Below are 49,348 nucleotides of genomic sequence, written 5' to 3' on the forward strand. Positions count from 1 at the left end.
GTACTTGTTCAACTCATCGACGAAGACGATCAGCTTGTCGACGCCTAGTTCATTCCGCTCGGCCAATCGCCAAAGCCGGTCGATCGTCGAGGCGACCAGCAACTCCTGCACGTTCGAGTTGCAATGCGCGATATCGACCACGCGCACTTCCTGATCGGTGAAGGAGCTATCGACCTGGGGCAAGTTGCCGTAGTCGACCTCGCCCTCGGTCAGCAAGCCGCCGAACTTCGAGGAGAGACTATTGAACCGGTTCTTGGCTTTCAGGATGGTGAACTTGTGATGTCCATGCCACTCGCTACCGCCTTCCAAGTCGATCTCGGCCAGCGCCTCGTCCAGTCGTTTGAGAAGCGACTTGAGCGAGGTCACTCGGTGGTCGTCGCGTAGCTCAGCGATGAGTCCCCACATCTTGTCGTCGAGGTCGGACCGTTCGAAAACCTTGTGCGGCATTGCCAGCAGCGGGCGGATGCTCCAAAGCACCGGTTGCACGACCGATGTTTCGGCCGTGTTGTCCCGCAAGGTGTTGAGCCGTGACTTTTCGCTGAAGCTGCCGAGCATGACCCTGTCGCCCGACGGTTGCTGTCCCGGTTTGAACGGCGCAAAGATGCGCAGATTGGTGAACGGTTCGATGGCAAGGCCGAGGGCGTCATACGCCTCCAGGTCAGCGTCGGAGAGCGGCTTGAACTTGGCGGCTTCGTAGGCGTCCCGCAGGTCGTCGTCCGGAACAGCGCTCTTGTCGAGCCAGATCAGGTCAGCGCCTTTGACATTGAACATCAGCGCCGCGACGCTCTTTTCCTCCGAACGCATGCGCTGGAAAACGGCGCTCGTCAGGAACTGGACGTGACTGGTCTTGGTCGCCAGACCTGATTGTCCGGTCCAGTTGGCGTGACCTGCTTCCGGACCGAGAAGATAGTGCTCATCGATCCAGATCGGCGACCGCTGGAAGAGAGGGAATCCCTTTTCGTCGGTAACGACGTTCCCTAGCGCGTCCCGCTGGGCATTTCCATTCGTATGCAGCAACGCCGCGATTGGCGCACCGGCAAACTCGTGCTTGCCCAACGCATAGTCGATGGCCTCATGCGTTGCGTAGTAGACAGGCCCGGCGATGACAGGGCGATGAGAATCGACATCGTCGCGCTCGTGCTTGGTGCGGAGAACGGTAACCTCGAACACCAGAATCTCGGGCCGCTTGCTCAGCGTTTGGCTCTCGATGGCTTCTTCGATCTGACGGTCGTAGAAGTCGTCGAGAAAGGAGCGCAGATCGGAATAGCGCCGAGGCTCGTCCACCACGCCGATGACCGCTGCGTCCTCCGAGAAGCCAACCACGATGTGTCCTACGTCGAGCGCGCGCTGATCCTCGATCGCCCAGAAATAGAAGCTGTGCGACCCCGCTGGTTCCTGCTCGCTGGCGACCACCCGTCCGATGGCGCCGTGTTGCTGGTCGATAAGATTGCCGAAAAGCCCGCGTAACCGTGGGTCGAGCCGGGATCCCGGTTCGGCCTCCAGCTCATCGACAAGTTCCGCGAGTTCTTCGAGGTCCACCATGATCGTGTCGTTTCCTATCGGTCGGAACCAGCGGCATCCCAGCCGCGGGTATTGGCGTCGAGATAGCGCTTGAGCGTCTGCTCGAGGTGATAGATCGGATAGAGCAACGTCGCCCAGCGGTCGTCGCCGGTCGCGCGAGGGCTCCGTTCAGCCAGCAACGCGGCGGAAATCGCATCGATTTCAGTCGACGACTCGATTTCCCCCGAGACCTCGATACGCACCAGCCCATGCCGTGGATCGAGCCCGGACGCGTCCCGCAAGCGCAGATACCACCCGGTGATCGGGTCGCCTCCCGCGCGTTTGTGCATACGGAACGCGGCCGTGCGATGCGCTTCCGGCATGCGATAGAGCTCGGCCGCGCTCGGTCCGGTCAGATAGTGACGCGAGAACGATTTCACCAGCCCAATGGCTTTGCGATTGTCACCGCGCAACCGTCCATCGAGCACGATCCAATCATCGCAGCCGCCAAAACGCGCGCACCATCGATCGTAGACCCGTTCCTCATGCTCGGCCCGCGCCCGCAGCGCCACGTCATAAATCAGCGATTCCATACGGGAATAGTCGTCCAGGGTCTCGCTGCCAAGCTCGCCAAGCGGATCGCGAATCTCGATTTCCTGTGCCTCCAACATCGCCCGGAACTGCCGCACGTCCGGATCTGGACAATCCCGCGGCACGATCCAGATCGCCTGGAAGTCCATGGTGCCCGCGCAGACCTTCCCCAATCCACGCGGTTCACGCTCCAGCACCGCTGCCGCGAAGATCGACTCGACAACGGGAAACGTAGAGCTCACGAATCGGGGCACTGTGCGCTGAGCGCCATCCAGGAAATACCTGATCGGGATGCTCTCGCCGCGATCGACTGCGCGCACGATTCGGCCTGGATCCTCGATCCATTCGATCGCCGGCCGTGCTGCGCCATCGTCCTCGACGGCTGGACTACCCTGCGCGTAGGTCAATTCGAGCGGTTCGCCGCTGCGGATTGCACGCAGATCGAGACCGGATCGATTGACATGTCGCTGGACGGCGAGCTGGCGCGCTGCATACGACGCGGTGACCACGATGACTCCGTAGAAAACAGAACGTGCGTGCTAAACGGGAGTATAGCAGTCGCGCCGGGCGACGCATCATCGGGGTGTTGTCATTCTACCTGTTGGGACTCCATGCGCAAGCCAATCGATAGCGACCAACCACTGAGCGAGCTTGCCGAGCTCGCGATATGCTTATGTGAACTCACATGATCGAATATCGTTCACCTTGGCCACACCAGTTCGCACCATCACCGGTCAGAGGGGGACAGTCAGATGGAGAGCTTCAGACGCCGCATACCCGGCAAAGGTGTTGAGAGACTCGATCTTCTCGTGCTCGCGGCAATGGCCACGCTGGCGCTGCTCCAGGCGCATCGCGTCTTCGTTCCCTATCTCGTGTTCGAAATCGACCAGAGCGAGCGCACGAGACTGGCAACGAACGCCCTGGTCGTGTTCGGGCTCACCTTTGGCGGCGCGTTGCTCTTTCGATTGGCCGGACCGCGCATCACGCTGGCAGTCGCGGTGGCGCTGCTTGTCATCGGGCGACTCTCCATCCAGTTCTCCGAGGATCCGGGAATCCGTTGGCGGCTCGCCGCAGCGGCTGTGATCGCGTGCTGCTGGCTCCTCATCGTTGTGCTGCCCCAGGGCGGCACTCAGGTTCCACTCGGAGTAGGCTTCGCTTTTGCGCTCGACCTGCTGGCGCGCGGAGTTCGCGACACGCTCGATCTCCCCTGGATGCCCGGCATTGGGTCGCACTTGACGACGATTGTGATGGTGACCGTCCTGGTGCTCGCGGCGTTCCGTTGCGCATCGTCCGGGAAGATCGCCGACCAAGAAGCTTCGCTCGTTCCCAGCGCACGCTTCATCGGTTTCGGTTCGGCGCTCGCGCTCTGGCTCGTAGCAGCAGGAAACCCCGGTTTCGCCGAACTTCGCTCCGAACTCGGCCTTGCCGGATCCTTCGCCCTGCTGGCGGCAGGCGCCGTACTGGCGCTGTGGCTCGAAGTCGCGGCTCCTGCCCGATGGGCAGCTGTGCGAGAAGGGCGAGCGTTCGGCCTCGCGGTTGGTTTGCTCGGAATGCTTGCGATCGCCACCTGGGCGTACAGCGAACGCCGATGGCTCGAATTGATCATGACGCCGGTGATGGCGTTCGCGGTGACCGGGTTGGCGATGCGCACGGTCACTGGACCAACCGAAACGACAACCCCCGGTCGATGGCGCTGCGGAGCGACACTCACGATCGGACTGCTCTTGCAAACCGCCTTTGTCTTTCTCTATTTCGCTCGCTCCGGGCCGATCGAGTTGCTGCTGGCCCCGATGATCGTCCTGACGCTAAGCACCCTGGCAGTCGAACGGTCCGCTCCCGTCTCGAGACCGGAACGACGAATGCTCGCGTTCGGAGCTGCAGCGACGACCATCGCGCTGGCGTTGACGATTCCGGTACTCGGCGCCGGTGGAGATTCGTCTTCGAGCGCAGCTGATTCGTCCTCAGTGCGGGTGATGACCTTCAACATCCAGGAGGGGTTCTCGAACGAGAACATCTGGAGCCTGGAAGAGACCGCGCGGACGATCGAAGCGCATGATCCCGATATCGTCGTGTTGCAGGAGATCACACGCGGCTGGTTGGTCATGAGCTCGACCGACCAGGTTCACTGGTTGGCCGACCGGTTGGGAATGGAGCTCGCCTACTCCGGCAACTCGCATGACGAACTCTGGGGAAACGCAATCCTGACCCGCTTGCCCATCGTTTCGACCGACTCCGTGATCTACACGACGACCGATAACCTGCGGCGCGGCGCGGTTGCCGTGGAGGTCGAGACCGAGAACGGAAATCTGGTGGTCATCGACACGCACCTCGACAATCCAAAGGGCGCTACCGAGGTGCGGGTGCAGCAAATCCAGGAGCTGCTCGCCTTCTGGGACGGGGTCACGCCTGCCGTCATCGCGGGTGATTTCAATGCCGATCCTGGTTCGCCCGAATGGCAGGCAATCATCGATGCGGGCCTGGTGGACAGCGGAGACGGAAGCTCGGAAACGACCTCCGAGGACGAGCGTCGCATCGACTACATCTTCGTGACACCCGATCTGAAGGTCGACGAGTACACAGTACCCGACGTATGGCTCTCGGATCATCGTCCGGTGGTGGTCGAGCTTTCCCCGCTGCCCTAACGCGCGCGCGGATGGCGCGGATCGCTCGCGGCCGGGGGCGGCTCGATGCCGGACATCCAGGCGCCGTTCATCCATCCGTTGGCGGCGAGATTGCGCAGGAAGGGGCCGACCTCGGCAGCGATGGCATCGACGATCGCTTCACCCTCTTCGGCCGACCCCTGTGACGGAGCCCCGCTGTAACCATGCGGGACCACGTTGCTGAACGGCCCGCGGACATTGACTGGCTCGGTCGCAATTTGCACCGGGAGATCGACCGCCCGTTCCTGGCGCGCAAGATGCGGCGCGGCGTAAAGCGTCATCGACATCTCGGACCGGCCGCCGTGGTCTTCGTCGCTTTCGAACTCGGTGCCTGCCAGCAAGCGTTGCGCCATCCCCTGCCAGCCCCCAAAGAGCGCGACCGCCATCCCATGCCGGTCGTTCAGCTCACGTGCGGCGTTCTCGGCGCATGGCGGATTCCCGTCGTGCGCGGTGACCACCAGGAGACGCTGGATATCGTTCTTCCAAAGCGACTCCCCGATATCGATGATGACATTGGTCAGCGTCTCCGGCCGCAGTGAGAGACTCCACGGCCAGTTGAGCATGTGCAGCGACATGCCATAGCTCACTGGCGGGAGCACAACCGCGGTTCCGATCTCCCAGGCAAGCCGATGCGCCAGCGTGTCGGCGGCAATGGTGTCGGTCGAGAATGGCAAGTGCGCACCGTGGTACTCGGTAGCGCCAACCGGCAGCACGGCGGTGTCGTAGCCACCTTCCCGCAGTTCCACGGGAGTCAACTCAGCGAGCGCCGGGGCGCGTTTTGGCGATGCGGTCATTGCGGTCCGTTCTCCTGAATCCAGGTCAGATACTGCTTCATTCCATCCGCAAAGGGTGTCGAGGGGACCCAACCGAAGTCGCGCTGCATTCTGGCGTTGCTTGGCACGGGGCCCGGTTCGTCGCCCGCAACAAGGTAGTTGGCCTCGTGCTCTGGCACGACCCGATATTCGAAGTTCGGGAGGTGCGCCCGGAACTGCTCCAGCACATCGCCGATCGAGTAGAGCTTGCCGCAGGTAACGGAATAGACCGGTTCCGGCAGGTTCGGTGTGGCCCAGGCGCGCTCTATCCCTTCGGCGATGTCCTCGACATACGTCCAGTCGAGATACGGCCCTTCGAGCGAGTTGATGAGCACCGGTTTGCCTTCGGCGTAGAGCCGCAGCATTTCCCGCGGTTCGGTGCCCCCCTTGTACCCCGGTGTGTCCCGCTCCATCGGCCCATAGACATTGGCCGGACGCATGGAGACGATATCGAGCCCGTAGAGTTCGGCATATCGCTGGCAGATCCGTTCGCTGGTGTGTTTGGTGATGCCATAGAGCCCGGTGGCCGTGGATGGCGTGGTCTCGTCGGTTTCGGCTAGCTCCGGGTGGCTGCCAGTGGCCGCGCAGGAGGAGACATAGACGAATCGCTCGAACCCGTCGAGTTGCCGCGCGACATCGAGCGCGTTCATCGTGCCGAGCAGATTGACCTCGACGATCCGTTTCGGCTCGGCCATTTCGCGATGGCGTCGCGGAGTGATTGCGGCGGTATGGATGATTCTGGTCACGCCGTGCTCGCGGGCCGCGGACAACATGGCGTCGGCATCGGTGACATCGCCATGCACGAAGACGACGTGTTCGATTGCAGTGCCAAGCAGATCGCGCAGCAGTTCGTCGACCGCCATGAGGTCGTACGAAATGACCGTTTCGCCGCGTTGGGCCAGCCGGCGCACGATGTGACTGGGAACCCAGCCGTTGCCTCCCGTAACCAATGTCGCCAAATTCGTCGTTCCCGTCCTTCAGCGTTCAGCCTATGGGCGCATACTACACAACAGCAGGTTTCTGGGAACCTGCGCTGGTGGAAGAACGGGTTTCCGGCACCCGGGAACGGGGGAGATTCTTCACGTCGTTCAGGATGACAGTCTCTGAGAACGGTGAGCCGCCCTGTCATTCCGAGCGCAGCGAAGCATCTCGTTCGCCGGACTCGTCCAGAAATCGGCGGCAGGTCCAAACGCGAATCGCACGACACGAAGCAGGTAGAGGGCACCTTGGTACAGAAACGACTCTGGGGCGGACGGTTCGCGACCGCGCCTGACGAGATTGCCGCGCAGTTCACCGCCTCGATCCTTTTCGACAACCGCATGGTGCGCGAGGACATTCGCGGCTCGGTCGCGCATGTGCGCATGCTCGGGCGGCAGGGCATCATCGAGCCGGACGAGGCCGCGGAGATCGAGCGCGGGCTCTGGTTGGTCTGGAACGAAGTCGAATCCGGCACGTTCGATTTTTCGGTGCAGGATGAGGATATCCATACAGCGGTCGAAAACCGCCTGCGCGCGTTGATCGGTCCGCTGCAGGGCAAACTGCACACCGGCCGCAGCCGCAACGATCAGGTCGTCACCGACACCCGGCTTTGGACCAAGGGCGCGTTGCTCGAACTCTCTGCAGGTGTCGTGAACGTGATCGACGCGTTGGCGGAAGTCGCCGCGCAGCACGTCGAGACCGTGATGCCGGGCTACACCCACACCCAGCGGGCGCAACCGGTGGTGCTTGGGCATCACCTCCATGCCTATATCACCATGTTCCAGCGCGACCTGCAGCGGCTCAGGCAAGCCTACCAACGGGCCGACGTCTCGGCGCTCGGTTCCGCCGCCATGGCCGGCGCAACCTACCCGCTCGACCGCGAATTCGTCGCCGCCGATCTGGGGATGGGCGGCATCAGCGTCAACAGCATGGACGCCATCGCCGACCGCGACTTTGTGCTGGACGCGCTCTACGCGATGTCGCTCGTCCAGCTTCATCTCTCTCGTCTGAGCGAGGAGCTGATCTACTGGTCGAGCGGCGAGTTCCGTTTCGTGACCATCTCGGATGCGTTCTCGACGGGCAGCTCGATCATGCCGCAGAAGAAAAACGCCGACGTCGCCGAGCTGACCCGCGGACGCTCGGGTCGGGTATTCGGCAATCTCGCCGGCACATTGACCATGCTGAAGGGTCTGCCACTCACCTACAACAGCGATATGCAAGAGGACAAGGAAGCGCTTTTCGAAGCGTTCGATACGGTCAGCAAGGCGCTGGCGGTCTATCCCGGCATGATCCGAACCTTGACCGTCAACAAGGAACGAATGGCGGAAGCGGCGATCGCCGACTTTATTCTCGCTACCGATGCCGCCGACCTGCTCGCGAAGAACGGAGTTCCGTTCCGTGAGGCGCACGAGGTGATCGGTGGTCTGGTAGGCAAGTGCACCGCCGAGAACCGCACCTTCGCCGATCTCACCGACGCCGAATGGGCCGAAGTGCACCCGGTATTCGGCCAGCAAAAGCCACCGCTTACCGCCGAAGAAAGCGTGGCGCTGCGCGATCTGCCCGGAGGCACCGCGCCACGGCAAGTGGCGATGGCGCTCGAGCTGGCGGCAGCCGCGACCGAGGACGCGCGCGCATGGGTCGCGGGAGAGCGCGACGCGCGGGAAGCGGTGCTGTCGAAGCCATGACGATCTTTTCCACCCGGCCGAGCAGGTTGCTGACGTTCCAGATTCGGCAGGCGGAAACCGAGGACGATTTGCAGGCGGTCTATGCGCTGCGCTCGCGGGTCTTCCGTGAGGAGCAACGCCTGGCCGACCTTCCCATGACCGATCCCGATGAACACAAGAGCATTACCCTGATGGCAATTCAGGACGGCCATTTGATCGGCACCGGACGTCTCTCCCCTCCGGCGCCGCAACGGCTGGCGTATCTCTCCTGGATCGCGACCGAACGTGAGTACCGCAAGCATGGCGTCGGCTCGGCCATTGTCACCGAGCTGGTCGATGCGGCCGACCGGGCCGGCTACCCCATGACGCTGCTCAGCGCCCAAACCCACGCGATTCGCTTCTACCGTCAGTTCGGCTACAAACCCTTCGGCACGGTCTTCACCGTGCGCGGCATCCCTCACCAATCGATGTCGCGTTCTCGACCAGCATCCTGAGACAGGTCGCCCTGGTCCAGAACTGCTCGATCTCCCCAGTCGTTGACAACGAAGACGGCGGCACGAATGAACCGTGCCGCCGTATCGAATTCTTTTGGCTTCGTTGCCGCTCAGTCCGCCGCTGAGGCAGTCGCTGTCGCGTCCTGCACCGCCCGCCAGATCTTCTCAGGCGGGAACGGGGTGTCGATATGCGTGATGCCGAACGGCTCGAGCGCGTCGATCACGGCATTGGCCGTGGCTGGGGTCGAGCCAATTGTGGCAGCCTCGCCGATTCCCTTGGCGCCCATCGGATTGAGATATGTGGGCGTCGTGGTGTGATGCGTCTCGAAGATCGGGAAGAACTCGGCCTTTGGCAACGCGTAGTCGTTGAGCGTGCCCGTCAGCAACTCGCCATTGTTGTCGTAGTGCAGCTCTTCCCACAGCACCTGGCCGATGCCCTGCGCCAATCCACCATGCACCTGCCCAGTCACCAGCACCGGACTGATGATGTTGCCGCAGTCGTCGACCGAGAGATAGCGGACGAGCTTGATCTCGCCGGTCTCCGGGAAGACTTCGACCACCGCGATATGCGAGCCGAAGGGGAACGTTTCTTCCGGCACTTTGAAGAAGTCGGTGGTGTCGAGACCCGGGGTCACTCCGTCTGGCAAATCATCTGAGTACGCCTTGTCGGCGATCTTAGCGAGGGTGACCGAGCGGTCGGGCACACCTTTGACCTGATACTTGCCCTGCTTGAGCTCGATGTCTTCTGCAGACGCTTCGAGGATGTGCGCCGCAATCGCGCAGGCCTTGATGCGCAGATTGTCGAGCGACATCATCAGCGCTGCCCCGCCGGTGGCGAGTCCGCGGCTGCCCATGGTGCCGTTGCCCTGGGGAGTGTTCGCGGTGTCGCCGTGATGGACCACGACGGTGTCGAAGTCGGCCCCGAGGTACTCAGCCGCCAGCTGCGCGAACGTCGTCTCCTGTCCCTGGCCGTGCGGTGAGATGCCAGTGTAGATCGTTACCTGGCCGCCCTTCTCGACGCGAACGGTCGAGCTCTCGAACGGCCCGAAACCGCAGATTTCGACATAGGACGCAACACCGATCCCCAGATAACGGCCTTCCTTGCGCAGCTTCGCCTGCTCCGCGCGCAGCGCGTCGTAGCCGATCAGCTCCTTGGCACGGTCGAGCGCTTTCTGATGCTCGGCGGAGTCGTACGTCTCGCCGGTCAACGTCACGAACGGGAACTCGTCCGGTGGAATGAAATTGACCTTACGCACCTCGGTCGGATCGAGACCGCCTTCGTCGGCCACCAGATCCATCAGCCGTTCGAGATAGTAGGTGGCTTCTGGGCGTCCAGCGCCGCGATACGCGCCATTTGCCATGGTGTTGGTGTACGCGCCGATGACCTCGTAGTCCACATTCTCGATCTTGTACGGACCGGTCGACATGACCCAGGTGCACCAGGCGAGATCGAGTGCCTTGGGATAGGCGCCGGAATCGAGCAGCACGCGCCCCTTGAGAGCAACGATCTTGCCATTCTCGTCCGCGCCAACCTCGAACTCGCTCCACTGGTTGCGGCCGTGATTGGTGGCGAGGAAGTTCTCCGACCGCGTCTCGACCCACTTGACAGGCCGATGGTGCTTGAGGGCGAGCGCCGAGATGACAAAGTCCTCACCGTAGGCGCCGATCTTGACTCCGAACCCGCCGCCGACCTCGGGCGCGATGCACCGCACCTGGTTTTGGCTCAGACCGAGGGCATCGGCAATCGAGTTGCGGTTCCAATGCGGCGCTTGCGTCGAGCTCCAGAAGGTGAGCCCGCGCGTGATTGGATCGGGCGTCGCCAACACCGCGCGACCCTCCATCGGAACCCCATGGCAGCGAGGTTCGCGGATCTTCGCTTTCACCTTGATCGATGCGTTGGCCATCGCCGCATCGACATCGCCATGCACGCTCGCTTCGCGCACGCTGATGTTGTTCTTTACCTTGGAATAGAGCTGCGGAGCGCCATCCTTGACCGCCTCGTAGGGGTCGATGACCGCTTCGAGCTCCTCATAATCGACCATGACGAGATCGGCGGCGTCGCGCGCGATCTCGACACTCTCGGCCACGACCACCGCAATCGGATCGCCGATGTAGCGCACCTTGCCGGTCGCGAGCGGCTGCACCTTGGGCACATAGATCTCGCCGTCACCGACTTCGTCCTGGTCGTAGAGCTCCAGCTGCGTATCGCCCACCGGATGGATCGGATAGAAGTCCTTCAGGATCGTGCGCAGTTCTTCGCCGTCCATAACGTCGATCACGCCCGGCATCGCCAGCGCTTCCGACTTGTCGATTCCCTTGATCTTGGCGTGGGCATAGGTGCTGCGCACGAACACCGCGTGCGCCATCCCGCTCAGCTTGATGTCATCGACGTACGTTGATGTTCCAGTGATCAGGCGCGGGTCTTCCTTCCGTTTGACCGATGCGCCGACGTAGCTACTGAGCACCATGGTTGCGAACTCCTGCGTTCTTCTTCCATCCATCCGATTGGATTCGGTTTCGCGTTCTCGAATTGTAGCCCGATCGCCTGCGCTGCACCTCGCGGGAACAACGTCGTCCGTCAGGGGTTGGGCTGATCCCCCAATGCGCGCAGAGCGTCCAGAACATGCGGCAACGCCCCGAGGTACTTCGCCTGCTTTTCTATGGTCAAGCCTGCGGACAGCGACGGGTCGAGGTGGTCCAGCAGATCGCAGATCTTGACTGAGATTGCCAGGCGGTCTCGCGAGTGGACCACGGTCGCAACATAGTCCTCATATGACTCCTCGCCTCGGGTAAGGAGATGGATCGCCGCGAGTTCGGCATCGGTCACCCCGGCGGCGCGTAGTTCGCTCAAGGTGACATCGGAGTCCTCGAGCATGTCATGCAACAACCCAACCGTTGCATAGTCCGGCCCCTGCCGGGCAGCCAGCTCCCCCACCCTCAACGAATGTTCCAGCTTCTCAGGTGAAAGCTTTTCCCTGGCGAGCGCTAGCTGTTCTGGCTCGAATCTGACACTCATGGCACGCTCCACATTCGCTTGCGCATTCTCCGGTACCATCTGCGAGATACGATCAGGATCGATCAAGGCAGCATGACACAATGGGAACTCTCGACGGAATCCGCGTCCTCGATCTCAGCCGGGCACTGGCCGGGCCCTTTGCAGCCATGCAACTGGGCGACATGGGCGCCGACGTGATTAAAGTGGAGGACCCCGGCGCCGGCGATACCACCCGTGGCTTTCCACCCCACTGGAACGGCGAATCGACGTACTACATGTCGACCAACCGCAACAAACGCGGGATGATTCTCGACCTCAACACCGAACGGGGCCGCGAAATCGCCCTCGAGCTGGCATTGCGCTCGGACGTGCTGATCGAGAATTTTCGCGCCGGCCAAATGGAAAAGTGGGGTCTTGGCTGGGAGCGCTTGCACGAACTCAATCCCCGCCTGATCTATTGTGCCGTATCGGCCGCCGGCCGGGAGGGTCCGGACAAGGATCGCATCGGCGTCGATTTGCTCATGCAAGCATATGCCGGGTTGATGAGCATCACCGGTGAGGCCGATGGGGAACCGGTGCGCACTGGCACCTCGGTGGTCGATCTCAGTACTGGCGAGATGGCGCTAAGCGGCATCCTTGCAGCGCTCTACCATCGCGAACGGACTGGAGAAGGGCAACGGATCGACGTTTCGCTGTTGGGAACCACGATCGCCTGGATGACCTATCACGCGGTCGCTTATTTTGCGACCGGAAAGATTCCCGGCCGATCTGGATCGCATCATCCATCCGTTTCACCCTATGGCGGTTATCCCACTGGCGATGGCTACTTGGTAGTGGCGATCGCGTTCGACAATCATTGGTCGCGGTTCTGCGAGTTGGTCGGACGCCCGGACCTGATCGACGATCCCCGTTTCGCTCGCAATCCGGACCGCGTTGTCAACCGCGCCGAGCTCGACCCGATCATGGCCGAAATTCTGGCGCCCAGAGGAGCGGTCGAATGGGCTGGCATGATGGACGCGGCCGGAATCCCCTGCAGTCCTATCCATGACATGGCGCAGGCCATGGCGCTGCCACAGGTGGTTTATCAGGAGTATGTGGCTGACGTGCCCCATCCAGATATCCCCGACCTGCGCATGCCCGGCATTGCGCTCAAGTTCTCAGCAACGCCGAGCACCATCACACGCCACCCTCCAAAGCATGGAGAGCACACAGCCGAAATTCTGGCCGAGCTCGGATTCGATCCAGGCGGCGACTAGAGCCTCTCAGCGGCAACCTGTCGCGAACGATGGGGCTTGCTACAAGATGATGCCGCCGCCACCGCCACAGTCGCCGACGGTGCACATCGGATGGCACCAATCATTGCATTCGGGATATTCCCGGTTGCAGACACCTGCATAGAAATCGTGCGTGGCCCCGTTGCACGGCAGGCAATCGAATGCATCGATATTGAAGCATTGTCCCCACGGCCCGTTCGGAATGGGACCGACGGCGTATTGCTTCCAGCTTGGATTGCTCGGATCCGGGGCAAAGCAAGTCGTCAGATCCGGGCAATCATCGATGAACAGCGAGACATCGCTGAACTCACTCGGCAACTCACGGTCTTCCTGCTCTTCGTACCATGACGTGAGGCCGTCCTCGGTGTAGGCGTCCAGCACGCGTGCGTCGTAACGCAGCGTTGCGCCCCCGTCAGCGTCGTACTCCCGCGTGTAGACGGGGTTGAAGAGTTCGACAACGAGCACGTCTCGCTCGCCCTCGGGCGTGCGGACGACCGCAGCGGCATTGGGAGGATTCACCGGCGTAAACCCAAGCCCTTCGAGAAACCGATCGGTCGGCATCGTTCCGACGATCCGTTCTGGGCGGTCGGAGAAATAAAGCGACTGGGTGCCGACCCCGCGCAGGGTGAGTTCGTAGACATCATCCGCATCAGGCTTTGGGCGCCAGCTTCCGGAGTCTGCCAATTGAACGAAGAGAAATGCTGGTCCTTCCTCGGGTTCCGGAGTCGCCTCTTGCGCCGCCTGCGCGCGCAACAGGCTGAACCCTGCCATCCCAGCGCCGGCAACCATGACGGCTCGACGTGAAAACTCCCCACGCCCATCAATGACTGCTGTGAACTCCTGGTCTCCTGCCATTCTGGTCGACTCCCATCGTGACACGCAACGGACGAAGAACGCGCCATCGCTTCACGGGCGAAGGGCGCTCCCCAGTAGTTCGTTGACCAGCCTCACAACTGCCGCATTCTATCCGTTGTTACGCCTGACTACAGGCCGCCTGCCTTGATGATGCGCTCGTGGTGCGGTTCATCTGCGAGGTCGCCGAGCCACTCGATCGGTTGCAGGATGATGCCAAAGGCGCTCTTGGGTGAAATGAGCGCTTCCTTGCGGATGCCGTCGAGCGTGCGTTCAGCCGAGACGCGCGCGCCGAGTTCCTTCGCGTTCGCGAGAAACTCGTCCAGATCGTCGACTTCCACCCCGACGTGCTGAATGCCCTCGCCGCGTTTCTCGATATGCTGGGTGACGAAGCTCTCTGGCGTGGTTCCTTCCAGCATCGTGATCAGGCTCTCGCCCATCAGGAAGTACGCGACGATGTACTCCATCTCGACGTTTTCCTTCTGGCCGAGATAACGCGCCCCATAGACCTGCTCGAACCAGGGACGCGACTCCTCGATGCTCTTTACCGCGATCGCCACATGATCGATTTTCTTGACCGCTGCCAACTGCTCCTCCTCGACGACGAATCACAACTCAGTAGCCTGATTCTAGGGGAGAACTGGCGCTTCGGCTGGGCGAGCTCGAGGAGCGGCCCTCCGCCACCACAGGCGCCCCGATCGCTCCTCGGTCAGCATTGACCGCCACATTGCACTCGACCGAAGGACCAAGGCCTCTCGTCTTGTCACAAGACTGGCGGGTCCAGGTGCTCCAATCCAAACAGGATCCGACCGCGCCTGGCGGAACTCGGCAGACGATCACCATCGACGTCAGGGCACGATATGCCGGCCGGGTTGTAAACTGCTCACGCATCATTCACATTGATTCTTCGGATGGTGCGGTACCATCCGCGGCTGTTGCATCTCGACCGAAAACCAACTGGACAGACGAGTCCGACTATGGACCATCAGGAGGATACGAACGTGTCGAACACGCGAACGCGGCTTTCAGGGCGGGAATTCGACCGCAAGATGTACGCGTATCTCAATGGCCTGCAGCAACAAAGCCTCTCACGGCGAGGGGTGCTGAAGGCTGGGGCCGCCGTTGCTGGCGCGGGAGCAGCAATCGCAGCCATGCCGTCGATTCTTCCTGGGATCGGTGTGCTGGCGCAGGACGGGGAGACCCTCACCTTCGGTCTCGAATCCGATCCGCGCGCTGTCGAACCAGCCCTCGGCTATGACTTCACCGCCAATGTGGTGATCTGCAATATCACCGAAGGTCCGGTCATGGTCGATCCCTCTGGGGCATTGCAGCCACTCCTCGCCGAAACGTACGAACAACCAGACCAACTCACCTACATTTACAACCTCCGGTCCGGCGTGAAGTTTCACGACGGTTCTGAGATGACCGCTGCCGATGTGATTGCATCGATCGAACGTGTTCGCAACCCAGCCATCGCCTCGCCGATGGCGTGGATGTTCGACCCGGCTGAGTCGATCGAAGCCACAGGGGACATGCAAGTCACCATCAAGCTGACCGAGCCCTCTGGAACCTTCCAGTACGTCATGTCGACGACCGCCGGTCACGTCATGCCGAAGAGCCTGATCGACTCGACGCTCGATACCCCGACTCAGAGCCCGATCGGCACCGGTCCGTACAAGTTCGACTCCTGGGAAGCCGGCAGCGAGATTACGTTGCAGAAGCACGACGAGTACTGGCAGGAGGGCAAGCCCTACTTCCAGACCGCCGTTTTCAAGGTCATTACCGACCCCACCACACGAACCGCTGGCTTGAGCACCGGCGAACTGCAAATGGTGCGCGATATTCAGCCGGACCAATTGGCAGTCGTTCAAGGTATCGAAAACGTCGAACTTCTGGAGGTTGTTGGCTACACCTGCGAGATGGTGGTCATGCGCAACGACCAGGAGCCATTCAACGACGCCAACGTGCGCAAGGCCGTTAGCATGGCGATCGACGTGCCGTCGATCCTCGAGAACCTCTACCTGGGGGCAGCGGTGCAGGCGAACTCGACCACGGTTCCACCGACCATGCCAGGTTCCGCGGCCGATCAACTCGCACCGGTCGCCTTCGATGTCGATGGCGCGAAAGCGGCGCTGGCCGAATCGGCCTTCCCGGACGGGTTCGACACGAAGCTGCTGGTCGACTCCGAAAGCACCCTGCGCGTTGCCGAGGCACAGGCGATCCAGCAGATGCTGGCCGAGATCGGGGTGAATGTCGAGATCGAGCAAGTCCCCCAGGCGGACCGTATCACAGCCTTCCAGACGGGCGAATACGAAGGAATGGCATTCCACGAATGGGGCGCCGACTTCCCGGATGCAAACGGAATGCTGCTGCCCCTCTTCCTCTCCACCAGCATCCCGCCGCAGAACAACCAGTCCTACTACAGCAATCCAGATGTGGACGCGCTGTTGCTTGGGGCAGAGGCGGAAGCCGATCCCGAAACTCGCACCCAGATGCTGATCGACGCGCAGAAGCAAATTGCGGCAGACATGCCACTTGTTTGGCTCGACCACAACAAGTGGTTCATGGCCAAGGACAAGAGCCTGACGGGATACACTATTCATCCGCTCTTCTATTGGGATGCGTTCATGCGCGATCTCAAGAAGGCCGAGTAACAGCCTGATCCACCGCGAGCGCCCGGAGCCGACAATGGTCCGGGCGCTCGTTTCGTTCCACGACGAGAACCTCCATGGCGCGTCTCATCGTCAGTCGGCTGGCGACCCTCATTCCGTTGATGCTGATCGCAACGTCGATCGTCTTTTTCCTGGTCCGCTTCGTACCGGGCGACCCGGTCCGCATCATGGTCGGCGGCCAGCGCATTAGCGAAGCGAACGTGCAGAGCATCCGCGAGCAATATCGGCTCGACAAGCCGCTGTTGGCACAGTACGGCTACTGGCTCAACGATCTGGCCCATGGGAGTCTGGGAGATTCGTTCCGGCAACGCGCTCCTGTCCGTGATCTGGTGCTCGAACGGCTTCCGATCACACTCGAACTCGCATGCTATGCCTTTCTCATCTCGATGCTGATTTCGATACCGCTTGGCATCATTTCGGCCCTGAGGCGCAACTCATGGATCGATGTCGGCGCATCGGTTTTCAGTTTGATTGGGGCATCGTCTCCCGTCTTTTTCACGTCGATTCTGTTGATTCTCGTGTTTGCCTACAAGCTCCAGTGGATGCCTGCGCTCGGACAGGGTGACGGTGGATGGGATACCGTCAAGCACCTGACGATGCCCGCCATCGCTCTCGGGCTTTCCCTTGCGGCCATCACGACGCGCATCACGCGCAACGGGATGATCGAAGCGCTCTCCCAGGACTACATGGTCACCGCGCGCGCGAAGGGACTTTCCCCACGCTCTATTGTTTTCAAGCACGCGCTGCGCAATGCGCTCATTCCGATCGTCACCGTGGCCGCGCTGCAGTTCGGCTTCTTGCTGGTTGGCACGGTACTGGTGGAATACACCTTTGGCATCGGTGGGCTTGGGTCATTGCTGGTCGATTCGGTGCAACGGCGTGACTATCCGGTGGTGCAGGGCACCACTGTCTTCATCGCTATCGCCTTTATCGTGCTCAACCTGGCAGTAGACATTCTGTATGCCATCATCGACCCACGGATCAAGTACTGATGTCCGCCATCGCAACCGAGCTCAGCCCTGACCTGGAACCGCTGGCGGATACGCCCTCGACCTGGAACACCTTCTTCTGGAAGTTTCGCCGCAATCGAAAAGCAGTGGTTGGTGCGGCCATCGTCGGTTTCCTGCTTGTTCTCATGGTGTTCGCTCCCTGGCTGGCGCCAAAAGATCCATTGCACGGTGAACTCAGCGCTACTCTGGAAGCCCCCGGCAGCGAGTTTTGGTTAGGAGCCGACCGCAACGGCCGTGACGTGCTCAGCCGGCTGATCTGGGGGAGCCGCACCGCGCTGGGCGGGGCGTTCGCTGTCGTGCTGATCAGCGAGTTGATTGGTGTGCCGCTTGGCATCATTGCCGGCTACCGCGGCGGTTGGTTCGACACAGCGGTCATGCGCGTGCTGGACATCATGCTCGCATTCCCGCCGTTGTTGCTTTCGCTGGCCATCGTTGCTGCGTTCGGCCCCTCGCTTCAGAACGTCGTCATCTCGCTTGGGATCCTTTACGTTCCCTTCATCGCGCGTGTGGTTCGCGGTGTGACGTTGGTGCAGCGCGAGATGACCTATTCAGAGGCAGCGCGAGCGATGGGTTACCCGAAACGGCGCATCATCTTCCGGCACATTCTGCCGAACTGCATCGGGCCGATCATTGTCGTGTCAACGCTCGATCTGGCCTATGCGTTGCTCGATCTGGCGGCGCTCTCCTACTTGGGGCTCGGTGTGCAACCGCCCACTCCTGATTGGGGCGCGATGCTTTCCGAAGGACAGGGCGTGCTGTTGACGTCACCTCACCTTTCGCTCGCGGCGGGATTCATGATTCTGGTCGCAGTACTCGGATTCAACCTGCTCGGCGACGGGCTGAGCGACGTTCTCGATCCTCGCCAGGGTGGCCGCTGATGAGCATTGCTCCCATCCTCGAACTCGACGATCTGCAAGTCGAGTTCTTCACTCGCAATGGCCCGCTCCGGGCGGTCGATGGCGTCAGTCTTTCGATTCAGCCTGGTGAAACGCTCGGGCTCGTCGGCGAATCCGGCTCCGGCAAGAGCGTGACCGCGCGCGCCATCATGCGCCTGGTGCCAACCCCTCCGGGCCGCTATGCCGGGGGGCGGATTCTCTTCGAGGGACGCGATCTGCTGACCCTGCCGGAAAAAGAGATGCAGGCGATGCGCGGCGGCCAAATTGCCATGATCTTTCAGGATCCGATGACCTTCCTGAACCCTGTCTATACGGCCGGCGAGCAAGTGGCCGAAGCGATCCGCGTGCACCAGGGCGCCAGCAAGGCGGAAGCGAAAGCGCAGACGATCGAGCTCTTCCGGACAGTCGGCATCCCAAACGCCGAGGCGCGCTTCACGGCCTATCCACATGAGCTCTCCGGTGGATTGCGGCAGCGCGTCATGACCTCGATGGCGCTCTCGTCACGGCCCAAGTTGCTCATCGCCGACGAACCGACGACCGCGCTCGACGTCACGATACAGGCGCAGATTCTCGACCTGTTGCGCAATCTGCAGCAGGAACTCGGAATGAGCATCCTGCTCATTACCCATGATCTGGGTGTCGTAGCGGAGATGTGCGACAAGGTGGCGGTCATGTATGCCGGCCGCATCGTCGAGGAAGCAAGCGCCGAGCCGCTGTTCGACGATCCCGGACATCCCTACACGAGTGGACTTCTGGAGGCAATTCCCAATGCCGGGAGCGATGGCGCTCCCTTCCGGCCGATCCCAGGATCCCCTCCCGACCTGGCACGCTTGCCGCAGGGGTGCCGTTTCGCGCCTCGTTGCCGGTATCGGCAGGAAATCTGTGTTTCGACATCGCCGCCCTTGGTCGAGATCGCGCCCGGACATGAAGCGCTCTGTCACTTCGCCGGCACCTATCGCGCCAACCTGACCGAAACCGCCGCCGGGGCCGCTTCATGAGCGACTCGGCTCCCCTGCTCCAGGTCAAAGGGTTGGTAAAGCACTTCCCGCTACGCGGCGGGTTCATCGATCGCATTCAGGGGCGGCCAGCCCAGGTGATCCGCGCGGTCGACGGTGTCGACCTTTCGATCCGCGACGGAGAGACGCTGGCGCTGGTGGGTGAGAGCGGATGCGGAAAATCGACAACCGGCCGCTGCATCCTCTACCTGCAAGACCCAACCGCGGGCACCGTCTCCTATCGTGGGCGTCCCATCGATCCAGGCAATGCCGCAGAAATGCGCGAGCGGCGCAAGCAACTCCAGATCGTCTTCCAGGATCCGAATTCGTCACTCAACCCGCGCATGACGGTCGGTCAAACGTTGGAAGAAGCGCTTGCCTTTCACAAGATCGTTCCAAAATCAGAGCGATCCAACCGGGTGAGCGAGCTCCTGCACACCGTCGGCCTCGATGCGCACTACCGGGCACGGTATGCCAACGAGCTCTCGGGAGGTCAACGGCAACGCATCGGCATCGCCCGCGCACTGGCGGTCGATCCGGACCTGATCGTGGCCGACGAAGCAGTCAGCGCGCTCGATGTCTCGGTGCAAGCGCAAATTCTGCAACTCCTGGCGCGACTCCGGGAAGAACGCGGGTTGGCCTATCTCTTCATCAGTCATCAGCTGGGCGTGGTGCGCAGTATTTCCGATGCCGTCGCGGTCATGTATCTCGGCAAAATCGTGGAGCAGGCGCCCACCGAGACGATCTTCCACGCTCCCCTCCACCCCTACACCCAGGCACTGATGGCCGCCGCCCCGATACCCAATCCCCGCGCGCGCCGGGAACGGATCATTCTGACCGGCGACCCGCCCAGCCCGGTCAATCCACCCAGTGGATGCCGTTTCCGCACCCGTTGCCGCTACGCCACCGACCGCTGCGCCGCCGAAGTTCCCGAACTGCGCGAGATCCAGCCGTCTCACCTGGTAGCGTGCCATTTCGCCGGCGAACTCGACGGTGCCTGAGACCTGCCACCTCTACGACAGCCCAGGGCCAAGAATCCACTGTCCGCTGGACTTCGGACCCCGGACACTGGTCCCCGAACCCACCTTTGGTATCATCCGAGACCGGAAGGGAACCCGCATGGCTGAACGGTTCGAACTGCTCATCGTTGGTAACGGCTCGGCTTCGTGCCCGTGAAGATCGCGCAGGTCACCCCGTACGACATGTCGCATCCCGGCGGCGTGGCGCAACACATCGAGAATCTCAAGCGCGAGTTCGAGAAGCTCGGGCATGAGGTGGTGATCCTGGCTCCCAAAGCACGACAAGGCGGCGTCGAGGTTCGCGACGGCTTCTACGGCGTAGGCCGGACCATCCCCATTCCCGCCAACGGCTCGAAAGCCCGCCTGATGTTCGACGTCACCCTCTACAACGCTATCAAGGAAATCCTCCAATACGAAAAGTTCGATGTCATCCACTGCCATGAGCCGATGACGCCGCTCCTTCCCTACATGGTGTTGCTCAATTCCCGTTCCGTGAATGTGGGCACGTTCCATGCCGCGCGGGACACCAATCCCTGGTATGGCATGCTCAAGCCGTACTTTTCGATCCTCATGAATCGGCTCGATGGCAAGATCTGCGTCTCGGAACCAGCCAAACAAAACGTGATGCAGTATTTCCCGGGGCACTACGATGTAGTGCCAAATGGCATCGACATCGAGCGGTTTGGCGAGCATATGGAGCCGTATCCCTGGGCGACGACCGGCACCCCCCGCATTCTCTTCGTTGGCCGATACAACGAGGCCCGCAAGGGCTTCAAATACCTCCTCCGCGCGATGCCGCTCGTTCAGCAGCAATATCCGAACGCCCGGCTCCTGGTTGTGGGTCCAGGCGATCCCGACCGATACCACGAAACGATCGATCGGTATCAGATTCGCAACGTCGAATTCATCGGCGAGGTCTCGCAGGAAAGCCTGCCGCACTACTACGCGAGCTGCGATGTCTTCTGCGCCCCGTCGATCTATCGCGAGAGTTTTGGCATCGTGCTGCTGGAAGCGATGGCATCGATGAAGCCTGTCGTTGCCAGCGATATTCCCGGCTACGCCAGCGTGGCGACGAACAACAAGGACGCCTTGCTGGTCATGCCGCGCGACCCATCGGCCATCGCGTTGGCCATCGTCAGGCTGCTGGCGGATGCCGATTTGCGCGCGCGTCTGGTGCAGGCCGGACAGAAAACGGCCGATCACTATAGTTGGCCGCATGTCGCGCAGCGGGTGCTCGATGTCTACGCACGGTCGGGCGCGGCCGTCTCGGTCTAGTCGATTGGGAGGGCTGACGTGATCTCAGAGCGGTTGGGAACATGGGCGCGGCAGAAGATGCTGGTGGTCGGGGCGTTCCTCGGCAAGTTCGGTGTCACTCCGAACATGCTCACCATCGCGGGATTCATCCTGAACTGCATCGTGGCGGCCATCATTGCTTCGGGGCGCGGCCAGCTTGGGGGTGTCTTGCTCCTGTTCGCCAGCGCGTTCGACATGCTGGACGGGGCAGTCGCCCGCTCGACCGGCAAGACATCCAAATTCGGTGGCTTTTTCGATTCCACAGTCGACCGCTATTCCGAGATCATCGTCTACGTCGGTCTGCTCTGGTATATCCTGGGAACCGATGACTGGAAGTGGGGCGCCATGCTGGTGCTCCTCTCGGCCACCGGCGCAGTGATGGTCAGCTATGCGCGCGCGCGCGCCGAGGCGGCCGGCTGGAAGGCGTCGGTTGGCATCCTGGCACGGCCAGAGCGCGTGGTGGTGCTGTCGCTTGGACTGATCATCGACAGGCCAATGTGGGCGCTCATCATCCTGGCCATCGCCACCAATCTGACCGCTGTGATGCGCATGGCGCACGTCTGGCGTGAGTATCAGAAAGAGCTCAAAGGCTCGTGAGCTTTCCCGAAGACGACGCTCCCGAAGGGCGAGGCAGTTCGCCAGAGGATGTCGCTGTGGCAGCGCGCGGCTGCCAGGCGATCCTCATCATGGGGTTCGTGATCGTCGTGCTGATCATCCTCTTCATCATCGCCGAGCAGTTCTGAGTCCCGGATCTGCTGCCAAAGACCAGCGGCCGGGCGGACGAGCGTTTCGTCCCGGCATGCAACCGCACGGAATTCCTCATTCGTTCGCCGCTTGCGTCACAATCGTGATGAGTTGCACTTGGGCGTACTACCGCGAGAGCGACGCTCAGGCGCGAGAGGAGTTTCCATGCCAGTTCCTTCCGATTCTGTCGAATTTCTCGCCCACCTGCGGCAGACCCGCGCCTTCACCGATGAACCGGTGAGTGATGCCGACCTGCATTCGATTCTGGACGTGATGCGCTGGACCGGCAGCGCGGGCAATGCTCAACCGTGGCAGTTCATCGTCGTGCGCGACGCTGCAGCAAGAAAGGCGCTCTCGCAGAGCGTCGATTCGATGAACTGGCTCGCCGATGCGCCACTTGTGCTGGTCGTCGTGCTGGAGGAGGGAAAGACGAGTACCCGAATGCACGACCTCGGCCGGATGGACGAACGGATCCTCCTGGCCGCGCAAGCGCTGGGTCTCGGCGCCGGCATTGTTTCCTTTTGGAATACAGAAGCGAAAGAACACGGGCGGACCGTGCTGCAGATCCCGGACGGTTGGGTGCTCTTCAGCGCAGTCGGCGTCGGCCACCCGTCCAACTCCACCGCGCCATCCAGGAACGGCGGCCGCAAGGAACTCACCGACCTGGTGCACTGGGATCGCTTCGGCCCTGGAAGCGAGTAGCCGCCGAAAAGGTTGAGTTGCCAGGCGACCATTGGAAAAAAGAGTTACCCCCGCATGTCGAAGACCGTCTTGATGGCGCCGTGTTTGCCGCGGGCGAGACTCACTTGCATCGCTTCCTGCCATTGGTCGAGCGTGAAGCGATGGGTGATCAGGCGCGAAAGATCGATCCCTGGGTGACCGAGAATGAGTTCCATGGCGACCTTGAAGGTATGCGGCTTGCCTTCCATGGTGTTTTCCCGGCCGTAGACGTAGCAGCCGGTGATTTCCAGTTCGCGATTCCAGATGAACGTCAGATCGAGATGGCTAGTCTCGGCGGCACAGCCAACCATGACCACGTGCCCGTGCGGTCCAGCGACGCGCAAGGCATCATCCACGCTGGCCGTCGAGCCGACACAGTCGTAGACCCAGTCGAACCCGCCGGCATACGTCGGTTTGCCCTTGATCGGCTTGTACTTCTTTGCGCCAGCGATCTTGACCGCTGCGTCCCCCGCGCTTTCCCCGCGCAGCACATTGTCCGCCCCGAGCGCCTTGGCCATTTCGGCCTGCAATGGATGCCTGGCCAACATGGTGACCTCGCTCTTGATGCCCATCATGCGCATGGCAGCCAGCACGAAGAGACCGATCGATCCACTGCCAATGATCAACACCTTCGCCCACGACGGTGGCGGGTCTTTCAGGACTGCGTGCACCGCGACGCTGAACGGCTCGATCAGGACCGCAACCTCATCGGAGATCTCATCCGGCACGGGAACGATCTGACTCCAATGAGCCACCATGTCGGTGCTCCAGCCACCGGGAAGATCGCGGCAGAACCCGGTGAGCATCCCTGGAGCTATCGATCCTTCCGCTGTGCGAGTGCAAAGCCCCGGTTCTCCGGTGCGGCACATACGGCAGGGATCGAGACCCCGCATGTAGCACGAGATGACCGGGTTGAGGACCACCCGTTGCCCAATCCCGATCCCCTCCATGCCGGCCGCTTCGTCCCCAAGCTCGACAATCTCGGCCAGCACCTCGTGCCCAGGGGTGAAGGGAAACGATGTAAAGGGCGTCAACGCAGGGCCGCTGCGATTGGTGAGCGCGGAGATGTCGCTGCCGCAGATTCCGGTCAGGAGCGGCTTCAGTCGCGCGTACGCCGGACTCGGCAGCGGCACCGGAGGACGTTCGATCTCGCTCAACCCGGGGATTTTTCCCGACTCCAGCAACTTGCCTGGCAGTCGGTCGGCCGCCCGGACGGCGACGAAGTTGGGAATCGAGAACTTGTACTGAATCGCCTTGCTCACGGCAGTGAACCTCTCTTCACCAAATGCGCCCCGCGGCGGACCGCCACGGAGCGCATCGAATTCTCGTCGAGTCCGGTCGATGTGCCAGCTAGGCCATTGGCACCTGGCGCTGAATCTTGCCATCGATACGGGCGAAGATTTCGTCCAGCGACTCGCCAGTGATCGTCAGACCATGGTTGCGCAAGCCGATGACCGCATGACCCGGATCGGGAGATTGGCGCACCAGGTCGGCGACACCCGTGGCGAGCTCGATCGTGCCGCATGGGTAGTTGATGCGGGTCGACGGAATATCTTCCATCCATGCATGAATGTGCAGGATCGCGCCGACGCTGGGATGCTCGCGATAAATCATGAAGTGCTCGATCGCATCCACCGAAACGCGCCGCGGGGTGACATGCGGCGGAACGCTGAGACGCATCGCTCGGCGCTCGGGAATATAATCGGTCACCATCAAGATCTCGGTGCCCACCTCTTCGAGCTTGGTCTTGTCGACCCCGGATGCGCTCATCCAGAAGCGCAGATCGTCCTTGCGCGCGCTGACGTTCCCGTAGCTCAAACCGCCGATATTGAACATCTGCTTGAGATGCCGCAGATCGGCTTCGGGGAGATAGGAATCGATGGGGAAGGGCGACGGCAAGAGATCGAGCTCGTCCAGCAGCTTGCCGGCGCGGGTAATCGAGGCGGTGACCTCGTCTCCGCCCCAAAGTTCCTCTTCCAGGTCGGGTACGAACTCGTTCTCGATGATGAGGGTGGAGGTCGCCAGCGGCGTCAGCCGGTCGGCCACCTCATGGAAGAACTCTTCGTCGTCTCCCCAGTACTTGAACGAATATGACCCCTGCTCCAATGTGGAGACGAAGGCTTCGACACCGCCGTGGGTGCCATCCGGAATCAGCAGGATGAAGATATTGCCCAACGAGCGCAGTTGAAGCGGGTAAAGCGTGGCCAGGGGCACTTCCGGCACACCTTCGCTCTCGCCAATACCGACCACGAAAACCGCGCGGTTCTTGCGGCGGAAGCTCTTGGGGGCGTCGATATCGATGGGATGCAGCGCGATGCCGCCACGGTCGGCCGGCTCATCGCCTTGAATGACCGGCAGCCCCCGGGATTCGATCTCGGCTCGCAGCCCGCTGGTGAACCAGTCACGCAACGCATTTGGCGCCTCCGGCACAGGTCGCTTGATGGTCGTATCGGTCATGTCGAGTGAGTTCCTTCCTTACAGTGTGGTGGTTGCCCAGGGCTTGTTCGCGCGGTCTGGCGCCTGGTCGCGCTCACCGACCGCATGCAGAACGGGTTGGCAACCCGAAGCGGAGCAACCACGTATCTGGCTAAGAATAAAAGAGAATGAAGCTGCGGAAAAGCAATTCCGCCCGAATGTTATGATCCAGCCACAGGTTCGAGCCATCCAACAGCCAGGAGTTACCCCCAATGTCCACTACCGGCATCGATGTCGCCGTTGTCCAGATGAACTCCGGGGAAGACAAGGCCTCCAATGTCGAAACTGCCCTGCGGCTCATCGATGAGGCTGCCGCAAGCGGCGCCCGCCTGGTCGTTCTGCCTGAGATCTGGACCTACCTGGGCTCCGACGAGGGTAACCGCCTCAATGCGGAAACCATCCCCGGACCGGTGACCGATGCGCTGGCTGCCAAAGCCAGGCAGCATGGCATCTATCTGCACGGCGGCAGCATGCTCGAGCAACGTGAGAACGAGCCGAAACTCTTCAACACCACCGTGGTATTCGATCCCACCGGCGCGATCGTTGCCCAATACAGCAAGATCCACATGTTCGATGTAGTGCTGGACGGGGTGGCCTCCTACAAGGAATCGAACACGGTGCAGCGCGGTGAAGAGATCGTCACGTTCGACCTCGACGGCGTCACCGTCGGACTGGCCATTTGCTACGACCTGCGCTTCCCCGAGCTCTTCCGCATCTTGCGGTTGCGCGGCGCCGACGTCATCGTGCTGCCGGCAGCGTTCACCATGACAACCGGCAAGGACCACTGGGAAGTCCTGATCCGGGCCCGCGCCATCGAGAATCAGGTCTATATGGTCAGCTGCGGGCAGTTCGGCCCGGATTCGTCCGGCAAATGGTGCTACGGCCGTTCCCTGATCGCCGATCCATGGGGCACGGTGCTCGGCACCGCGCCAGATCGCGAGTACGTGCTGACCGCCAGGCTCGATCTCGATTACCTGAAGAAGGTTCGCCGCCAGGTGCCCTCGGTCGAGAACCGCCAGGCCGATCTCTATCGCTGGCCGGACGACGCGCTGGTTCTCGGCTAGCGCTCCCCAAGGACGATCGGTCTGAGCGAAACCAGGTCACTCCCCCGGCGCACGATTCTCGGATGGAGCGCGGTTCTCTGCGCTCTTCTGTTGGTTGCAGCGTGTTCGGCGCCTGGTCGCGACAGCGCCACCGACGATCCAGATGAGATTTCCAATGAACCGCAGTTCGTCGTCGTGACCGTGACGATCGCGCTTTCCCCGACGCCTCGGCTGACCGAGAGCGAGTATGTGGTGCAGGAAGGTGACACCCTCTCTGGCATTGCCGAAATGTTCGGCGTGACCTGGGATGTCATCATCGAGGCGAACGATCTGCAGAGTCAGGATGCCATTTTCGTGGGCCAATCCCTGCGGATACCGCTGCCGGCGACTCCCGAGTCGTAGCCGCCGGCCGGATTCGTACTGCTACGGCGCAGCCGTGGTCGCCAATGCGGTCGCGACCCGTTGCAGCCGGGCGCTTGCCTCCTGCGCGATGGCATCGAGCTCAGGACGCCCGGCCGCCACCGCAAGCATCGCTGCGGGATCGACGATCGAAACGGTGGTCACTCCGTCTTTCTCGTGCAACACCACATTGCAGGGCAGCAGCAACCCGATGTCCGAATCGGCGGAAATTGCCGCATGGGCAAGCGCCGGATTGCACGCGCCCAGGATCATATAGGGATCGAACGGCTGGTCCAGCTTTTCCTTCAGCGTCGCCTGCACATCGATCGCCGTCAACACGCCAAACCCTTCGGCCTTCAGCGCATCCGTAACGGCCTGGCGCGCGTCCGCAATCGTCATCTTCAATTCCGCACGCGGCTCGAGACCGATACGTGCATTGGTCGAAATCGTCATCAGTGTCTCCTTACTGCCCAGTGGCCACCAGGGGATGACCCTGCTCGGCCCAGGCAATCAATCCGCCATTCATGCTCTTGACATCGCTGAAGCCAATGGCTGCGAGTTGTTGCGCGGCAAGCAAACTCCTGCGTCCTGACCGGCAAACGATGATGAGCGGTCTCGCCGGATCGAGCTCGCCAAGGCGCTGGCCGATCGAATCGAGCGGCATCAGCGTCATGTTCTCCACATGCGCCGCGTCCCATTCGTTTTGTTCGCGGCAGTCGATGACTTGCACGTTGGGATCGTTCATCGCTGCAACTGTGGTGGCGACATCGACCTCGAGTGGACCGAGCATCGAACCGGGAAGACTCATGGGCAAATCCTTTCTCGCATGAAAATCGATGATGGATGATAGTCGGCGACGGTCGTCCTACGAAATCAATCGATTGCCCGCCCGGCTCCAGGCGTTGATGCCGCCTTTCATGCTCTTGACATCAGAGAAGCCAGCACTGGAAAGCGTACGCGCCGCCAGTGAGCTGCGATGTCCCGACCGGCAAACGACGATGACGGGACGCTCCGGATCGAGCTCAGTCAGTCGGTCCCCAATCGAGCCGAGCGGCATGAGACGCGAACCCTTGATATGTCCGGATTTCCATTCCCGCTCGGACCGGCAATCGACGATCTGAGCGCCGCCATTTGCCTGGGCCTCGACGGTACCGGCAACGTCGATCTCGGCAACCGGGGCGCTCCCGCCCCCGAATAATCGGCTCAACAGACTCACGCGCCAACTCCCACTGCATTCGCTACGGGAAGTCCCGCGCCATCCCAGGCATCCATGCCACCATCGAGTTGCACGATGCGCGAGATGCCCTTCGATTGCAACATGCTCGCCGCCACGCGCGACCGATATCCCGAAGCGCACGTCAGCATCACCAGCGATTCGCTATCGATATCGACCGGCGCTCCCGCGGAGATGTCACCGGCGAACGCGTTGCGCGCGTTCTCGATGTGCCCCGTTTTCCACTCGTCGCGGCTCCGAACATCGAGCACCGTGGCGTCTTCGGCCGACTGCATCAGCGACTGGAACTCTGCCGGGGTCAGCACTTCGAGGCGATCGACGCTTCCGCCGCTGGCGATCCAGGAATCGATACCACCCGCCAGGAAGTCCACCCGCGCGTCGATACCAATGCGGCGCAGCTCCGTGACGAATGCCGAGACGTCCGCATCGTCATCGAGCACCAGGACGATCGGCCGATCGTAGGGCGCTCTCCAACCGACCCACGCGATGAAGTCGGAGCCGGAACCGGCATAGAACGAGCCGCGAATGTGAGCCCGGTCGAAACTCTGCTCCTGGCGAGCGTCGATGACCACCGCTCCATCGGCAATTGCGGACGAGACTCGATCGGCCGAAAGCGCGGTCCCTTCCGGAAGATCGGCAAGCAGCGCCGGGCCAACGCGATTGACGACTTTCATGCGCGGATAGTAGGGAGGCGGAGCCGGCATCTCGTCCATGATGCCCTCGACGAAGGCCTTGGCGTCCGTGAACTGCCATGCATATGTTCCCGCCCGCTCTTCGCCGAGTGTGGTCGTGGCAGCGTCACCGATCTTGCGCCCGCAGGCGGAACCGGCCGTGTGCCCGGGGTAGACCAGCAACTCATCCGGCAAGTCGGCGATTCGCTGCGTCAACGTCTCGAAGAGCTGGAGCGCCAGTTGCCCGGTGTGCGCCTCGCCCAGCAGGTCAGGCCGGCCGACCTCTCCGGCGAAGATCAGATCCCCGCTGAACATTGCCTGGGGCGCATCGCTCGAATCGGGATCGAACAGAAGAAACGCGACATGCTCCGGAGTATGCCCCGGGGTCCAGCGCGCTTCGAGAACGAGGCGGCCCACCGGCACGCGAGACCCGTCGCGCAGCGGTTCGTAGTCAAACTCCTGATTTCCGAGCGCGCTGGCAAAGATCGGCGCCCCCGTCACCCGGTGCAGTTCGACCGCGCCGGAAACGAAGTCGGCATGCACATGCGTCTCGAGAATCGCGCTGATCCTGAAGTTCCGCTCGGCGGCCCAATCGAGATAGACCTGCACGTCACGCCGTGGATCGATGACGGCCACATCGCCGGTCGATTCGTCAGCGATCAGATAGGCAACCTGCGCCAGGCCGGGGGTAAATACACGATCGACAATCATCTTGCTCACTCCCTCTAGCTGCGCACCAGGGCGCGCACTGCCTGCTGAATCTCCTTTTCCGGAGAGCCGAACTCTTCCGGATGCCGCGTGCAGCGCAACAGGTACGCCTCCAGCAGCTCCCCGTTCAGACTGTTCACCGCCGCGCGGATCGATGCGAGTTGGGTCAGGATGTCGCCGCAATCGCGCCCATCGTCGACCATCTTCTGCACGCCCCGCGCCTGGCCCTCGATTCGCTTGAGCCGCTGCACGATATCGTCGCGCTCCGCGGCGGATAGATTGGAAATGCTTGCCATGCGTTCAGTCCCTTTTCGGCTCGCTGGCGCCCACGCCGGGCAATCGAACTCGACATGGCAACATGATACCCTACTGGGGTACCCTAGTCAATCAAGGGCACGCTCGTCCAACGTTGAGAATGCCACTCGATTCGCAACGGGACTCTGGCTATGGTTCTGTTTCGGTGGAATCGTCGCGTCGGTGGATGAGGCCCATGATGCGCTGACTCATCTCGTCGTAGTCGCGGGTGTTCGACAGGGTGCCGGCTACACGCCGCTCGTCCATGACGACGATCCGGTCAGCGAGTTGCACCATCTCCGGCATGTCGCTCGAGATGAGCAGGATCGAGAGTCCCTGATTCGAGAGCTCCCAGATCAGGTCATGCAATTCGTGTTTGGTCTTGACATCGATGCCGACCGTCGGCTCGTCGATGATGAGAATCGAAGTCTCGGCTGCCAGCCACTTGGCAAGACTGACCTTCTGTTGATTCCCGCCGGACAGATTCCCGACCTGCTGTTCCAGCGACGGTGTCTTGACCTGCAGCCGCTCGACAAAGGGCGTGACGGCCGACCGCTCCGCACCCGGCTGGATCCAGCCCAGCATGTTCGCCAGCCGGTCCCAGACCGTCATGGCGACGTTTGCCAGCACGGAATGACTCAGGATGAGCCCTTCGGTTTGCCGGTTCTCCGAGACGTAGCCGATTCGGTATCGCTCCAGAGCCTGGCGCGCGTTCCCGATCTCTGCCGGCTGGCCGTCGACCAGTATCTCGCCGGAGACGAGCGGCACATCGCCAATGATGGTGCGGGCAAGCTCGGTCCGGCCCGCGCCCACGAGTCCATAGAGACCGAGGATCTCTCCCTTCCTCAGAGTGAGGTTGATATCCGTTGGTCCGGCGGCTGACGTGACCCCGCGCAATTCGAGCGCGGGCTCTGCGGAACTGTGGTCACGCTGCGGAAACTCGGAAACCTGCTCGGACCGCCCAATCATCAAGGTAACGAGCCTGTCGCGGTCGAGCGTCCGCAGATCCTGGTCGAGCGCGGCTTCCTTGCCATCGCGCAAGACCGTAACGCGGTCACAAATGGCGAAGATCTCTTCCAGCTTGTGGCTGACGAAGAGAATCGCGACTCCATCGTCCCGCAAACGCTGCAAGATCTCGAAGAGGACCGCGGTTTCGTGTGGGGTCAATGATGCGGTCGGCTCATCGAGCAGGAGTATGTGGCTCTGAAGCGAGAGCGCCTTGGCAATCTCGACAAGCTGGCGCTGCGCCACGCTCAGATTCTCGACCGGAAGATCGGGATCGATCGACACGTGCAGGAGCTCGAGCCAGCGCTCAGATTCCTCTCGCATGCGGTCGCGGTCGATCCACTGCCCGTTGCGGACGGGAGGCTGCTCGAGCGTGATGTTCTCCGCCACCGAGAACTTCGGGATCAGATTGCGTTCCTGATGAACGATTCCGATACCGGCGTGAAGCGCATCGCGCGGAGAGCCGAACGATTGCGGCGTTCCATCGACGGACAGCGTTCCTTCGTCCGGGCGGTAGATACCGGTGATGATCTTGAGCAACGTGCTCTTGCCGGCGCCATTCTCTCCGACCAGCGCATGGATCTCCCCGCCCCGCATGACCAGATCGACGTCGTCGAGCGCCTGCACACCGGGGAACGCCTTGCGGATACCGCGCAATTCGAGCGCGTAGGTTCGAGGTGGGGCAGCGACAGTCGCGCTCATGTGGCCTTCGCCAGTCTCGCTTCGCGTACCGCCCGGAAGCGGTTCAGCCCGACGGCGCCCAGGATGATCGCGCCCAGCAAGAACTGAATCCAGTAAGGATCGGCCTTCGTCAAGACGAGCCCGTTGTCGATAAGCGCGATCAGAATCGCGGCCAGCGCAGTGTTGACAATGGGCGCGGTCCCACCGGAGAGCGCGATGCCCGCCACGATGGGAATGGCAAATGACGGCAGCAGCCAGTCGGAGCCGATCGAAGGTTGCGCCGACCCAAGACGCGCCATCAGGATGATCGCGGCGATGCTGGAAAGTACTGCCGAGATCACGAAGACGATCACCAGAATCCGGTTCACCGGAATGCCGGACAACTCCGCCGCACGCTGGTTGCCGCCTACCGCGAGGATCTGGCGGCCGAGCAAGGTCCGCTCGAACAGCACCCACAGCGCTACGGCCACGATCACGGTCACGATGGCGATATACGGGAACGGCCCCGCTCTCCCCTGCCCGAAGGAAACGTAGCGTTCCGGCAGGTTGTAGTACGGCTTGGCGTCGTTCAGGCCGATCGTGATTCCCGTGAAAGCGCTCGCCGTCGCCAGGGTGATGATGAATCCGTTGATACCGGTTCTGGTCGTCAGCAACCCGTTTGCCAAGCCAGCGGCGATGCCGATCAACAGACCCAGCGCAATTGCGACGAGCGTCGGGAACCCCCAGACGTCCATCATGCCGCCAGTGCAGATCGCCACCATGCCGCCGGTGGCGCCAACCGAGAGATTGAGCTGCCCGACGACCAACACCATCAACTGCGCATACGCGACGATCAAGGTTACGGCGATACCACGCAACAAGACGTAGAAATTGAACTGGGTCAAGAAGTTTGGCTCGAGAATGGTCAATCCCACAGACATGAGAAGGACAATTCCGGCCAGCCAGACCCATTCCTTGTTCGCGAGCGACTGCATCCGGCCAGATCGACTTGGCGCCATTGCCGCGACACTCATCCCGATGTTGCTCCTGCCGTCGACTGCCGCACACCTCGTTGGCCGCGCGCTACGGCCAGGCTGCGTGCCCGGTCGATGAGGACCGCCAGCAGCAACACAAGGCCGATGAAGAGCTGGATCCAGAAACTGGGCACGTTCATGAGTGTCAATCCGACCGACACGCTTTCGATCAGCAGAGCGCCGAGCAACGTGCCGAAGACCGCGACCGCACCTCCGCTCAACAGCGTGCCTCCGACGATCGGCGCGGCGAACGAGGGCAGCAGCCAGTTCTCGCCAATGCTCGGCAGCGCCGAACCCAAACGCGAAACCAACATAATGCCGGCAGCTCCGGCCAGCAGGCCTGACAGCGCGTGGGTCGCCTGAATGACGAGATTGACCGGCACTCCGGAGAGCTCAGCCGCTCGCGGATTGGCGCCGGTGGCGAGCATCCAGCGGCCAAACGTCGTTCGCTTGTACAGCAGGAGCAGCAACCCGGCAACAACCAAGGCGATGAAGAAAAGCGGCGAAAGTTCCAGCCACCCCATTTTGACCCAGCGCGCCTTCCCGAAGTCCGTATAGGCGTCGGGCAAGTCACGGAACGCTTCCGCTTTGGTCAAGATGTAGACGAGTCCGGTGATCACGCTCCCCATGCCCAGCGTGACGATGAAGGAATTGATGCCGGTCTTGGTGATGATGATTCCGTTGACGAACCCAACGAAGGCCGCAAAGAGCAATCCGACGATTACCGCCGCCCAAACCGGCAGCCCGACGCTCTGCATCAACCAGCCGGTGAACACCGCGATCATGCCGCCGATGGCGCCGACAGCGAGGTTCATCTGACCGATTCCCAGCACAACCATCTGCGAGAGACCGATCACCGCAGTTACGGCAACGGTGCGGCTCAATCCAAAGATCGTGATCCGGTTGAGGAAACCGTCCGCGAACACGATGAAGATCGCCCAGAAAACGAGAATGACCGCCAGGAGCCCCATACGATCGAGAATGCGAAGAGCAAGATTCATCGCATCCCACCTTCCAGGTCTGCGAGCGACCGTTCCTTGACTGCCTCCACATGCGCCTCCATCGCCGCTGCTGCCGCATCCGCATCGCGTGCTTCCAGCGCATCGAGTATGGCTTGATGTTCCGCGATCGCCAGTTGATTGCGTTCAGGGACGATTGCTGCCCGCATGCTCAGCAGGCTCAGCTGCCCGAGCGCCTCAGAAAGAATACGCGCGCTGCGCCGGTTTCCTCCGAGCGCATGCAGGACGAAATGGAGTGCCAGATCGGCCCGGAAAAAGGCCTCGGCTGTCGCGGGGTCGCGCGCCTGTGATTGATGCAACGCTGCTTGCTGCAAGCCGCGATGGGTGGCGATCTCCTCTTCCGAGATCAACGGCGTGGCGCGCCGGATGGCGAAGGTCTCGATTGCGGCGCGCAGATCGTAGAGCTCGTTCACATCTTCCGGTGTGATGACCGGCACGGAAAACCCCTTGCGGCTGCTGACCTGCACCAGCCCAGTCTGCCCGAGTCGCAGGAGCGCCTCGCGCACGGGAGTGCGGCTGGTCCCCAATTCTTGCGCCAGCGCATCTTCGACAAGCCGCTCACCCGGGCGGAACTCGCGGTTGACCACACGGCGCCAGAGCTGGTCGTAGACCGAATCGGCGACGCTCGGGAATCCCTCGGGAGGCGGCACGAACCGCGCGAAGAGCTCATCGCCAAGGCGCAGATTGACGTCGGCCGCACTCGATGTCGACCGGTCGTCGGTCTTTGGGAGATCCATTTGCGTGTTCATCGTATGGAATATATCGTATGCAATACGCGAACGGGCGTCAAACGCAGCGGAGCGTCTGCATGCGCAGACCGGTCGTCGTTCGAGACTGAACGCCGTGTGGCGAGATGCTTCGATGAGGAGGAGCAGCAGATGAAACTGAAACGGTTGAATCGGTACGCGAGTCTCGTGATTGCCATCCTGCTGATCGCGGGAATGGCCTCCACGGCGCTCGCGCAAGATGCGACGCCGGTCACTGCTCGCGATGGTGCGGCGCCGGCAGTGGAACATGACGACTCACCCACATCCGTAGCCGTCGTTCCGGGTGGCCCCCATCCCTACTTTGCCCCCATGGAGGGCGCTATCGCCGATGCGCAGGCTGCCTTTGGTCTTGGCGACGTGACCTTCAAGGCTCCGACCGAGTGGAACCTGGATGCGCAGAACGAGTTGATCTCTACGCTCCAGGCACAGGGCTACAACGCATTCGCCATCTTCCCCGGCGATGCCAATGGCACCAACAGCACCATCGAAGAACTGATGGATGAGAACATACCGTCCGTGCTGGTTGGCGGATGCACATCGCAGCCGTCGCAGGCGCAGTTCTGCATCGCGACCGATGTCGCCAACTCGGCCTATCTCGGTACGAAAGCCCTGATCGAGTCGATGGGCGGCGAAGGCACGATCGTTCACCTTACCGGCTTCCTGGTCGACCCGAACACCCAACTGCGCATGGCGGCGGTCGAGCAAGCCGTGGCGGAAACTGATGGCAAGGTCACCCTGCTCCAGCATCTGGCCGACATCGACAGCCAGGAAGAAGCCGACAACAAGATCAACGCGCTGCTGGCGGCTTCCGCTGACGAGATCGATGGGATCGTCGCGACGGCCTATGTTCCCTCGACGGTGGCCGCGACCGCGCTGAAGAACATCGGTGACAAGCGCATCAAGATGGTCGGCATCGACGACGACCCGATCGTGCTCGATGCCATTCGCGAGGGCTATCTGGTTGGCACCATGGCCCAGAACCCATATGGGCAGGCGTACATCGCCGGATACGCGCTCGATCTGCTGCGCCACAGCTGCCAGATGAAGGCCGATGCGCCGTTCCTGATCGACTCGGGTACGTTCCTGATCGATGGTGAAACGGTGGACACCTACTCTGAGAACCTCAAGGAGATCACGAACGGCATTCAGTCCACCTTCGCGGAGGACTATATGGATTGCGACGCCTAGCGCAACCGCGCACGCGTCGAAAACGGCGGCGACCGCGTGGTCGCCGCCGTTTCCAACTTCACAGGTATCGAATCATCCAATGACGAAACCGTTTGGCTACAACGGACGCTTGTTGCGGGTGGATCTCGCCACACGATCGATCTCGTTCGAGGAACGGGACGATATCTGGTGGCGCACCTATGCCGGTGGCGGCCTGCTGGCAACTGAGCTCCTGCTGCGGGAAACGCCACCCGGGATCGACGCGTTCGATCCGGGAAATCTGCTCGTGGTCGCGTCCAGCGTCACTGCCGGCCACCCCTATGCGGGGTTGGCGCGATTTTCGGTTGCCGGGAAGAGCCCGCTTACCCAGGGCATTGGCGAGGCGCGCAGCGAAGGGCCATTCGCCACCGCGCTCAAACGCAGTGGCGCCGACGCGATCGTGTTCCATGGCCGGGCTTCCGAACCGGTGATGCTGGTAATCGACAACGGTTCGGTCTCCCTCGAACCAGCTGGCGACCTGTGGGGTCAATCCACCGGCGCAGTGACGGAAGCGCTCGAAGATCGATATGGACTCGATGCCCATATCGCAACCATTGGTCCCGCGGGCGAACGTCTGGTGCGTTTTGCCAGCATCGTTTCCGATCGCAACCATCAAGCAGCCCGGATGGGTATGGGAGCGGTGGCGGGTTCGAAACTCTTGAAGGCGATCGTCATCAGGGGTGGCTCGCTGCCACCCGTGGCCGAACCGACGCGCTGTGAAGCGCTGACCCGCGCGTATCTCGATCGGATGAGCATCAACGATCTCACCCGCTGGCAACTGGATCCACCTGGCTTTGCTGCCTGGGTGCATCTCATGACCAGCGACACGGCGATCTGCGCTGAAAACTACCGCACCAGCGCATTCGCCGCAGCCAGCGCCTACGATCCCGAACGGTTCATGCAGCGCTACGCGGGCAAGGCGCCGTGTCCCGGTTGCCCGAACGATTGCATCAAACGGTTCGGCGCCGGTGACGACAGGCGGTTCGACCCTCGTTCCGGTGGCATCCACCAGGAGATCACCGGCGCATTGGGACCGAACATCGGTCTCACCGTACTCGATACTCTCCTGGCCGCGAACGTGATGTGCAACGAGTTGGGGATGGACCCGGACTCGCTCGGTTTCACGATTTCCATGGCGATGGAATGCAAAGACCGCGGCCTGTTATCGCCTGGACTGAAACGAGACGTTCCGTCGTTTGGTGACGGACCTGGCGTGCTCCGGCTCATCGAGGCGATCGGGGCCCGCGCTGGCGCCGGTGATCTGCTGGCCGAAGGAAGCATGCGCGCCGCCGAGCAGATCGGGAACGGGGCAGACTCGCTCGCGATGCATGTCAAGGGGCTGGAGTTGGTTCCGTTCGAGCCACGCACCCAGACCGGGCTGGCGCTCGGCTATGCCACCGCGCCAATCGGGCCACGGTACGACATCGCCGAGCACGACTGGGATTTTGATACCGCGGGCTGGAGCCATGCGCTGGAAAACGCTCGCACGCTCGGCATTCTGCAGCGGATTCCAATGCAGGAGATCTCGGCGCGCAAAGTGCGGAACTACTCCGTCCTCGCGACGCTCTGGTCGGCAGCCGACGCGCTCGGATTCTGCATCTTCGCAATCGCCCCGGTGCGCGTGCTCACCTTCGAGCAAATGGCCACCATGCTTGCCGCCGTCACAGGATGGAATACCTCGACCTACGAGATCATGGCGATTGGCGCGCGGCGCATCCAGCTGATGCATCTCTACAACCTGCGGGAAGGCATTGGTCCGGAGGCGGACACGCTGCCCGGCCGTTTCTTCGACGAACCAGTCGATAGCGGAATCTGGACCGGTCACCGCATCGACCGGCCAGCATTCGAGCGAGCTATTCGCGCCTGGTATCGCGTGATGGGCTGGGACGACCGAGCGCGGCCGCACTACGAAACACTCGTCGCCCATCACCTCGAATGGACGATCGACGATGCATTTCTATCGCCAGAGCATTTAGCAGAGACTGGAGTTGCCACATGAAGATCGTGCGCGCCGAGGCGTTTCTTGTCGATCTCGAACCCGAAGTCGTTCGTTTCGACGCAATCCAGCAATTCACCAAGCAAGAAACGATCTTCGTGCAGATCGAAACCGACGACGGGTTCGTCGGAACCGGGTACTCCTACACGATCGGCACCGGTGGCCACGCGGTGATCGCCATGCTGCGGGTCGACCTCCTGCCACGGCTCATCGGGCAGGATGCCCGCCAGGTCGAAGCACTCTGGAACAAGCTGTTTTGGGCTACGCACGGTACGGCGGTGGGCGCGATCACCAGTTTGGCGTTGGCGGCTGTCGATACCGCGCTCTGGGACATTCGCTGCAAAGCCGCTGGGCAACCGCTCTGGCTACTGGCGGGCGGATATCGCGAACGCGTGCCGCTGTATGACACCGAGGGAGGCTGGCTCAACCTCCCGATCGACGAGATCGTCGCCGAGGCGAAGAACTCGGTCGCCAAAGGCTGGCCAGGCGTCAAGATCAAGGTCGGCAAACCGAATCCGATGGAGGACGTCGCACGCCTCACCGCGGTGCGTGAGGCCATCGGACCAGAGACCGACCTCATGGTCGACGCGAATCAGTCGTTCACATTCGCCGAAGCCAAGAAGCGCGCCAGGCTCTTCGAGCCACTGAATCTCTTCTGGTTCGAGGAGCCGATGCCTGCTGAGGACATGAGCGGCCACGTCGAGCTCTCACGTTCGACCAGCATCCCGGTCGCGGTGGGCGAGAGCATCTACTCCGTCAGCCATTTCCGGGAGTATCTGGCTTCCGGCGCATGCGGCATCGTCCAAGTCGATGTCGCGCGGATCGGCGGCATCACGCCCTGGTTGAAGACAGCCCATCTGGCCGAGTCGTTCAACGTGAAGGTAGCGCCGCACTTTCTGATGGAGCTGCATGTCAGTCTCGCTGCGGCGGTTCCCAATGCGCTCTATGTCGAGCACATTCCCCAGTTGACTCGTCTGGTCACCCATGGAATGGAGATTGCGGACGGATACGCCGTTGCTCCTGGGGAGCCCGGCATCGGCATCGCCTGGGACTTCGACGCGATCGAGAACCTGCGCGTGGCCTGAACCGCCGGGCGCTTCTCCCGTTTACCGGAAAATGTTCTTCAGGAAGAAGAACACGTTCGCCGGACGTTCGGCCAAGCGACGCATCAAATAGAAGTACCACTGCGGACCGTGCGGCGTGGCAATGAGCACGGTGTACCCGCGCGCCACAAGGTCTTTCTGCAGATTGGTGGCGATGCCGTAGAGCATCTGGAACTCGAACTTGTCCCGGCCAATGCCGTTGCGATTGGCATAGTCGATCACAGCATCGATGATCTTCGTATCGTGGGTGGCGATGCCGGTATAGACGTTGTTGGCCAGCATCTCCTTGGTGAGGATCAGATAGCGCGCGTCGACGTCGGACTTGTTGGGATAGGCGACCGTGGGCGGTTCGAGATAGGCGCCCTTCACAATGCGCAGATTCGGGTGATAGGGGATGAGCCCTTCGTAGTCCTTGCCAGTGCGATAGAGGTACGACTGCAATACCGTCCCGACATTGTCATGCCCGGCGTCGCGCAACCGCTTGTAGATGCGCAGTGTCACATCGACCAGCGGCGAATCCTCCATATCGATTCGAACGAAGTTGTTTGTGGCTTTCGCGTGACTTACCAACCGATCGATATTCGCATATGCCAGCTCCTCATCGATAGTGAGGCCCAACTGGGTGAGCTTGACTGCCAGGTTGCAGCCGATACCGTCCCGCTCGATCTGGTCGAGGATGCTGATGTAGTCGTCCGTCACCTGGTTCGCCAGCGCCCGGTCGGTGATCGCTTCGCCCAGGATAGTGGTGTTGCAGCGGAAGCCTTGCCGATTGAGTTCCTTGAGCTTTGGGGCACATTCCTCGAACGACTCCCCGGCAACGAACCGAGCCGCTCCCAGCCGCATGCCATACGAATTGACCAGCTTGGCCACCACAGGATTGTGAGTGGCAACCAGGATGAGCTTGCGGAAATACGGGTTGAGATCGATCGCCATCGTCGTCACGCTTCCTTGTCCGTCAAACCATACACATCCCGGGCCGTTTCCGGGCTGATCAATCCCGCGCGCAGATCGGCGCGCACCGCATCCGTATCGCGCTCAGCCGGATCACCCCAGCCTCCCCCGCATCCTGTGATGAGCCGGGCGACATCGCCCTTCCTTAATGGGTACCGCGCGGTCTTGCCAACGGTGACCGGTTCGCGGCCGTCGGCAAACCGGATCTGCACCGCGTTCATCGATCCGTCATGGCCGCCGTCGACACCCCACGGCAAGAACTTGTGGCGCCCAAATGTGGCAGTAATGAATCCTCCGTGGTCGCTCAGCATTCGGTAGTCGCGAATCAAGCCGCGTCCTCCCTGATACTTGCCTTCACCGCCCGGAGCCGTATTGAACTCATACCGATCGACCTGGATACCATAGATCGCTTCGGTGACCTCGAGTGGAAGCACGTACGTCTCGCCATCACCAACACAGACCAGCCCGCTCTCGCCGTCCTGATCGATGGACGCGCCCCACCCTCCGGCATTCGGCTCGACCAGAATCGCGGGCTTGCCGGTATCGGGATGAATCGTGAAGGTAACGTCGCCGCAAACACTCAGAAAGTGCCCGGCAGAAAGGCGGTTGGGCACAACCGGCGCGAGCGCTTTCCAGACCAGGTCAGCTGCGAAGATCATCGTTTCCCAGTACGTCGACACAGGCGCGGGCCGCTCGGCAGTCAGCACCGTGCCAGGCGGGCAAATGACTTCCAGCGCGCGGAAGGTGCCCTCGTTCGCGGGAATGTGCGGGTCGGTCAGCGCTTTGAAAATGAGCCGCACCGCCGATACCAGGCCGGTCCACGTGCAGTTGATCGGACCCATCGTCTGCGGCGCCGAGCCGGTGAAGTCGGCGATGAACTTGTCGGCGGTGACGGTCACTTTGACCTGGCAGTGATGTGGATCCGAGGTAATGCCGTCGTCGTCGATCCAGTCGTCCGCTTCATAGACACCGGCCGGCAACTTGGCCAGTTCCTGAGCAACCATCGCTTCGCCATAGTCAAGCAGAATGCCGATCGCTTCTCGCACCGCCGAAAGGCCGTACTTGTCGCAGAGATCCTGAAAGCGGATTCCGGCCAGCCGACAGGACGCCACCTGGGCCCACATGTCGCCCAAACTCATATCAGGCGTACGGACGTTTGCCCCGATCACATCGAAAAGCGATTCATTCGGGACACCTTCGGCGAAGAGTCGCACACAGGGGAACTGCAGCCCCTCCTGGAAGACATCGGTCGAATCCGTCGTCCACGAACCCGGGTCCTTGCCGCCCACCTCGGTCCAGTGCGCCTTGTTTGCAGAGAACGCGACGAGTTGCCCGTCATAGAAGATCGGCATGACCAATGAGACGTCGGAGAGATGTGTGCCGCCGCCGGTGTATGGGTCGTTCGTGATGAAGATATCGCCCGGCTTCAGATACTCCGCGCCGAACTTGTCGAGCACGGAATGAACCGCAAAGGTGAGCGTTCCCAGGAATCCAGCCACACCGTTGCCCTGTGCGAGAAGCTGCCCTTGCTCATCGGTGATGCCGCAGCAATAGTCGAGCACTTCGTAGATGATTGGGCTCTTGCTGGTGCGCTGGAGCGACACGAACATCTCATCGCCAATGACATTGAGACTGTCCTTGATGATCTCGATCGTAAAGGGGTCGAGGGTAGTCGCGGTCATGCCTCGTCTCCAATCGTCAGGATGATGTTTCCGATCGAGTCGACCGTGCCACGCACTCCAGGAGGGACCACGGTCGAAGCCGCTGGCTCCTCGATGATCGCGGGTCCATGGAAGTGGCAACCGTGAAAAAGATCCGCGCGCTCGAAGACCGCGGCGTCCAACGTGCCCCAACTATCGAAATCGACAGGGCGCGTCGACTTCAGCCAGGGTGTGCCCGATCCCGGCTCCAATGGAGCCAACGCCGGCTTGGCGGTTGGCACGACCGCGGCAACATGGTAGTTGACGATCTCCACTCCTGATGGCAGGCGGAAGGTGTACGCCTTCTCATGCGCAGCATGGAAACGATCGTTGAGCGTCGCGAAATCGATCTCACTATCGGTGACGCGCACGCGCACGGTGTGTTCCTGGCCGTTGTAGCGCATGTCGAGCGAGCGCACGAGTTCGATCTGATCCAGATCGAACCCGGCAGCGACGAAATAGTCGGTCGCCTGGGTTTCGAGTTCGAGGAAGGTCGATTCGACCCGTTCTCGCGATGCTTCGGTCGACGCGGTCAACGTCGTCCGCAGGTAGTCCTGCATGGCGTTGGACATCAACATGCCAAACGCAGAGAAATGCCCGGGAGCGACCGGGATGATGACGCGGGAGATCCGCAAGTCGCTCGCCAACGCGACAGCGTGCATCGATCCGCCGCCCCCAAACGCGATCAGCGCGAACTCGCGCGGGTCATACCCGCGCCGCACCGAGACGAGCTTGAGCGCGTTGTTCATGTTGGCGTTCGCCAGTCGGATCACGCCGATGGCGGCTTCCTCGATCGACACACCGAGCGCCTTGGCGATCGGTTGATAGGCGGCTCTCGCCTTCAGCAGATCGAGTTTCAGTTCGCCCCCGAGGAAATAGTCGGCGTTGATGCGGCCAGCGATGAGGTTGGCATCGGTGACGGTTGGCTCCGTGCCACCCAGGCCATAGCTCGCAGGACCGGGCGATGCGCCCGCGCTGCGCGGACCGATCTTCAGGGCGCCCCCGGCGTCGATCCAGGCGATCGAGCCACCACCCGCGCCAATCTCGACGATGTCCACCACCGGCGCCTTGATCGGGTAGCCCGCAGCGCGGTCGTCCCGCTCGATACGGTACTCGGTCGTGATCTTGTAGTCTCCGTTTTCGATCAACGAACACTTGGCAGTGGTGCCGCCGATGTCCATGGTGATCAGGTTCGGTTCACCGATAAGCTTGCCAAGCGCGGCCGCGCCTATGACGCCGCCCACCGGCCCCGATTCGACCAAATGAATCGGTTGTTCGGCCACAAAGTCGAGATTGGACGTGCCACCATTCGACTTCATGATGTCAAGCGGAGCACCGATCCCCTCGTCCCGCAAGCTCGTATCAAGTTGTCGAAGATACGACGCCGCAACCGGCTGGACATACGCATTGAGGACTGCCGTGCTGGTGCGTTCGTATTCACGCCATTCACGCGTGATCTCCGCCGAGGCGGTCACCAGCACGTCTGGCAGGAGCTCGCGCAAGCGCGCTGCAACTCGCAGCTCATGCTCGGGGTTGGCATAGGAGTGCAGCAGACAGATCGCTACGGCCTCGCACCCTTCAGCCTCGATCTGCTTCGCAACTGCATCGACCGAGCGCGGATCGAGATCAGTCACGATCTCACCCTTGTAGTTCATGCGCTCGGTTACTTCGAATCGCAGCTCGCGCGGCACAAAGGGCGGCTGCTTGCGAAATCGCATGTTGTAGATGTCGGGGCGGTTGGCGCGACCGATCTCCAGGACGTCGCGGCAACCCTCCGTCGTCACAAGCGCGGTCCGTGCGCCGGTGCGTTCGGTCAGCGCGTTGATGACCACCGTCGCACCGTGCACGAATCCGGTCACGGTGGCGGGATCGAGCCCCGACTTGTGAATGGCATCCATGATGCCCTGCGAGAACCGAGGCGGAGTGGAAAGCGCTTTGGCCAGAATGTAGTCGCCGGTGGTTTCGTCGAGCGAAACGAGGTCGGTAAAGGTGCCTCCGATATCGGTCGCGAGCTTCATCTTTGCGGAGATCCCCTCGGTCGACGAATTGGCAAGGCAGCGCGTCGTTGCGCTCGAATTCTAGTCGACCGAGAGGAGCCTGAGCCCGGAAACGACAGGCGAATCGATCGTCTCAGGACCCAGGCCCGAGGTCACGGAGCTCGTATTCAGCCCGCCAGCACGTCCGCCATCGAGTACAACCCCGCCGGCTGCTGGATGAGCCATTCGGCGGCACGAATCGCTCCATCGGCAAAGGTGCGGCGGCTGAGCGCGCGATGGCTGATGCGAATTTCCTCACCATCAGTTGCCAGCAGGACCGTGTGCTCGCCGCTGTTCGCCCCACCGCGCAGCGAGTGGATGCCAATCTCGCCCGGCTGGCGTGGCGCCATCCCCTCGCGGCCATGCACGATGCGCTGTTCCGCCAGCTCGCCTCGACTCCGCACGATAACTTCGCTCAAAGCTTCCGCGGTGCCCGAGGGCGCATCCTTCTTCCCGCGATGGTGCGTTTCCACGATCTCGACGTCGGCTTCTGGCAACGCGGCGATCAGCCGCGGCAGAAGGTCGAGCAACGCGGCAATACCGGGACTGAGGTTTCTGGCATAGAGCACGGGAACCTGCCGCGCAGCCGATGCGAGCGCCGCCTGGCCCACTTCGCCCAAACCGGTCACCCCGCAAACAAGCGGCGTGCCAGCCTGACGAGCCGCTCCAGCGATCCAGGGTGTCGCTGTAGGCGCGGAGACGTCGATGATCACATCGACCGTTTCGGCGAGCGCTGCGGCCTCGGTGAAGAGCGGCACCGCGGATTCGCGCTCCAACGCGCACGAATCGGGCCGCACCAGACCGCCCCGGATCTCGACTCCGCTCCAATCCTCTGCAGCCGATACGATCTCGCGTCCCATGCGGCCACTTGCTCCCGCGATGCCGATGCGCACCACATCGATCTCCACCGGCCGGGAAACAGAGCTCAGATAGACCATACGACCCTGCTCCATCTTGCTAGTCGGCCGCCATTGCCTGGACGGTTGGCAGCCACGGTGCAACCGCCTGGGCAATCTCGCTGACCTGTCGATCGTTCAGCCCGGTGAGCGGCAGGCGCACCTCGCTCGAACAGAGCCCGAGCATTTCCGCGGCGGTCTTCACGGCGGTCGGGTTGTTGCCCGTGAACATCGCGCGCATCACATCGAACAGGCGCAGATGCGCGCGGCGCGCTTCGGCGAACCGCCCTGCATTGGCGAGACGCGTCAACTCGGTCACTTCGGCCGGAAGAATGTTGGAGAGCACCGAGATGACTCCCCGTGCCCCAACGCTGATCATCGGCAGCGTCAGCGAATCGTCGCCGGAAAGCACGACGAAATCGTCGTCGGTCTCGTGCACGATCTCGGAAACGAGATCGAGATTGCCGGCTGCCTCTTTGATAGCAGCGATGGTTGGAATCCGGGAGAGCGCGATCGTGGTCTGACCGCTCATGGTGATTCCAGTTCGCCCAGGAACGTTGTACAGCACCAATGGGAGGTCGACCGCCTCGGCAATTGCGGTGTAGTGCGCGATGAGACCGTCCTGCGTTGGCTTGTTGTAGTAGGGCACGACCACCAACGCGGCCGTCGCTCCAGCGTGCAGTGCATGACGGGTACGCTCGATGGTAATGCGGGTATCGTTGGTCCCCGTTCCAGCGATCACAGGCACCCGGCCGGCGGTCTGATCGATCACCGTCTCGATCACGAAGGCGTGTTCGCGCTCGGTCATGGTGGCCGATTCGCCGGTGGTGCCGCAGGGCACGAGACCGTCGATGCCTGATCCGATCTGGAACTCGACCAGCTCGCGCAGGACCCGCTCGTCGATCTCACCGTTTCGGAACGGGGTAATGAGCGCGGTAAACGCGCCGGTCAAGTGGTCGCTAATCGTCGACGCTGGAATTGTAGTGGCGGTCATCGAAAAACACTCCTGGCGCTTGGCGCCTCATTCGTTGTCGTCCAAAGGTGCGGCGAAAAACGATGGCGGTTTCGGCGCGACTGGCAACCTGCCAGCGCGCCTTGCGCTTGGAGCGAGCGATCTTCGAGAGCAACGGTCCGGGTCTTCGGTACATAGGCCACCTCCGCGCGTTTCTATGGAACGCCGAACGTGACACCGTCTTCCGGTTCAGGAGAAATGAAAAAACCGCCATCCCCGGCTGGGGACGAGCGGTGTCTGAGCCCGTGGTACCACCCCACTTCCTCACCTGGAGGACAGGTGAGGCGCTTTTCCACACGGCGCATGATGCGCGATGCGGCGACTCTATAACGGGAGTCTCTTGGCCTGACGGCCCCCGTCGCCGCCTACTGAGCCAACTGGCCGTTCGGAGCGAGGCTCAGAGGTCTTTTTCCCCGGATCGCTCGACGCCGCTTCACACCAACCGCGGCTCTCTGCTTCCCCACGTCCGGGTACTCGTCCTCCTCGACGCCTTGGCGTTACTGGATTGGCATAACGCTATCAGGCGATGTGAGAAATTGTCAACCGCCGGGGCGGCCCCGGCGTCCGGAGCCCTGAGCCCTGAGCCACTCACCAACAACTCACGACCGGCAACTGGCGACTAGCGACTGACGACTGGCAACTGGCAACCGACAATTGGTGCCTCTCCTCCCGTTTCAGATCGTTCCGGTGCTTGTTCCAGACTCTGTTCTTGACACATCGATCTCGACCGGCATGCACCACCAGGCGCGAACCCCCGCGCAATAGTCAGGGTCGTTGATACGTTCGTAGTCGTATTCGGGCGCGCCAGCAACGACGTGCAGCGGACGATCGATATAGACGTTCTTTTCGTCGACCCGCACGATGGCCGTGACCGGCACCAGAAACCGCTCGGCGCCAAAGCCGAGAAACCCGCCTCGCCCAACCTGCAAGAACTCGACGATGTCTGTGTCCTCATCGCGTTCCAGGCTCTCGATCGTGCCAATGCGTTCGCCGTCTGTCCCGATCATCACCTTCCAGCGCAGCGCTTCGACAGCGGAATAAACTGGCAAGTTCTCGAGCTGATACAGATGGGGCGCATTTGCCGGGATCTTACCCTTCGCAATCTCGTCTCCCATACATCTTTCCTTTCGGGCAGCCTCTTAATGGTCACACTACTATTGGGACTATGGTAGCGCCCGATCAGCCCGCTCGCCTGGTCTCCAGAGAAACTCGCTGAATCGCCCCTCCTGCCAGTCATGGACGCACCCTCGCGTCCCTCGAACCTGCGACGGATTCGCGCCCAATCCGTGCCCATCCGCCCACTGCTCGAAAGGAGCAATGCAATGTCCGTTGTTCGTCCGTCCATCCGGCTGCGCGCGTTCGCGGTGATTGTCGGATTCGCTTTGGCGCTTGCCGCATCCTATGCCATCTGGATGTCTGTTTCCGCCGCCGACGCCACGCCTCCAGCGAGCTCGGGATGCGCCAAGGCATCGGAAACAAAAGGGGCGCCCGCCGGAACTCCGGAAGCCGGCGCGTCGTGCATCGAAAACAGCATGCATGACATCTACTTCGGCGCGAACCTGCTCACGATTCCCGCCAATACGGATGTGAAGGTGATCTTCGACAACGCCGGCGCAGCGGAACACACCTTCGTGCTCAGCGATCACAACAACAAGGACGTCAAGAACCTCGACATCAAGTTGTCCGTCCAACCGGGAAAGTCCGGCGAGGTCACGATCAATGCCCCCGCAGGAACCTACTACTTCTGGTGCGATATTCCCGGCCATGAACCAGCCGGAATGTGGGGCATTCTGAAAGTCACAGACAACGGACCGATCACGGCACAGAGTGTCGACAATCCGAAGGAAGCGTAACTGCGTATTTCGGTCGGCGAACGCAAGCGAGGGACGGCGCGCCGTCCCTCGCTTGGTCTGTCCGGGCTCTGACTGCGCACAAGACGCTTTTCGCTTTGATCTGCGTGGTCGCAGCCCTCCGTGGTTGCCGGATCGTGATCGATGGCATCCACTGAGATCTGCAAGTTCACGGTCGGGGAAAACGGTGCAACCCGCTTTGGAAGAGCCGGGCTGGACTCATTCGCTGACTACCCGAATTGGCGGCTCTCACGCGTGACGTGGACAGTCAAATCGTCGATCCGCACAATCGAGTTGACCGGCAAGCGGAAGTGCCCCGCGCCACTGCCGAAAATACCTCCACCGCTCACCTCGAACCCTATGACATCGCCGTTGCGCCGCACCAGATCGATGACCGTACCCAGGCGGACGCCATCGCGGGAAATGACGGTGCTCTCGTAGAGCAACTCCAGCTCGTCTTGTCCGATATCGGTGAAACAGGAAATGGCGCCCACGCGATGCTCCTCTGCGTCGATGCAGTGCCGGCGACGCTGCCGGCACTGGGACGCGGCAGGCAAGGCCCACCGCGCTGTCGTCATTCTCGCGCAGATCGATGCATCCGTCTATTCCGTTTGCACAAGTCAACTGGACATATCGCACAGAAGATCAGGACGTCGCCGGACATAGAGGAAGCGAAGCCCGGCGCCACCGTAACCACCCTCGGCCCAAATGCAGAGCCGCTCACGCGCCACTACTCGATCTCGTCGAGCGGCTCTTCGACCTCCTCCTCCGGGAGGTTGTCTTCCAGTTGCAGCGGAGCAAATCCCAGCGTCAGCGATTGCTCGACGATGTCCCGGCGGATCAATCGCTCAGCATCGCGCAACCGGAAGCGAAGGTCGTTCTCCGGCAGGACGTCGGTGAGCATTTCACGCACCTGGCGCAAGAGATCGATGGTCTTGTTGAAGGTCAGCACCAGATCGCCCTCAGAGAGTTCGATCTGCTCGCAGATTTCCACCATCGTCTGCCCCTGCGTCCAGGCTTTGGCAGCGCCGTAGAAACTCGGGTTGTGTCCTTCCGAGATGTAGAGTCCGTTGTCCCGCTCTTCCCCGAGCACGGCGCGTTCGATGTCGTCCAGTCGACGTCGGAGCTGGATCAGCTCTTTGCTCAGGGTGAAGTGATTGGCGTACCGGAAATCGCGGTCGAAGCTAAACCATGAGAAGACCTCGGCCAGGTCCTCGGGTTCGAGATTGTCGAGCACCCCGCGGTCGACGAGCTCGCAGAGAATGAGGGCATCGTTGTCGAAGACACTGGCGAGCATGTCCGCCTTTTCGGTCGGATAGCCGCGATAGAGATATCCGAACCGGTTGAGCACCTCGCGAATACCCCGGATGACGCCCCGAATGCGCGCTTCCTCGGCATCGGTCTCGCGTTCCAGCACACCTTCCAGGAGCGCGCGTTCTTTCTCCAGATTGTCGACTCGGCGCAGGTTGTCCCGATGCACCTTTCGCACCGCGCAGGTGTGACACGGATGCTCGTCCCGCGCTCGGTCCAGCGCAGCAAGCTGCTCGCGCGTTTCCGCCAGCGATGCCGTCACCGTTGCCAGCTCGCTCGCAACGCGCTCTTCTTCCAGCCGGCGGTGCTCGCGCCGCATCGCGGCCAGGTCGGGTAATCCGAGCTTGCGTACCCGGGTCCAGAAAGCGGCCAGCTGCCGTCCCGTGACCAGTTTTCCGGCAACCACATCTTCGACTGGCTCTTCAGCTTCGATGAGCGATTCGGGCACCTTGTCGATGCGCTGGTCGAAGACGTAATCGATCGAACGGTATTCCGGGACGATCTGGACCGAGCGGTCGAAGAGAAAGAGCCCCACGCCAGACGCGGTACGGGCAAGATAGACGCCCCACCCCCGGCTGCGGTCATGCACGATCAAGCCCGGATTGGCGGTGCGCAGAACTCTGCGCAATGCCTGGCGTCCCGGTTCGGGCCAGGGCGCGGAGTCGAGCGACTGTTCGATGCTGGCAGCCTGCTGAGCAATGCGGCGTTCTTTCTGCTCGGCGGTCGTGCGTGTGCCAACGAGCAGCCGGTAGTCCTCGAGCAGGTCGTCGCCATCCGGCAGCCCGATCAGACATCCCTTGCGCACGCCG

46 protein-coding genes are annotated in these 49,348 nt (G+C 61.9%); 19 read left to right on the forward strand and 27 right to left on the reverse strand.

The genetic code is table 11. The annotated features are described in order from the left end of the window. Together R2855_15450 and R2855_15455 are read right to left on the reverse strand one after the other, a co-directional pair. Positions 1 to 1,542, reverse strand: a 1,542-nt coding sequence (locus R2855_15450) for a hypothetical protein (protein MEZ4532390.1), incomplete at its 3' end; no start/stop codon positions are given. Positions 1,543 to 1,556: 14 nt separating this feature from the next. Continuing rightward, positions 1,557 to 2,600: a hypothetical protein gene (locus R2855_15455; protein MEZ4532391.1), complete on the reverse strand. Its 1,044-nt coding sequence runs from the start codon at positions 2,598 to 2,600 to the stop codon at positions 1,557 to 1,559. Between the two features lie 243 nt (positions 2,601 to 2,843). Between R2855_15455 and R2855_15460 the strand changes: the two genes are divergently transcribed. Further along, entirely contained in the window at positions 2,844 to 4,733 is a 1,890-nt protein-coding gene (locus R2855_15460) for an endonuclease/exonuclease/phosphatase family protein (protein ID MEZ4532392.1), read from the forward strand. On the opposite strand, the gene R2855_15465 is transcribed toward R2855_15460, so the two are convergent. Together R2855_15465 and R2855_15470 are read right to left on the reverse strand one after the other, a co-directional pair. Then, a complete protein-coding gene (locus tag R2855_15465; protein MEZ4532393.1) occupies positions 4,730 to 5,545 on the reverse strand; it encodes a creatininase family protein in 816 nt (271 codons plus the stop codon). The two genes, R2855_15460 and R2855_15465, sit on opposite strands and share 4 nt — an antisense overlap. Beyond that, positions 5,542 to 6,522 (reverse strand): NAD(P)-dependent oxidoreductase, encoded by a 981-nt coding sequence (locus R2855_15470; GenBank protein ID MEZ4532394.1) that lies wholly within the window; start codon positions 6,520 to 6,522, stop codon positions 5,542 to 5,544. Before R2855_15470 ends, R2855_15465 begins: the two co-directional genes overlap by 4 nt. 267 nt (positions 6,523 to 6,789) lie before the next feature. Here R2855_15470 and argH point away from each other — a divergent pair, with 267 nt between their 5' ends. Both argH and R2855_15480 read left to right on the forward strand, forming a co-directional pair. Then, positions 6,790 to 8,226, forward strand: a complete 1,437-nt coding sequence (argH, locus tag R2855_15475) for an argininosuccinate lyase (protein MEZ4532395.1) — start codon at positions 6,790 to 6,792, stop codon at positions 8,224 to 8,226. Then, the gene (locus R2855_15480) at positions 8,175 to 8,699 is read left to right on the forward strand and encodes a GNAT family N-acetyltransferase (protein MEZ4532396.1); all 525 of its coding nucleotides are present in this window, start codon (positions 8,175 to 8,177) and stop codon (positions 8,697 to 8,699) included. The genes argH and R2855_15480 overlap by 52 nt, the downstream gene beginning before the upstream one ends. 110 nt (positions 8,700 to 8,809) lie before the next feature. Here the strand turns inward: R2855_15480 and R2855_15485 are convergent, their stop codons facing one another. Then, positions 8,810 to 11,167 carry a xanthine dehydrogenase family protein molybdopterin-binding subunit gene (locus R2855_15485; GenBank protein ID MEZ4532397.1) on the reverse strand — a complete coding sequence of 786 codons (2,358 nt, stop codon included), beginning with the start codon at positions 11,165 to 11,167 and terminating at the stop codon, positions 8,810 to 8,812. 110 nt (positions 11,168 to 11,277) lie between these two features. Next, the gene (locus R2855_15490) at positions 11,278 to 11,715 is read right to left on the reverse strand and encodes a hypothetical protein (protein ID MEZ4532398.1); all 438 of its coding nucleotides are present in this window, start codon (positions 11,713 to 11,715) and stop codon (positions 11,278 to 11,280) included. 80 nt (positions 11,716 to 11,795) lie between these two features. Here R2855_15490 and R2855_15495 point away from each other — a divergent pair, with 80 nt between their 5' ends. Next, the gene (locus R2855_15495) at positions 11,796 to 12,950 is read left to right on the forward strand and encodes a CoA transferase (protein MEZ4532399.1); all 1,155 of its coding nucleotides are present in this window, start codon (positions 11,796 to 11,798) and stop codon (positions 12,948 to 12,950) included. A gap of 39 nt (positions 12,951 to 12,989) precedes the next feature. Here R2855_15495 and R2855_15500 read toward each other — a convergent pair whose 3' ends face one another. Then, on the reverse strand, positions 12,990 to 13,823 hold the full coding sequence (locus R2855_15500; GenBank protein MEZ4532400.1) for a hypothetical protein: 834 nt from the start codon (positions 13,821 to 13,823) through the stop codon (positions 12,990 to 12,992). A 128-nt stretch (positions 13,824 to 13,951) separates the two neighbouring features. Next, positions 13,952 to 14,407, reverse strand: a complete 456-nt coding sequence (locus tag R2855_15505; GenBank protein ID MEZ4532401.1) for a VOC family protein — start codon at positions 14,405 to 14,407, stop codon at positions 13,952 to 13,954. Between the two features lie 414 nt (positions 14,408 to 14,821). Here R2855_15505 and R2855_15510 point away from each other — a divergent pair, with 414 nt between their 5' ends. The 9 genes from R2855_15510 to R2855_15550 all read left to right on the forward strand — a co-directional run bounded on the left by R2855_15510 (position 14,822) and on the right by R2855_15550 (position 23,151). Then, positions 14,822 to 16,474, forward strand: coding sequence for an ABC transporter substrate-binding protein (locus R2855_15510; GenBank protein ID MEZ4532402.1), 1,653 nt, complete (start codon positions 14,822 to 14,824; stop codon positions 16,472 to 16,474). A gap of 74 nt (positions 16,475 to 16,548) precedes the next feature. Beyond that, a complete protein-coding gene (locus R2855_15515) occupies positions 16,549 to 17,484 on the forward strand; it encodes an ABC transporter permease (protein MEZ4532403.1) in 936 nt (311 codons plus the stop codon). Continuing rightward, positions 17,484 to 18,380 (forward strand): ABC transporter permease, encoded by an 897-nt coding sequence (locus tag R2855_15520; GenBank protein ID MEZ4532404.1) that lies wholly within the window; start codon positions 17,484 to 17,486, stop codon positions 18,378 to 18,380. The genes R2855_15515 and R2855_15520 overlap by 1 nt, the downstream gene beginning before the upstream one ends. Next, positions 18,380 to 19,396 (forward strand): ABC transporter ATP-binding protein, encoded by a 1,017-nt coding sequence (locus R2855_15525; GenBank protein ID MEZ4532405.1) that lies wholly within the window; start codon positions 18,380 to 18,382, stop codon positions 19,394 to 19,396. Before R2855_15520 ends, R2855_15525 begins: the two co-directional genes overlap by 1 nt. Continuing rightward, positions 19,393 to 20,394 carry an ATP-binding cassette domain-containing protein gene (locus tag R2855_15530; protein MEZ4532406.1) on the forward strand — a complete coding sequence of 334 codons (1,002 nt, stop codon included), beginning with the start codon at positions 19,393 to 19,395 and terminating at the stop codon, positions 20,392 to 20,394. Before R2855_15525 ends, R2855_15530 begins: the two co-directional genes overlap by 4 nt. Before the next feature lie 165 nt (positions 20,395 to 20,559). Further along, a complete protein-coding gene (locus tag R2855_15535; GenBank protein MEZ4532407.1) occupies positions 20,560 to 21,687 on the forward strand; it encodes a glycosyltransferase family 4 protein in 1,128 nt (375 codons plus the stop codon). A gap of 18 nt (positions 21,688 to 21,705) precedes the next feature. Next, on the forward strand, positions 21,706 to 22,302 hold the full coding sequence (locus R2855_15540; protein MEZ4532408.1) for a CDP-alcohol phosphatidyltransferase family protein: 597 nt from the start codon (positions 21,706 to 21,708) through the stop codon (positions 22,300 to 22,302). Further along, positions 22,299 to 22,448, forward strand: coding sequence for a hypothetical protein (locus R2855_15545; GenBank protein MEZ4532409.1), 150 nt, complete (start codon positions 22,299 to 22,301; stop codon positions 22,446 to 22,448). Before R2855_15540 ends, R2855_15545 begins: the two co-directional genes overlap by 4 nt. A gap of 166 nt (positions 22,449 to 22,614) precedes the next feature. Then, the gene (locus R2855_15550) at positions 22,615 to 23,151 is read left to right on the forward strand and encodes a nitroreductase family protein (protein MEZ4532410.1); all 537 of its coding nucleotides are present in this window, start codon (positions 22,615 to 22,617) and stop codon (positions 23,149 to 23,151) included. Between the two features lie 44 nt (positions 23,152 to 23,195). Here the strand turns inward: R2855_15550 and R2855_15555 are convergent, their stop codons facing one another. Together R2855_15555 and R2855_15560 are read right to left on the reverse strand one after the other, a co-directional pair. Continuing rightward, positions 23,196 to 24,431 carry a zinc-binding dehydrogenase gene (locus R2855_15555; GenBank protein MEZ4532411.1) on the reverse strand — a complete coding sequence of 412 codons (1,236 nt, stop codon included), beginning with the start codon at positions 24,429 to 24,431 and terminating at the stop codon, positions 23,196 to 23,198. 88 nt (positions 24,432 to 24,519) lie between these two features. Continuing rightward, complete coding sequence (locus tag R2855_15560) at positions 24,520 to 25,626, reverse strand: class II aldolase/adducin family protein (protein ID MEZ4532412.1); 1,107 nt, start codon at positions 25,624 to 25,626, stop codon at positions 24,520 to 24,522. 230 nt (positions 25,627 to 25,856) lie between these two features. On the opposite strand from R2855_15560, the gene R2855_15565 reads away from it, so the two are divergent. Continuing rightward, the gene (locus R2855_15565) at positions 25,857 to 26,708 is read left to right on the forward strand and encodes a carbon-nitrogen hydrolase family protein (protein MEZ4532413.1); all 852 of its coding nucleotides are present in this window, start codon (positions 25,857 to 25,859) and stop codon (positions 26,706 to 26,708) included. A 174-nt stretch (positions 26,709 to 26,882) separates the two neighbouring features. Next, entirely contained in the window at positions 26,883 to 27,089 is a 207-nt protein-coding gene (locus tag R2855_15570; GenBank protein MEZ4532414.1) for a LysM domain-containing protein, read from the forward strand. Positions 27,090 to 27,110: 21 nt separating this feature from the next. Here R2855_15570 and R2855_15575 read toward each other — a convergent pair whose 3' ends face one another. The 9 genes from R2855_15575 to R2855_15615 all read right to left on the reverse strand — a co-directional run bounded on the left by R2855_15575 (position 27,111) and on the right by R2855_15615 (position 34,460). Then, positions 27,111 to 27,539, reverse strand: coding sequence for a DUF302 domain-containing protein (locus tag R2855_15575; protein MEZ4532415.1), 429 nt, complete (start codon positions 27,537 to 27,539; stop codon positions 27,111 to 27,113). A 10-nt stretch (positions 27,540 to 27,549) separates the two neighbouring features. After that, positions 27,550 to 27,894 (reverse strand): rhodanese-like domain-containing protein, encoded by a 345-nt coding sequence (locus R2855_15580; GenBank protein ID MEZ4532416.1) that lies wholly within the window; start codon positions 27,892 to 27,894, stop codon positions 27,550 to 27,552. 57 nt (positions 27,895 to 27,951) lie between these two features. Continuing rightward, positions 27,952 to 28,302 (reverse strand): rhodanese-like domain-containing protein, encoded by a 351-nt coding sequence (locus tag R2855_15585; GenBank protein MEZ4532417.1) that lies wholly within the window; start codon positions 28,300 to 28,302, stop codon positions 27,952 to 27,954. Continuing rightward, complete coding sequence (locus tag R2855_15590; protein MEZ4532418.1) at positions 28,299 to 29,702, reverse strand: rhodanese-like domain-containing protein; 1,404 nt, start codon at positions 29,700 to 29,702, stop codon at positions 28,299 to 28,301. Before R2855_15590 ends, R2855_15585 begins: the two co-directional genes overlap by 4 nt. 14 nt (positions 29,703 to 29,716) lie before the next feature. Next, positions 29,717 to 29,995, reverse strand: coding sequence for a metal-sensitive transcriptional regulator (locus R2855_15595; GenBank protein ID MEZ4532419.1), 279 nt, complete (start codon positions 29,993 to 29,995; stop codon positions 29,717 to 29,719). A 148-nt stretch (positions 29,996 to 30,143) separates the two neighbouring features. Further along, a complete protein-coding gene (locus tag R2855_15600) occupies positions 30,144 to 31,700 on the reverse strand; it encodes a sugar ABC transporter ATP-binding protein (protein MEZ4532420.1) in 1,557 nt (518 codons plus the stop codon). Next, positions 31,697 to 32,692, reverse strand: coding sequence for an ABC transporter permease (locus R2855_15605; GenBank protein ID MEZ4532421.1), 996 nt, complete (start codon positions 32,690 to 32,692; stop codon positions 31,697 to 31,699). Before R2855_15605 ends, R2855_15600 begins: the two co-directional genes overlap by 4 nt. Continuing rightward, positions 32,689 to 33,693: an ABC transporter permease gene (locus R2855_15610; protein MEZ4532422.1), complete on the reverse strand. Its 1,005-nt coding sequence runs from the start codon at positions 33,691 to 33,693 to the stop codon at positions 32,689 to 32,691. Before R2855_15610 ends, R2855_15605 begins: the two co-directional genes overlap by 4 nt. Next, on the reverse strand, positions 33,690 to 34,460 hold the full coding sequence (locus R2855_15615) for a GntR family transcriptional regulator (GenBank protein MEZ4532423.1): 771 nt from the start codon (positions 34,458 to 34,460) through the stop codon (positions 33,690 to 33,692). The genes R2855_15610 and R2855_15615 overlap by 4 nt, the downstream gene beginning before the upstream one ends. A gap of 129 nt (positions 34,461 to 34,589) precedes the next feature. Here R2855_15615 and R2855_15620 point away from each other — a divergent pair, with 129 nt between their 5' ends. From R2855_15620 to R2855_15630, 3 genes are all read left to right on the forward strand, one after another. Beyond that, complete coding sequence (locus R2855_15620; protein ID MEZ4532424.1) at positions 34,590 to 35,666, forward strand: substrate-binding domain-containing protein; 1,077 nt, start codon at positions 34,590 to 34,592, stop codon at positions 35,664 to 35,666. Positions 35,667 to 35,745: 79 nt separating this feature from the next. Further along, positions 35,746 to 37,683, forward strand: coding sequence for an aldehyde ferredoxin oxidoreductase family protein (locus tag R2855_15625; GenBank protein ID MEZ4532425.1), 1,938 nt, complete (start codon positions 35,746 to 35,748; stop codon positions 37,681 to 37,683). After that, entirely contained in the window at positions 37,680 to 38,765 is a 1,086-nt protein-coding gene (locus R2855_15630; GenBank protein ID MEZ4532426.1) for a mandelate racemase/muconate lactonizing enzyme family protein, read from the forward strand. Before R2855_15625 ends, R2855_15630 begins: the two co-directional genes overlap by 4 nt. A 21-nt stretch (positions 38,766 to 38,786) precedes the next feature. Here the strand turns inward: R2855_15630 and R2855_15635 are convergent, their stop codons facing one another. From R2855_15635 to R2855_15660, 6 genes are all read right to left on the reverse strand, one after another. Then, positions 38,787 to 39,716: a proline dehydrogenase family protein gene (locus R2855_15635; protein ID MEZ4532427.1), complete on the reverse strand. Its 930-nt coding sequence runs from the start codon at positions 39,714 to 39,716 to the stop codon at positions 38,787 to 38,789. A 5-nt stretch (positions 39,717 to 39,721) separates the two neighbouring features. After that, positions 39,722 to 41,416: a hydantoinase B/oxoprolinase family protein gene (locus R2855_15640; GenBank protein MEZ4532428.1), complete on the reverse strand. Its 1,695-nt coding sequence runs from the start codon at positions 41,414 to 41,416 to the stop codon at positions 39,722 to 39,724. Next, the gene (locus tag R2855_15645) at positions 41,413 to 43,452 is read right to left on the reverse strand and encodes a hydantoinase/oxoprolinase family protein (protein MEZ4532429.1); all 2,040 of its coding nucleotides are present in this window, start codon (positions 43,450 to 43,452) and stop codon (positions 41,413 to 41,415) included. Before R2855_15645 ends, R2855_15640 begins: the two co-directional genes overlap by 4 nt. A 146-nt stretch (positions 43,453 to 43,598) precedes the next feature. Further along, positions 43,599 to 44,408 carry a 4-hydroxy-tetrahydrodipicolinate reductase gene (gene dapB, locus R2855_15650; GenBank protein ID MEZ4532430.1) on the reverse strand — a complete coding sequence of 270 codons (810 nt, stop codon included), beginning with the start codon at positions 44,406 to 44,408 and terminating at the stop codon, positions 43,599 to 43,601. Positions 44,409 to 44,427: 19 nt separating this feature from the next. After that, positions 44,428 to 45,360, reverse strand: coding sequence for a 4-hydroxy-tetrahydrodipicolinate synthase (dapA, locus tag R2855_15655; GenBank protein ID MEZ4532431.1), 933 nt, complete (start codon positions 45,358 to 45,360; stop codon positions 44,428 to 44,430). A gap of 692 nt (positions 45,361 to 46,052) precedes the next feature. After that, the gene (locus R2855_15660) at positions 46,053 to 46,493 is read right to left on the reverse strand and encodes a PRC-barrel domain-containing protein (protein MEZ4532432.1); all 441 of its coding nucleotides are present in this window, start codon (positions 46,491 to 46,493) and stop codon (positions 46,053 to 46,055) included. 207 nt (positions 46,494 to 46,700) lie between these two features. Between R2855_15660 and R2855_15665 the strand changes: the two genes are divergently transcribed. After that, positions 46,701 to 47,231 (forward strand): cupredoxin domain-containing protein, encoded by a 531-nt coding sequence (locus tag R2855_15665; protein MEZ4532433.1) that lies wholly within the window; start codon positions 46,701 to 46,703, stop codon positions 47,229 to 47,231. A 227-nt stretch (positions 47,232 to 47,458) separates the two neighbouring features. Here R2855_15665 and R2855_15670 read toward each other — a convergent pair whose 3' ends face one another. Both R2855_15670 and R2855_15675 read right to left on the reverse strand, forming a co-directional pair. Beyond that, positions 47,459 to 47,722: a PRC-barrel domain-containing protein gene (locus tag R2855_15670; protein ID MEZ4532434.1), complete on the reverse strand. Its 264-nt coding sequence runs from the start codon at positions 47,720 to 47,722 to the stop codon at positions 47,459 to 47,461. A 236-nt stretch (positions 47,723 to 47,958) separates the two neighbouring features. Further along, the coding region (locus tag R2855_15675; protein MEZ4532435.1) for a DNA helicase at positions 47,959 to 49,348 on the reverse strand (1,390 nt) is incomplete at its 5' end.

The organism is Thermomicrobiales bacterium (assembly GCA_041390825.1).
Taxonomy (GTDB): Bacteria; Chloroflexota; Chloroflexia; order Thermomicrobiales; family UBA6265; genus JAMLHN01.

Excerpts from the sequence above, each read along its gene's own strand:
- R2855_15460 (MEZ4532392.1), top strand. The coding sequence starts at position 2,844 with ATGGAGAGCTTCAGACGCCGCATACCCGGCAAAGGTGTTGAGAGACTC.
- R2855_15465 (MEZ4532393.1), bottom strand. The coding sequence starts at position 5,545 with ATGACCGCATCGCCAAAACGCGCCCCGGCGCTCGCTGAGTTGACTCCC.
- R2855_15480 (MEZ4532396.1), top strand. The coding sequence starts at position 8,175 with ATGGGTCGCGGGAGAGCGCGACGCGCGGGAAGCGGTGCTGTCGAAGCC.
- R2855_15485 (MEZ4532397.1), bottom strand. The coding sequence starts at position 11,167 with ATGGTGCTCAGTAGCTACGTCGGCGCATCGGTCAAACGGAAGGAAGAC.
- R2855_15490 (MEZ4532398.1), bottom strand. The coding sequence starts at position 11,715 with ATGAGTGTCAGATTCGAGCCAGAACAGCTAGCGCTCGCCAGGGAAAAG.
- R2855_15495 (MEZ4532399.1), top strand. The coding sequence starts at position 11,796 with ATGGGAACTCTCGACGGAATCCGCGTCCTCGATCTCAGCCGGGCACTG.
- R2855_15500 (MEZ4532400.1), bottom strand. The coding sequence starts at position 13,823 with ATGGCAGGAGACCAGGAGTTCACAGCAGTCATTGATGGGCGTGGGGAG.
- R2855_15515 (MEZ4532403.1), top strand. The coding sequence starts at position 16,549 with ATGGCGCGTCTCATCGTCAGTCGGCTGGCGACCCTCATTCCGTTGATG.
- R2855_15520 (MEZ4532404.1), top strand. The coding sequence starts at position 17,484 with ATGTCCGCCATCGCAACCGAGCTCAGCCCTGACCTGGAACCGCTGGCG.
- R2855_15525 (MEZ4532405.1), top strand. The coding sequence starts at position 18,380 with ATGAGCATTGCTCCCATCCTCGAACTCGACGATCTGCAAGTCGAGTTC.
- R2855_15530 (MEZ4532406.1), top strand. The coding sequence starts at position 19,393 with ATGAGCGACTCGGCTCCCCTGCTCCAGGTCAAAGGGTTGGTAAAGCAC.
- R2855_15550 (MEZ4532410.1), top strand. The coding sequence starts at position 22,615 with ATGCCAGTTCCTTCCGATTCTGTCGAATTTCTCGCCCACCTGCGGCAG.
- R2855_15560 (MEZ4532412.1), bottom strand. The coding sequence starts at position 25,626 with ATGACCGATACGACCATCAAGCGACCTGTGCCGGAGGCGCCAAATGCG.
- R2855_15565 (MEZ4532413.1), top strand. The coding sequence starts at position 25,857 with ATGTCCACTACCGGCATCGATGTCGCCGTTGTCCAGATGAACTCCGGG.
- R2855_15575 (MEZ4532415.1), bottom strand. The coding sequence starts at position 27,539 with ATGACGATTTCGACCAATGCACGTATCGGTCTCGAGCCGCGTGCGGAA.
- R2855_15580 (MEZ4532416.1), bottom strand. The coding sequence starts at position 27,894 with ATGAGTCTTCCCGGTTCGATGCTCGGTCCACTCGAGGTCGATGTCGCC.
- R2855_15590 (MEZ4532418.1), bottom strand. The coding sequence starts at position 29,702 with ATGATTGTCGATCGTGTATTTACCCCCGGCCTGGCGCAGGTTGCCTAT.
- R2855_15595 (MEZ4532419.1), bottom strand. The coding sequence starts at position 29,995 with ATGGCAAGCATTTCCAATCTATCCGCCGCGGAGCGCGACGATATCGTG.
- R2855_15600 (MEZ4532420.1), bottom strand. The coding sequence starts at position 31,700 with ATGAGCGCGACTGTCGCTGCCCCACCTCGAACCTACGCGCTCGAATTG.
- R2855_15605 (MEZ4532421.1), bottom strand. The coding sequence starts at position 32,692 with ATGAGTGTCGCGGCAATGGCGCCAAGTCGATCTGGCCGGATGCAGTCG.
- R2855_15610 (MEZ4532422.1), bottom strand. The coding sequence starts at position 33,693 with ATGAATCTTGCTCTTCGCATTCTCGATCGTATGGGGCTCCTGGCGGTC.
- R2855_15615 (MEZ4532423.1), bottom strand. The coding sequence starts at position 34,460 with ATGAACACGCAAATGGATCTCCCAAAGACCGACGACCGGTCGACATCG.
- R2855_15620 (MEZ4532424.1), top strand. The coding sequence starts at position 34,590 with ATGAAACTGAAACGGTTGAATCGGTACGCGAGTCTCGTGATTGCCATC.
- R2855_15625 (MEZ4532425.1), top strand. The coding sequence starts at position 35,746 with ATGACGAAACCGTTTGGCTACAACGGACGCTTGTTGCGGGTGGATCTC.
- R2855_15630 (MEZ4532426.1), top strand. The coding sequence starts at position 37,680 with ATGAAGATCGTGCGCGCCGAGGCGTTTCTTGTCGATCTCGAACCCGAA.
- R2855_15635 (MEZ4532427.1), bottom strand. The coding sequence starts at position 39,716 with ATGGCGATCGATCTCAACCCGTATTTCCGCAAGCTCATCCTGGTTGCC.
- R2855_15640 (MEZ4532428.1), bottom strand. The coding sequence starts at position 41,416 with ATGACCGCGACTACCCTCGACCCCTTTACGATCGAGATCATCAAGGAC.
- R2855_15645 (MEZ4532429.1), bottom strand. The coding sequence starts at position 43,452 with ATGAAGCTCGCGACCGATATCGGAGGCACCTTTACCGACCTCGTTTCG.
- dapB (MEZ4532430.1), bottom strand. The coding sequence starts at position 44,408 with ATGGTCTATCTGAGCTCTGTTTCCCGGCCGGTGGAGATCGATGTGGTG.
- dapA (MEZ4532431.1), bottom strand. The coding sequence starts at position 45,360 with ATGACCGCCACTACAATTCCAGCGTCGACGATTAGCGACCACTTGACC.
- R2855_15660 (MEZ4532432.1), bottom strand. The coding sequence starts at position 46,493 with ATGGGAGACGAGATTGCGAAGGGTAAGATCCCGGCAAATGCGCCCCAT.
- R2855_15665 (MEZ4532433.1), top strand. The coding sequence starts at position 46,701 with ATGTCCGTTGTTCGTCCGTCCATCCGGCTGCGCGCGTTCGCGGTGATT.